The organism is Lachnoclostridium phytofermentans, assembly GCF_000733755.1.
In the GTDB taxonomy this organism is placed as follows: Bacteria; Bacillota; Clostridia; order Lachnospirales; family Lachnospiraceae; genus Lachnoclostridium; species Lachnoclostridium phytofermentans_A.
The window spans coordinates 230,686-288,356 of the sequence record NZ_JPOF01000008.1 but is presented as its reverse complement, the minus strand read 5'-3'; the positions used below and the strand labels follow the sequence as shown (position 1 = coordinate 288,356).

49 protein-coding genes, 2 tRNA genes, 1 riboswitch and 2 other annotated features (2 of these 54 only partly in view) are annotated in these 57,671 nt (G+C 35.4%); of the genes, 13 read left to right on the top strand and 38 right to left on the bottom strand.

The genetic code is table 11. The features are described from left to right. The 5 genes from CC92_RS0119955 to CC92_RS0119935 form a co-directional block, all read right to left on the bottom strand. Positions 1-1,216 carry the 5' portion of a methyl-accepting chemotaxis protein gene (locus CC92_RS0119955; protein WP_029501758.1) on the bottom strand. 854 nt of this gene lie to the left of the window's left edge, so the window shows 1,216 of its 2,070 coding nt (coding positions 1-1,216); it begins with the start codon at positions 1,214-1,216; its stop codon lies off the left edge, out of view. Between the two features lie 539 nt (positions 1,217-1,755). Then, a complete protein-coding gene (locus CC92_RS0119950; protein ID WP_029501759.1) occupies positions 1,756-2,715 on the bottom strand; it encodes an ABC transporter permease in 960 nt (319 codons plus the stop codon). Next, positions 2,715-3,806 (bottom strand): ABC transporter permease, encoded by a 1,092-nt coding sequence (locus tag CC92_RS0119945; protein ID WP_029501760.1) that lies wholly within the window; start codon positions 3,804-3,806, stop codon positions 2,715-2,717. The genes CC92_RS0119950 and CC92_RS0119945 overlap by 1 nt, the downstream gene beginning before the upstream one ends. 1 nt (position 3,807) lies before the next feature. Further along, positions 3,808-5,343 carry an ABC transporter ATP-binding protein gene (locus CC92_RS0119940; RefSeq protein WP_029501761.1) on the bottom strand — a complete coding sequence of 512 codons (1,536 nt, stop codon included), beginning with the start codon at positions 5,341-5,343 and terminating at the stop codon, positions 3,808-3,810. Between the two features lie 404 nt (positions 5,344-5,747). After that, positions 5,748-6,938 carry a BMP family ABC transporter substrate-binding protein gene (locus tag CC92_RS0119935; RefSeq protein WP_029501762.1) on the bottom strand — a complete coding sequence of 397 codons (1,191 nt, stop codon included), beginning with the start codon at positions 6,936-6,938 and terminating at the stop codon, positions 5,748-5,750. A 458-nt stretch (positions 6,939-7,396) separates the two neighbouring features. Between CC92_RS0119935 and CC92_RS0119930 the strand changes: the two genes are divergently transcribed. Next, on the top strand, positions 7,397-8,572 hold the full coding sequence (locus CC92_RS0119930) for an ISL3 family transposase (RefSeq protein WP_029501763.1): 1,176 nt from the start codon (positions 7,397-7,399) through the stop codon (positions 8,570-8,572). A 160-nt stretch (positions 8,573-8,732) separates the two neighbouring features. Here CC92_RS0119930 and CC92_RS0119925 read toward each other — a convergent pair. The 5 genes from CC92_RS0119925 to CC92_RS0119905 all read right to left on the bottom strand — a co-directional run bounded on the left by CC92_RS0119925 (position 8,733) and on the right by CC92_RS0119905 (position 13,005). Beyond that, positions 8,733-8,806, bottom strand: a tRNA-Met gene (locus CC92_RS0119925). A gap of 23 nt (positions 8,807-8,829) precedes the next feature. Next, a tRNA-Val gene (locus tag CC92_RS0119920) sits at positions 8,830-8,902 on the bottom strand. 111 nt (positions 8,903-9,013) lie between these two features. Continuing rightward, the gene (locus tag CC92_RS0119915; RefSeq protein WP_029501764.1) at positions 9,014-10,225 is read right to left on the bottom strand and encodes a hypothetical protein; all 1,212 of its coding nucleotides are present in this window, start codon (positions 10,223-10,225) and stop codon (positions 9,014-9,016) included. Positions 10,226-10,327: 102 nt separating this feature from the next. Continuing rightward, positions 10,328-11,536, bottom strand: coding sequence for a tyrosine--tRNA ligase (gene tyrS, locus CC92_RS0119910; RefSeq protein ID WP_029501765.1), 1,209 nt, complete (start codon positions 11,534-11,536; stop codon positions 10,328-10,330). Between the two features lie 183 nt (positions 11,537-11,719). Beyond that, positions 11,720-11,987: a binding site (T-box leader), on the bottom strand. A 154-nt stretch (positions 11,988-12,141) separates the two neighbouring features. Then, positions 12,142-13,005, bottom strand: coding sequence for a YitT family protein (locus CC92_RS0119905; protein WP_420323177.1), 864 nt, complete (start codon positions 13,003-13,005; stop codon positions 12,142-12,144). Between the two features lie 405 nt (positions 13,006-13,410). Here CC92_RS0119905 and CC92_RS0119900 point away from each other — a divergent pair, with 405 nt between their 5' ends. Continuing rightward, the gene (locus tag CC92_RS0119900) at positions 13,411-14,916 is read left to right on the top strand and encodes a carboxypeptidase M32 (protein ID WP_029501767.1); all 1,506 of its coding nucleotides are present in this window, start codon (positions 13,411-13,413) and stop codon (positions 14,914-14,916) included. 126 nt (positions 14,917-15,042) lie between these two features. On the opposite strand, the gene CC92_RS0119895 is transcribed toward CC92_RS0119900, so the two are convergent. The 16 genes from CC92_RS0119895 to CC92_RS0119810 form a co-directional block, all read right to left on the bottom strand. Beyond that, positions 15,043-15,870 carry an alpha/beta fold hydrolase gene (locus CC92_RS0119895; RefSeq protein WP_029501768.1) on the bottom strand — a complete coding sequence of 276 codons (828 nt, stop codon included), beginning with the start codon at positions 15,868-15,870 and terminating at the stop codon, positions 15,043-15,045. Positions 15,871-16,395: 525 nt separating this feature from the next. Further along, positions 16,396-17,349 carry an ABC transporter permease gene (locus tag CC92_RS0119890; RefSeq protein ID WP_029501769.1) on the bottom strand — a complete coding sequence of 318 codons (954 nt, stop codon included), beginning with the start codon at positions 17,347-17,349 and terminating at the stop codon, positions 16,396-16,398. After that, the gene (locus CC92_RS0119885) at positions 17,349-18,554 is read right to left on the bottom strand and encodes an ABC transporter permease (RefSeq protein WP_081841762.1); all 1,206 of its coding nucleotides are present in this window, start codon (positions 18,552-18,554) and stop codon (positions 17,349-17,351) included. The genes CC92_RS0119890 and CC92_RS0119885 overlap by 1 nt, the downstream gene beginning before the upstream one ends. 3 nt (positions 18,555-18,557) lie before the next feature. Next, positions 18,558-20,069 carry an ABC transporter ATP-binding protein gene (locus CC92_RS0119880; RefSeq protein WP_029501771.1) on the bottom strand — a complete coding sequence of 504 codons (1,512 nt, stop codon included), beginning with the start codon at positions 20,067-20,069 and terminating at the stop codon, positions 18,558-18,560. A 152-nt stretch (positions 20,070-20,221) separates the two neighbouring features. Beyond that, positions 20,222-21,400: a BMP family lipoprotein gene (locus CC92_RS0119875; protein ID WP_031420727.1), complete on the bottom strand. Its 1,179-nt coding sequence runs from the start codon at positions 21,398-21,400 to the stop codon at positions 20,222-20,224. A gap of 508 nt (positions 21,401-21,908) precedes the next feature. Continuing rightward, positions 21,909-22,433 (bottom strand): cytidine deaminase, encoded by a 525-nt coding sequence (locus CC92_RS0119865; protein ID WP_081841763.1) that lies wholly within the window; start codon positions 22,431-22,433, stop codon positions 21,909-21,911. Between the two features lie 45 nt (positions 22,434-22,478). After that, the gene (gene deoC, locus CC92_RS0119860; protein WP_029501774.1) at positions 22,479-23,144 is read right to left on the bottom strand and encodes a deoxyribose-phosphate aldolase; all 666 of its coding nucleotides are present in this window, start codon (positions 23,142-23,144) and stop codon (positions 22,479-22,481) included. Between the two features lie 68 nt (positions 23,145-23,212). Continuing rightward, positions 23,213-23,929 carry a purine-nucleoside phosphorylase gene (gene deoD, locus CC92_RS0119855; protein WP_029501775.1) on the bottom strand — a complete coding sequence of 239 codons (717 nt, stop codon included), beginning with the start codon at positions 23,927-23,929 and terminating at the stop codon, positions 23,213-23,215. 143 nt (positions 23,930-24,072) lie between these two features. After that, positions 24,073-25,497: a spore germination protein gene (locus CC92_RS0119850; RefSeq protein WP_029501776.1), complete on the bottom strand. Its 1,425-nt coding sequence runs from the start codon at positions 25,495-25,497 to the stop codon at positions 24,073-24,075. Positions 25,498-25,671: 174 nt separating this feature from the next. Beyond that, complete coding sequence (gene tig / locus CC92_RS0119845) at positions 25,672-26,727, bottom strand: trigger factor (protein ID WP_029501777.1); 1,056 nt, start codon at positions 26,725-26,727, stop codon at positions 25,672-25,674. A gap of 103 nt (positions 26,728-26,830) precedes the next feature. After that, positions 26,831-28,819 carry a methyl-accepting chemotaxis protein gene (locus tag CC92_RS0119840; protein ID WP_029501778.1) on the bottom strand — a complete coding sequence of 663 codons (1,989 nt, stop codon included), beginning with the start codon at positions 28,817-28,819 and terminating at the stop codon, positions 26,831-26,833. A 370-nt stretch (positions 28,820-29,189) separates the two neighbouring features. Further along, entirely contained in the window at positions 29,190-31,148 is a 1,959-nt protein-coding gene (gene thrS, locus CC92_RS0119835) for a threonine--tRNA ligase (protein ID WP_029501779.1), read from the bottom strand. Positions 31,149-31,363: 215 nt separating this feature from the next. Beyond that, positions 31,364-31,588 (bottom strand) — a binding site (T-box leader). Between the two features lie 129 nt (positions 31,589-31,717). Further along, entirely contained in the window at positions 31,718-32,701 is a 984-nt protein-coding gene (locus CC92_RS23430) for a C-GCAxxG-C-C family (seleno)protein (RefSeq protein WP_330372705.1), read from the bottom strand. A 35-nt stretch (positions 32,702-32,736) separates the two neighbouring features. After that, entirely contained in the window at positions 32,737-33,831 is a 1,095-nt protein-coding gene (locus CC92_RS0119820; RefSeq protein ID WP_051650599.1) for an HD-GYP domain-containing protein, read from the bottom strand. Between the two features lie 148 nt (positions 33,832-33,979). Continuing rightward, on the bottom strand, positions 33,980-34,930 hold the full coding sequence (locus CC92_RS0119815) for a S66 peptidase family protein (protein WP_051650600.1): 951 nt from the start codon (positions 34,928-34,930) through the stop codon (positions 33,980-33,982). A gap of 198 nt (positions 34,931-35,128) precedes the next feature. After that, the gene (locus CC92_RS0119810) at positions 35,129-37,054 is read right to left on the bottom strand and encodes an ATP-dependent nuclease (protein ID WP_029501782.1); all 1,926 of its coding nucleotides are present in this window, start codon (positions 37,052-37,054) and stop codon (positions 35,129-35,131) included. 512 nt (positions 37,055-37,566) lie between these two features. On the opposite strand from CC92_RS0119810, the gene CC92_RS0119805 reads away from it, so the two are divergent. Continuing rightward, a complete protein-coding gene (locus tag CC92_RS0119805) occupies positions 37,567-38,595 on the top strand; it encodes a sensor histidine kinase (RefSeq protein WP_029501783.1) in 1,029 nt (342 codons plus the stop codon). A gap of 83 nt (positions 38,596-38,678) precedes the next feature. Further along, complete coding sequence (locus CC92_RS0119800) at positions 38,679-39,419, top strand: response regulator (RefSeq protein ID WP_029501784.1); 741 nt, start codon at positions 38,679-38,681, stop codon at positions 39,417-39,419. 254 nt (positions 39,420-39,673) lie between these two features. Here CC92_RS0119800 and tnpA read toward each other — a convergent pair whose 3' ends face one another. From tnpA to pyk, 3 genes are all read right to left on the bottom strand, one after another. Continuing rightward, positions 39,674-40,144 carry an IS200/IS605 family transposase gene (gene tnpA / locus CC92_RS0119795; protein ID WP_029501569.1) on the bottom strand — a complete coding sequence of 157 codons (471 nt, stop codon included), beginning with the start codon at positions 40,142-40,144 and terminating at the stop codon, positions 39,674-39,676. A 187-nt stretch (positions 40,145-40,331) separates the two neighbouring features. Then, on the bottom strand, positions 40,332-40,910 hold the full coding sequence (locus CC92_RS0119790; protein WP_029501785.1) for a hypothetical protein: 579 nt from the start codon (positions 40,908-40,910) through the stop codon (positions 40,332-40,334). Positions 40,911-41,278: 368 nt separating this feature from the next. Next, positions 41,279-43,021 (bottom strand): pyruvate kinase, encoded by a 1,743-nt coding sequence (gene pyk / locus CC92_RS0119785; protein ID WP_029501786.1) that lies wholly within the window; start codon positions 43,019-43,021, stop codon positions 41,279-41,281. Positions 43,022-43,465: 444 nt separating this feature from the next. On the opposite strand from pyk, the gene CC92_RS0119780 reads away from it, so the two are divergent. Beyond that, the gene (locus CC92_RS0119780) at positions 43,466-44,140 is read left to right on the top strand and encodes a Crp/Fnr family transcriptional regulator (RefSeq protein WP_029501787.1); all 675 of its coding nucleotides are present in this window, start codon (positions 43,466-43,468) and stop codon (positions 44,138-44,140) included. 147 nt (positions 44,141-44,287) lie between these two features. On the opposite strand, the gene trxA is transcribed toward CC92_RS0119780, so the two are convergent. Beyond that, entirely contained in the window at positions 44,288-44,602 is a 315-nt protein-coding gene (gene trxA, locus CC92_RS0119775) for a thioredoxin (RefSeq protein WP_029501788.1), read from the bottom strand. Positions 44,603-44,921: 319 nt separating this feature from the next. On the opposite strand from trxA, the gene CC92_RS0119770 reads away from it, so the two are divergent. Then, a complete protein-coding gene (locus tag CC92_RS0119770; RefSeq protein ID WP_029501789.1) occupies positions 44,922-45,308 on the top strand; it encodes a MerR family transcriptional regulator in 387 nt (128 codons plus the stop codon). Positions 45,309-45,415: 107 nt separating this feature from the next. On the opposite strand, the gene CC92_RS0119765 is transcribed toward CC92_RS0119770, so the two are convergent. Further along, a complete protein-coding gene (locus CC92_RS0119765; protein WP_242841320.1) occupies positions 45,416-45,859 on the bottom strand; it encodes a rhodanese-like domain-containing protein in 444 nt (147 codons plus the stop codon). Positions 45,860-46,083: 224 nt separating this feature from the next. On the opposite strand from CC92_RS0119765, the gene CC92_RS0119760 reads away from it, so the two are divergent. The 3 genes from CC92_RS0119760 (at position 46,084) to CC92_RS0119750 (ending at position 48,417) form a co-directional block, all read left to right on the top strand. Then, a complete protein-coding gene (locus CC92_RS0119760) occupies positions 46,084-46,752 on the top strand; it encodes a cytochrome c biogenesis CcdA family protein (RefSeq protein WP_029501791.1) in 669 nt (222 codons plus the stop codon). A gap of 165 nt (positions 46,753-46,917) precedes the next feature. Beyond that, positions 46,918-47,556: a TlpA family protein disulfide reductase gene (locus CC92_RS0119755; RefSeq protein WP_029501792.1), complete on the top strand. Its 639-nt coding sequence runs from the start codon at positions 46,918-46,920 to the stop codon at positions 47,554-47,556. Between the two features lie 384 nt (positions 47,557-47,940). After that, positions 47,941-48,417, top strand: coding sequence for a GNAT family N-acetyltransferase (locus CC92_RS0119750; protein ID WP_029501793.1), 477 nt, complete (start codon positions 47,941-47,943; stop codon positions 48,415-48,417). A 263-nt stretch (positions 48,418-48,680) separates the two neighbouring features. Here CC92_RS0119750 and CC92_RS0119745 read toward each other — a convergent pair whose 3' ends face one another. The 4 genes from CC92_RS0119745 to CC92_RS0119730 form a co-directional block, all read right to left on the bottom strand. Then, positions 48,681-49,715 carry a siderophore ABC transporter substrate-binding protein gene (locus CC92_RS0119745; protein WP_051650601.1) on the bottom strand — a complete coding sequence of 345 codons (1,035 nt, stop codon included), beginning with the start codon at positions 49,713-49,715 and terminating at the stop codon, positions 48,681-48,683. Positions 49,716-50,014: 299 nt separating this feature from the next. After that, a complete protein-coding gene (locus CC92_RS0119740) occupies positions 50,015-50,773 on the bottom strand; it encodes an ABC transporter ATP-binding protein (RefSeq protein ID WP_029501795.1) in 759 nt (252 codons plus the stop codon). Beyond that, the gene (locus tag CC92_RS0119735) at positions 50,770-51,738 is read right to left on the bottom strand and encodes an iron chelate uptake ABC transporter family permease subunit (protein ID WP_029501796.1); all 969 of its coding nucleotides are present in this window, start codon (positions 51,736-51,738) and stop codon (positions 50,770-50,772) included. The genes CC92_RS0119740 and CC92_RS0119735 overlap by 4 nt, the downstream gene beginning before the upstream one ends. Then, positions 51,735-52,697 (bottom strand): ABC transporter permease, encoded by a 963-nt coding sequence (locus CC92_RS0119730; protein WP_029501797.1) that lies wholly within the window; start codon positions 52,695-52,697, stop codon positions 51,735-51,737. Before CC92_RS0119730 ends, CC92_RS0119735 begins: the two co-directional genes overlap by 4 nt. 186 nt (positions 52,698-52,883) lie before the next feature. On the opposite strand from CC92_RS0119730, the gene CC92_RS21960 reads away from it, so the two are divergent. After that, positions 52,884-53,690, top strand: a complete 807-nt coding sequence (locus CC92_RS21960) for a helix-turn-helix domain-containing protein (RefSeq protein WP_051650603.1) — start codon at positions 52,884-52,886, stop codon at positions 53,688-53,690. On the opposite strand, the gene CC92_RS21260 is transcribed toward CC92_RS21960, so the two are convergent. Beyond that, entirely contained in the window at positions 53,691-54,161 is a 471-nt protein-coding gene (locus CC92_RS21260) for a pyrimidine dimer DNA glycosylase/endonuclease V (protein WP_029501799.1), read from the bottom strand. A gap of 232 nt (positions 54,162-54,393) precedes the next feature. Next, positions 54,394-54,497: riboswitch (TPP riboswitch) on the top strand. Between the two features lie 42 nt (positions 54,498-54,539). Between CC92_RS21260 and CC92_RS0119710 the strand changes: the two genes are divergently transcribed. Beyond that, positions 54,540-55,205, top strand: coding sequence for an energy-coupled thiamine transporter ThiT (locus tag CC92_RS0119710; protein ID WP_029501800.1), 666 nt, complete (start codon positions 54,540-54,542; stop codon positions 55,203-55,205). 278 nt (positions 55,206-55,483) lie between these two features. After that, positions 55,484-55,882, top strand: a complete 399-nt coding sequence (locus CC92_RS0119705; protein WP_029501801.1) for a hypothetical protein — start codon at positions 55,484-55,486, stop codon at positions 55,880-55,882. A 41-nt stretch (positions 55,883-55,923) separates the two neighbouring features. Here CC92_RS0119705 and CC92_RS0119700 read toward each other — a convergent pair whose 3' ends face one another. Next, positions 55,924-56,547, bottom strand: a complete 624-nt coding sequence (locus CC92_RS0119700) for a YczE/YyaS/YitT family protein (protein ID WP_029501802.1) — start codon at positions 56,545-56,547, stop codon at positions 55,924-55,926. Between the two features lie 103 nt (positions 56,548-56,650). Then, the gene (locus tag CC92_RS0119695; protein ID WP_029501803.1) at positions 56,651-56,983 is read right to left on the bottom strand and encodes an arsenate reductase family protein; all 333 of its coding nucleotides are present in this window, start codon (positions 56,981-56,983) and stop codon (positions 56,651-56,653) included. A 192-nt stretch (positions 56,984-57,175) separates the two neighbouring features. Between CC92_RS0119695 and CC92_RS0119690 the strand changes: the two genes are divergently transcribed. Continuing rightward, positions 57,176-57,671: the 5' portion of a hypothetical protein gene (locus CC92_RS0119690; protein WP_029501804.1), read on the top strand. The gene runs 1,349 nt beyond the window's last position; only the first 496 of its 1,845 coding nucleotides appear in the window; its start codon is at positions 57,176-57,178; its stop codon lies beyond the right edge, outside the window.

Here is a 57,671-nt window from a genome sequence, read left to right as displayed (position 1 = left end):
TACTGGATGCTTCGGACACCTTACTCGCAACACTTGTCATTTCACTCGCAGTGTCCTTTATTTTAAGTATTAACTTATTCGTATGATTTATCATTTGCGTTAGCTTGTGACACAATATCCCTAACTCATCCTTCCGCTTTGATGGAAATGTTACCGTCATATCCCCATTGGTTGCTTTTTCTATTTGGATAAGTACCTGCTTAATCGTGCTTCCCATACGATTGGTAATCCATAATCCCGTAAATCCCGCAATTAAACTTGCAGCAATTACGATTACAACCGTAAGTAATTTAATATCATTTGCCTGTTTCATCACATTTTTCATAGGTACCATAGAGCATAATGAGGTATTGGTGGTTCCTATATCGTCATAGATAAACAGATAGGACTCTCCTTGATAGGAAACCTCTTTCACAGTGAAGCCTTCTGCTGTCATAGCTGCTTCCTCATAAAAGTTCTGGGATTGAAAAGAAAAACCAGTTTCTCCACCGGTAGTAACTTCAGAACCATCTTGTAATATCAGAGAAAGAATACTGTCCTCTCCCATATCAAGCTTATTCAAAATATTAAGAACTGCATCCTTTTTTAAATCAATCATAATATATGCTTTTGCTTCTGGAAACTTGCGCACCATTCGAACTGCATAATCCTTCTCATTCGTCCCTAATATCTCATCGAGCTTAGGACTCTGACCAAACCAAAAATACTTCGTAGGCGTTGCTTTGGCAAGCTGTCCTTGTTCTGTCTCACTAAATAACGTATAAAGATCTGTTTGCGTTGGTTTTGCTGTTGTTATACTATTCCCACGATCCGTTAGGATATGTATATTTCCTATAAAGGCAGCATGAAGTAAGGTCTTATTAAACTCCTCCCGGTTCTTAAAAATAATCGCTTGTTTTTGCACTTCTAAACTGTCATAAACCCCGTTCGCATAAGCTATCAGATTTGGCTCTGCTACCAAGGAATTGTAATCTCCCCTGGTACTATCAAAGATGAAGGATAAATAGTCACTTGTCATCGTAAGTGATTGTCCGACTGAGGTTTTATAGTTACTAATAAATCCTGACGCAGCTCTTCGATAAGAAATAAATCCTAAGATAACAATAAAACACACGGGAAGCAGTACGCATAAAATGAGTTTTGTGCGAATGCTTCGAAACCCCAATCCCTGACTTTTTTTCTTTCGTACATCATTACCACTTCTTTTCTTCCCCATATGACATACCTCCTATGTTTTTGTTCGAAATTATCGTTTTATAATTCGTAAATTTTCGAAAACATAGTTATATTTTAGCATATACTTATAAATATTTCCATGCATTTTTTACTATTTTATAATTTATGTCTAATAAACACTTATAAAAATCAAAACCTACATTATTTCAATAAATATATTTCGAAAACAAAACTATTTTAGTAAATGTACTAAATTCCGTTCTAATTATGATAGGTACCCTAAGCAAAGCTTTCATCCCGCTATTTCTTACTTTGCATTCACTAGTAGTAAGAGTCACTTTGTCAAGGCGTAGATACTATACCTTGCTAAATCCCCAGGGTGAGTGCACATTCCCTATAGTATTTTAGTCTTAAGGAATATGCTAAGTAATATACTATAAACAAGAAAAAGCACGCTTCGTATACTTTTCCTTGTCATGAATAAAAAAAGTGCTAGTAAAAAGGCCATCCTTCTCACTAACACTTTCAATCTTATCTAGATTTTCCTATTTATTGTTTTTGCAATTAATAAGTAAAATTCTAACGCTCCTCACGGAAGTAATTCACACCACAGGAAGCTGGTTGAGCATTCTTTTTCGAATTTCTAACTGACGCCATAATTAAAACTATGGTTGTAATAATGTATGGAAGCATATCGTAGATTGCCCCTGGAATTCCAATAGAACTAGGAACATAGTACTTTAACTGACGAAGAGCACCAAAGATAAAGGAACCAAAGATTGCTTTTTTCGGATTCCAAGAAGCAAATATAACAAGGGCTACCGATATCCAACCAAGACCATTGACACAGTCACTAATCCATACTCCTTTATTGATAATCATAATGGTGAAGGCACCACCAATACCACAAATTCCACCACCAAGACATACATTAATGTACTTCCACTTCGTTACCTTAATACCTGCGGCATCTGCAGCGGCAGGGTTCTCACCTATCGCTCTTACATTAAGCCCACGCTTGGTACGGTTAAAATAAAAAGCTAGAAGAATCGCAGTAATAATACCAAGGTAAACAAATGGATTATAAGAAAATAGCAAAGGTCCAATCACAGGAATATCACTAAGACCAGGTATATTAATTGCTCTCATCTGATCAGTTATTTTTTCTGGAAGTTTTAAGGATTCCACTTCTAAGGTTTTTCTAGCGAAATGACCACAAAAGTTTGCTAGGCCTACGCCAAAAATCGTTAAGGTCAAACCAGTAACATTCTGATTTGCCATAAAGGTAATCGTTAAGATACCATAGATAAGGGCAGCCAATGCTCCTGCAGCAAATGCCACAAGAATCGCAATCAAAAAGCTATCTGTCGTATACCCCGCCATAAAACCAGCAAAAGCTCCGATTGCCATCATACCTTCCACACCTAAATTTAAATGCCCAACCTTCTCTGTAACAATTTCACCCAAGGTACCAAAAAGGATTGGAGTACCAGAGGTTATGGAGGCTGCTATAAAAGCAATAATCATACCAAAATCCATTATGCCTTACCTCCTTTTTTTCTAACTGCAAATTTATAACGAATAAAGAACTCACAACCAATAACAAAGAAAAGAATAATTCCTTGAAGAACATCAGCACAAGCCTCTGAAACTCCAAACGTAGATTCTACAACGCTACTTCCCTTTTCCATGATACTAAATAGTGCGGCAATTACAAAAATAGACATAGGTTTTAAGTTAGCAAGCCAAGCTACAATAATCGCAGTAAAACCAACACCTCTTGTAATACCTTCTGTCATAGTACCAGCATTACCACTGACCTCAATCATACCGACCAAACCACAGATTGCACCACTTAAAAACATCGTACGTAAGATAATGCGTTTCACATTCATCCCCGCATAACTTGCAGTAGCTTTACTTTCACCCACTACATCAATCTCATAGCATTGCTTTGTAAACTTCGTATAAATGAATACAACGATCAGCACAATAATTGCGATAATCCAGCCTGCATGGATACCAAATACTTTATCTAACCTTGCCTCAGCTGGGAATAAAGCAAATTTTTTATAACCTGGAGAAGTAGGATCCGCCCATGGTCCTTCTCTTAGAAATACAACAAAGTTAAGAGCGATATAATTTAGCATTAAAGTAAACAAGGTCTCATTTGTATTATACTTAGCCTTAAAATATGCCGGTAATAATCCTGTCAAACCGCCACCAATCATACCAGCAATCATCATGACTGTAATTAACAACCAATGTGGCATATCTCCATGGAATATTGCAAAATATGATGCAAAAACTGCACCCATGATAATCTGACCTTCTGCACCAATATTCCAGAATTTCATACGAAACGCTAACGTAAGACCAAGAGAAGTAATAAGTAGAGGTATCATTAATTTTACTGTCCCTTGAAATGCTAACTTTGAACGAAATGCACCTTTCACCATGGTTGTATATACTGCAAATGGATTATTTCCTATACATAAGATAAAGATAGCACCTGCAATTAAGGCTAAAAGAAGAGCTGCAAGCCTTAACATAATAACTCGATTTTTAGGTAGCTCAGCTCGCTTTATTGTTCGGATTAACGGCTCATTTTTTCCTGTTTTTGTAGCAATATTACTCAACCTTCGTTACCCCCTTTGTACTACCGCCAGTCATCAAGATACCAAGTTCTTCTTTGGTTGCCTTCTTTGCGTTGACAATTCCTGTAATCTTACCGTGACAAAGAACCATAATATTATCACAAAGCTCTAATAAAACATCTAGGTCTTCACCAACATAAATGACTGCTACATTCTTTTTCTTCTGTTCATTCAGTAAATTATAAATCATATAGGAAGAGTTAATATCAAGTCCGCGGACTGGATATGCAGTGATTAATACATTCGGAGAAGATTCTATTTCACGCCCTAATAATACTTTCTGAACATTACCACCAGACATCAAACGCACAGGTGTTTCAATTCCTGGTGTCACAATCGATAACTTCTTTATTAACTCACTAGCTAACTTTTTCGCAGGTTTTCTTCTGATAAAAGGTCCCTTTCCCTTTTTATAGCTCTTAAGAAGCATGTTATCTGTCATACCCATAGATGCTACCAAGCCCATTCCAAGACGATCTTCTGGTACAAAACTCATACTAATACCAAGACTAATAATCTCAAGCGGAGTTTTACCCACGATGTTTTCTTTGTTATATAAAATTGCGCCTTGCTTTACCTTTAATAAACCAGCGATACCTTCGCAAAGCTCCTTCTGTCCGCTACCAGCAACACCAGCAATACCTAAAATTTCACCAGTACGAATTTCAAAGCTTACATCTTCAATACCTCTTGTCCCATCAGAGGAATCAATTGTTAAGTCCACACATTTTAATATTGCTTCCTTTTTCTCCACTTCTGGACGATCAATTTCAAGACTAACTGCTCTACCAACCATAAGCTCAGTGAGGGAATTCACATCACATTCTGCTGTTACCACTGTTTCTATACTTTGTCCTTTTCTTAAGATAGTAACACGATCACTAATCTCTAGAACTTCATTTAATTTATGTGTGATAATAATTACAGCATTTCCTTGCTCTTTCATCTTTCTAAGAATCGCAAAAAGTTTCTCTGTCTCTTGCGGTGTAAGTACTGCAGTTGGCTCGTCTAGGATCAGGATACGAGCACCTCTATATAAAACCTTTAAGATTTCTACGGTCTGCTTTTCGCTAACTGACATATCATAGACTTTCTTATCGGAATCAACTTCTAAGCCAAACTTATTACAGATTGCATCGATTTTCTCCTTCATTACTTTTGGAGACTCTAATTTTTCTTTTGTTCCTAACACAATGTTTTGGGCAGCAGTAAACACTTCTACTAACTTAAAATGTTGATGTATCATACCGATGCCAAAACTAGTAGCATCCGTTGGAGAATTAATCAACGCTTCTTCTCCTTTTACAAAGATAGAACCTTCATCTGGATGATATATACCAGAAAGCATATTCATTAATGTTGTTTTACCGGAACCATTCTCTCCTAAGAGTGCTAAGATTTCACCTTGTTTTACGTTTAAGTCGATGTGATCATTTGCCACAACACTTCCGAAGGTTTTGGTAATCCCTTTGCATTCAATTGCATAAACAGGTTCTTTCCCCTTCTCCATAAGATTTCCTCCAAATCCTTTTCTTCTACAATTTATTTGAAATTATGACACTCCCAATCATACTATTTATACCAGCTAAAGTCAATTTATCCTTTATCTAGAAAGTCAAAGCGGATAATTGCAATCCGCTTCGCTACTTTCTCCTAACCTCATCGCTATTATCAAGCTTGTCAGGTGGGGATTTTCCCTCACCTGACAAAGCAAGTCCACCAACCCCCTCTTAATGCTCCGCATTGGAAGAGGGGGATTTACTTGATTCGGTTAAATACCCAGTTTACTTTTCAAGGTATCACTATATAAATAAATCAACTTCCAAAACACAATATGGGTGTTGCAAACATTTTATTTTCAATTTGCAACACCCAAAAAAATATATTTCCCTCAATTTAAATCATTTTGAACATCTAGTCCTCTACTACATTCTTAAAGTACCAGTTAATACCACCAGTAATTGTAGCATCATCTAAAGATTTTCCTTCTTCACCGATAGTCTGACCATCGTTAGTTTCGATAACTCCAGTAAATACATCCCATTCACCAGACTTAAATTTAGCTTCTACTTCTGCAATTTTCTCTGTTGTTCCTGGTGCACAAAGATCAGATAATGGAGCGATATTAATTAAGCCTTCTGCCATACCACCAAAATAGTTGCTTCCATCCCAAGTTCCTTCGATAACAGACTTAACAGCGGATGTGTAATATGCTGACCAATCCCAAAGAGCGGAAGTAAGAACTGCCTTAGGGGCATCCTTAGACATATCGGAGTTGTAACCAACGCCAAATACACCTGCTGCTTCTGCCGCTGTCATAGGATTTGGAGTATCACAGTGCTGTCCAATTACATCACAGCCAAGAGCGATTAAAGCTTCTGCAGCTGCTGCCTCACCTTCAGGAGAGAACCAGCTGTTTGTTGTCTTTACATAAACTTTAGCTTCTGGATTGACAGAGTAAACACCCATAGCAAATGCATCAAGACCACCAGTAACCTCAGAGTTATCTTTACCCCAAGCTGCTACATAGCCAATCTTGTTTGAAGTTGTCTTTAAACCAGCTGCTATACCTGTTAAGTATCTTGCTTGATAAATTCTACCAAAATAGTTATTAAAGTTAGATCCATTTGATTTATATCCTGTACCATGAGAAAAGATTACATCCGGATGCTCAGCTGCCATAGCTTCAACAGTATCCATGTATCCCCAGCTAGTAGCAAAAATTAAATTAGCACCTTCTTCGATACACTCTTCAATTGCGTTACGAATGGCTACAGCATCCTGATCATTAACATTATTCTTTCTAATAATCTGATCATCATTTAAACCAATATTCTTCTGCATACCCTGAATACCAACATCATGAGTATATGTATAACCAGAACCCTCAGCTGGGTTAGTGATGTGGATTACACCAATCTTGATGTCTTCCTTTGCAATTGGAGCATATAGGCCCTTCTTTGCTTCATCCCCAGAATTCTCACCTGTTACTGGAGCTTTTGTTGGTTCTACTGCACCACTGTTTGCATCCTTTGTTCCGCAACCTGCAAATAAGGTTGCTGCTAGAGCTACTGTCATTAGTAAGCTGAGCGCTTTCTTTTTCATAATACGTTTCCTCCCGTTAGTTAGTAAGCTGGTTTTTACCAATCACTTACTCTGTAAAAACTTTGGATAATTACCATCCGTTTCTTATATTCCCTCCTTTAAAAACAGGAACCAGGAATAACAAAAAGCAGATATGCAATTGACATCTGCCTTTGACTTACTCGGATATTGTGAATTATAGTTGATTTTAGCGCCTTTTTCAATATTCCTAGTTATTATAATTAATAATGCTTTCTATGAATTCTACTTATAAGTAATATAAATCAACTCCATATCTGACTCTAAATTGCAATTACATCCTATTCTTCACAGCACTCAAAAAAGCTCAGAAGTAATACTGGTTCTATAATAAATGTTGGGGCATGTGAATTAAACTATTCACATCTCCAACATTTTTCTTTATAATAAAAAAACCTCCCAGTGCCAGTCGACAAACAAACCACTAGGAGGCTGCAATAATGCATAGTTATTGTATCAATAAATTATTAAATTTAAAAGAGGTAAAAGTAAAAAATATAGTACATGCTGATACTTTTGCGAAAATTTTCATACAAACACTCCCCAGAGAACAAAAATGTCCTTGCTGTGGCAATGCAACCAAACGAATCCACGATTACAGAACCCAAACAATTAAGGATTTACCTTTTCAAGAGAAGAACTGTTATCTGGTACTTAAAAAACGTCGCTACCGTTGTTCTTGTGGTAAACGTTTTTTTGAGAAATACGACTTTCTAGCTCGTTATCAGCAACGCTCCGTTAGGCTTACTCATTCTATAGCGGAACAACTTCGTGACTCTGTATCATTAAAGTATGTAGCCAAAAGAACGAATGTCTCTACAAATACCGTATCAAGAATACTGGATACTATCAATTACTCTTGTCCTTCTCTCAAAGATACAGTTGCTATTGATGAGTTTAAAGGGAATGCTGACACTGGTAAATATCAATGTATCCTGGTAAATCCCAAGCAACATACAGTTATGGATATACTACCAGATCGGACTCAATCTCATTTATCAGAATACTTCCGAGGGATTGATCGTAGTCAGCGTAATCGCGTAAAGTTTTTTATTTGCGATATGTGGCAGCCTTATGTAGACATAGCACATGCTTACTTTCCAAATGCTCAAGTTATTATTGATAAATACCACTTTATTCGACAAGTTACATGGGCAATCGAAAACGTTCGTAAAAGACTACAAAAGACTATGCCCGTTTCATTGCGAAAATACTATAAACGAAGTCATAAGCTTATATTAACACGCTATGATAAGTTGAAAGACAAGAATAAAGATGCATGTGATTTGATGCTACATTACAATGATGATCTTAGAAAAGCCCATATGCTTAAAGAATGGTTTTATCGTATTTGCCAAAATCCCAAGTATGCTATTCAAAGAACTGAATTTTATGAATGGATTAAAAATGCTGAATGTTGTGGTATGAAAGAGTTCGAGAAGTGTGCTACAACATACCGACACTGGTCAAAATACATACTAAATGCTTTTAAGTATGGACTAACAAACGGTATTACAGAGGGATTCAATAATAAAATTAAAGTAATAAAACGTATCTCTTACGGAATTCGAAACTTTAAACGTTTAAGAACACGCATTTTACACTCTTGTAACTAAATAAAATCAGACTGGCACGAAGGTTTATTTGTCATGCCCAAAAACAGCTATATTAGAAACCCAACATAAAAATAGCTCTATATCCAGCAATGGAGCATGATTCAAAGAATCATACCCCAACACTTGACATAGAGCCGTAATACTTCTGAGCTCTAATTAATAGCGAAAGAGGGATTTGAACCCACGACACTACGGGTATGAACCGTATGCTCTAGCCAACTGAGCTATTTCGCCTTATTTAATTTTTTCCGTAAAAATGGGACCTATAGGGCTCGAACCTATGACCCTCTGCTTGTAAGGCAGATGCTCTCCCAGCTGAGCTAAGATCCCATATCACTGTCTCGCTTCTTGCGAGCACATTTATTATTATATTTAGGAAGACGACTTTTGTCAAGCAGATTTTACAAACTTTTTTATTCCTTATTCTTCCTTCATCCTAACTTATTCTTTTAACATTTCTTTCGACATCAATATCACGAATATTCCTTGCTCAAAGACACCTTCCTCTTCTATAAGATACCGAACTCCTCCTAGATAAAGCTGATATTGAAACAGATAAGTACGTTCAAATTGACGACTGATATAACGATAATGCTCCTCGAAATCAAATCCTATCCTATTCGATAGTTCCTTTAACCTCATATTTTTACGAGGAAGAGACTTCTGATTTTCAAATAAGCAGGAAAAATTTTGGTTGGAGCGAACCTTTCCTGCTAACAAATCCACAACTAATTTTTCTTGACTCTTATCGTGAAGGGCTATTAATTCTTGATATAAAATCGAAGCAGCTTGCTTCTTTTTCTTTTTCTTCCACTGATGAACAACAAAACAAAAAATTATACAGATAAAAACAAGCCCCATTATAACAGAAGCAGTCCATAAAATTACACTTTCTCTTGCACCCTGATTTGGTTCTTGATATCTAACTTCTACTGTTGATATCTGTTCTTCTCTTAGGATATCCTCATAAAATGGAAGAAACTTATCCATAAATTTAGATAATGCTTCCTGTTTATTTGATATTAATATATACTCTTGTACAGGAAACTCTAGACTAGAAACTAGATACAATTCTTTCTCCTCTTGTAGATAGCTCTCATAGGTACTTTTTTTTATCAACATCCCTTCTATCTCGCCTTGTGATACCGCTTGAAATAAATCAGCTCCCGTATTAAAAAGTATGGTGTGTTCCTCTAGTATGGTATCTTTTATGTAACTACGATAGTACTCCTCAGTTCCCCAATAAGCATATGGTATTTCTTTTTCTGTCATACCTTTCTTTGTTGTGACTAAAACTAAGCTTTCTTCCCTGTTGACTAGCATCGCAGTTGCACGCTCGTATCCTAGTGGATACCCAAATACTATGGAAAGATTATCTTCCTTTAGTTCTGCGATAGCATTTACTGACTCTTCTTGTTCCACTTTTTGCAGAGGTAAGTTTATTTCATCGATAAGCAGGGATACCATCTTTTGATAGTACCCCTGTTTCTTATCTGCCATAATCTTTGTCTCATCTTCTCCAACAATAATATAACGTAACTGTTGCTTCGAATCTATTAGCTCCGATATAATATCTTGATTGTTTTGTATAAACTTATTAAGACATGAGCTTTCTTCAATTTTTTCTTCTTGACTTGGTTGGTCATACTTCATTGGCCAACTTCCTCCGTTTATATAAAAGTTTACTTTCTTTATGCTTTTTAAATAGCATCTCATGTCTATGATACTATACTAGACAAATATCGGCAACTATTCTTAAAATACTAATCGTACAAACTTCTTCTTACCAATCTTTAATACATTTTCTTGTTCTGTTAAGATACAGTCAATGTCCAATACCTTTTCCCTGTTTAACTGCACTCCGCCTTGTTTTATTAATCTACGGAATTCGCTTGCAGAAGAAACAAGCCCTTCGTTTACTAAGGCACTGGCAACCGAAATTAAGCTATCCTGTTCCTTACTAAGTTTAATTTCAGGCATATCCTCAGGGATCTCACCTTCTTTAAATACTTGATCAAAGTATTCCTCCCCAGCTTTTGCCCCTTCTTCTCCATGGTAGAGCTTTGTAATGATTCTAGCTAAGATTAGCTTAATATCTCTTGGGTTTCTACCCTGCTCCATCTCATTTCGTAGTTTTTCAATCTCATCTGGGTGTTCATCTGTCACAAGCTCAAAGTAACGGAAGATTAACTGATCTGGAACCTCCATTACTTTCTTAAACATAACCTGTGGAGATTCACTTACTCCAATATAGTTACCAAGACTCTTACTCATCTTTTCAACTCCATCAAGACCTTCAAGAATTGGCATAAACATAGCGATCTGCTGAGACATTCCAACTGATTTTTGTAAGGTTCTGCCCATTAGTATATTAAAGGTCTGATCCGTTCCACCTAATTCGATATCCGCTTTTATATGAACCGAATCGTAGCCTTGCATTAAAGGGTAGAAAAACTCATGAACGCCGATTGGTTCCTGATTTTTGTAGCGGTTCTGAAAATCATCACGCTCTAATAGTCTTGCTACTGTAGTTGTAGATGCTAAAGCAATTACTTGTTCAAAATTTAGTTTTGATAACCATTCACTGTTGAAACGTACCTCTGTTTTTTCTCTGTCTAATACCTTAAATATCTGCTCCATGTAAGTCGCAGCATTCTCTTTTACCTGCTCATCGGTAAGAGGTTTTCTTGTCTTCGATTTTCCTGTAGGATCACCGATACGTCCAGTAAAATCTCCGATAATAATAATCGCCTTATGTCCTAAGTCTTGCATCTGTTTAATTTTACGAAGAACTACCGTATGTCCTAGATGAATATCAGGTGCCGATGGGTCAAGTCCAAGCTTGATTGTGAGAGGTTTATTTTGTTCTACTGATAGCTTAAGTTTTTCTCTTAATTCCTCCTCACGCATCATATCCAATACGCCTTTTTTAATAATTTTCATCTGTTCATCCACACAAATCATGTCATATCTCTCCTTTTCTTCATTAATCCTATCAAGTTTTTATCGCTATGAAGATCAAAGATCGTGTATTCTTCACGTCATGAGCATTCTTAGGGAAGCGTTTTCTATGGTTAAGAAAGTCTATTTCTTCTCTTAACGAGATTGCATGCTAAGCACACAAAAAAACCGCCCTCTGAATGAAATTCAGAGGGCGGGATAATATCACGCGTTACCACCTCAATTTTATTAACTGTTCGCACAGCTAACCTCTTCGAGTACTCATCCTTACTGATGGTTATACTCTAGCACGATAACGGGTGCGGGAAACCGTCAACAGCCTACTTAAACTAATATCGTCGTTCGGTGTGAAGCTCAAAGATGTATTCAAAATCTGTTCTCTTGCGCCTCTCATCAGCCGGCAACTTTCTGTTAGATTACAATGATTTTTACTCTTTCTTATCATAGCCTATGATTTATTTACTTGATTTTTTGATTATAGCAAACGAAATCATACCTGTCAACCCCATAACAAGTAAATACTTCTTAACTACACTACAAGCTAATACTTCTTAACTTTTTCAGTACACAAATTATACCATACTTACTCTTACAGCTCGCCAACCTACTTACTCCGGTTTTTTCATTAAGTATTTCTTTCCTACACTAAATCCTCTGCCCCTAACTTCACTAACACGGCTAACCATAACAAAGGCATCTTCATCTATTTGATGAATTAATTTTTCCACCTTATAAAGTTCTCTGTTTGAGACTACACTAAGTAGGATGTCAGTCTCTTTTTCTAAGTACCCTGTTCTACCATGGAAAAGAGTTACCCCTCTGTCAATCTCCGATATAATTGCATCTTTTATAAGATCAACTTTACTACTTACTACCTTTAACTGCATTTTGTTTGTTCCAAACATCAGAAGCTTATCTAAAACGATAGAATAGATTAAAACTAAAACGATACCATAAAGAACTTTTTCTTTTTCACTGAAGATAGCTTGTAGCACAAGGATGACACAATCTGCAACATATAAGCTAATCGATACAGGTATATGCGCATACTTATTTAGAATCAGCGGTGGTATATCCATTCCTCCTGTACTTGCTCCCATTCTAATGACGATTGCAATTGCTGTTCCAATGCAAATTCCACCAAAAAGAGTGCATAATAAAATATCATCTGTCAGTATAAACCCACCAGCTACTTTTTGTAATAAACCGAGTGCAAATGGGAAACAAAAAGTACTAATTAATGTGGTCAAAGCAAAACTTTTTCCCAGGATAAATAATCCAAACAGGAACATGATAAGGTTGAAGCAAAATATAAAAGAGGATACTGGTAAATCAAAAAAGTAGTTCATACTAAGAGCAATCCCTGTTGTTCCTCCAGTAATTAATCCAGACGGTAGAATAAAAAACACCACCCCCGCCGCATAAAGAAAATTGCCACAAACAATAATTAGCAAATCACGTAAAAGTTTCATCGTTTTCATAACCTAAATTCCTCCAAAAAAACGTCTGTTAGATTTTCCCTAACAGACGTGGATCAAGGCAACTGCCTAATACATTTCACTCATTTCTATCAAATTTACTTAATTATTTATACCACAGCTTGACCAAAACATCAATACCATATCGCTACGATTTAAGAGGAATCTACAGCACCAGTACTGTTAGAACAACTTCCTCTCTTTAAAAATAATAGCTATTCTACAACTCCTATGATATAATTTTTTGGGATAATTTATACGCTAGTTCTAATTTTATTTAAACATCCCTTAGATTCTTTCACCAAGTTTACATAACATGCAAGGAATGAATTGTTACTGGTGAGCTGGTGAGGCATCTTAAAATTAGTATCCAATTAAATTGAGAAAGGAAGTATATAGATGAGTGAAAAATTCGAAAAATTAGTACCACACTTAGACAAAATGCTTGCATTTGAAACTGCATTAACCTTATTGCAATGGGATAATGAAACCCTTGCCCCAGTAGAAGCTTTGGATAATACCGCAAAAGTGTTTGGTTTGTTATCAAGTGAGTATTTTAATACCATGGTAAATGATGATGTTAAAAATCTGTTACAGGAACTTTCTTTGCCAGAGAATTTTGTTACTTTAGAAATGAAGGAACAAAAAATAGTAAAAAAAATGAGCAAAGATTTCAAAGCAATGGAATGTATCCCACCAGAAGAATACAAAGCGTTTAGCGAACTGATCGCAAAATCCAGTACTATTTGGGATAATGCAAAGGAAAAAAACTGCTTTGCCGATTTTGCTCCAACCTTAGAAGAAATTGTATCCTATCAAAAAAGATTTGCCAGCTATCGAAAGGAGGGGAACAAAGCCCTCTATGATATTATGCTAGATGACTTTGAAGAAGGTATCGATATGAAGCAATTGGATGACTTCTTCGTAAAACTGCGTACAGCAATCGTTCCTTTACTAAAGCAAGTAGTAGCGAAAAATGAATCGATAGACAAATCCTATAACTCTCTAACATATGATATTGAAAAACAAAAAGAATTCTGTAAATACATTGCAGAGTACATTGGATTTGATTTTAATCGTGGAGTAATTGCAGAAAGTGAACATCCATTTACGACCAATCTTCATAATAAAGACGTTCGTATTACAACACACTATTATGAAAACAATCTCGAAAGCTCTATCTTTTCTACCATCCATGAAGGCGGTCATGCTATCTATGAGATGAATATTGATGATTCCATCACTCAAACGCCTGTTGGCCACGGATCTTCCATGGGTGTACATGAATCTCAATCACGCTTTTTTGAGAATATCATTGGACGTAGTAAAGATTTCTGGGCTCCACTGTGGGACAGATTAACAAGTACCTTCCCTGAACAACTAAAAAATGTATCTCTCGATCAATTTATTCTCTCTATTAATAAAGCAGAGCCAGATTTCATTCGTACGGAAGCAGATGAGTTAACCTATTCTCTTCACATCATGATTCGCTATGAAATTGAGAAACTATTAATATCCGGACAAATTGAGGTATCTGACCTACCACGGATCTGGAATGAGAAGTATGAAGAATATTTAGGAATTGTTCCTCCAACTGATGCACTTGGTGTTTTACAGGATGTACATTGGTCAAACGGTACCTTTGGATACTTTCCATCCTATGCCCTTGGTAACGCAATCGCATCTCAAATTTATGCTTATCTCCAGACTAAAATTGACTTTTCAAAAGCTTTAAGCGAAGGGAACTTAAAACCTATTTTAGATTTATTAAAAGAACACATCCATCAATATGGTGCCACTAAGAATACCAACGAGTTATTATTAGCAATGACCGGTGAATCTTTTAATGCTGATTACTATATAAATTATCTGGTTGACAAGTACACGAAACTCTATCAACTATAAGGTATCCTGAATACAGTAGATTATTTAAGTGATCTATTGGTATTTCGTTTTGATATTATCCTACTAATAAGGGCTACGAAATATTCCAAGCATTCAAGCATTTGGATATTCCGTCAGCCCTAATTATTAATTCTTTTCGCTTTCTTTACTTGCAAATGCATCTTTAATCTCGTAGTCTAATATCATTTGAAAATTAGTTTTGGCTCCTATCTCTAGCCATGGAGTATGACCACAGTCGTCAAGCAGGGAATAAGTATGTGGAATTTTTCTTTTTAAAAATGGCTCTAAAACCCCTTCTAAGGGATGTGTATCGTATTGCCCATGAATTAACGCAATCCTTATATTTATCGTTTCAAAATAATCCAATAATACTTCCTTTTCTTGCATCTGCATAAGCTCCCGCATGATTTCAAAATACATTCTTCCATTAAATTTTACAGGCTCAGAGTATATGTTCTCATTCCCAATTGGCTGATATTCATCCGCTATATTACATAGTTGACCATAGCGCATTAAGATCCTATCCATTTCCTGTTTATTCACGTTGGAAGCTTCTCTTAGCATGCAATTTAATTGATCGAATTCTTTTATTTCTTCATCGTTGTAATGTAATTTTCTTTTTATATCCACGATATATTCATAGCTACTACAGAGTGGTGGTGTCCCTATTAGTATTAATTTTTGTATATTATGTGCTCTTTTTAATGCATATAATCCAACCAGCCACGTCCCATAGGAATGACCGATTAGTATTATAGGCTGCTCTTGATAACTACTTAGATCTTGTACCATCTCTATTAAAAGTTCTTCTAAACAATATCTGGTTTGAATCAATTCAATGACCCCATATCGGTCAGACAAGTTTCTAGCAACACCACTTAAAGCACCAATGATTCCTGGTGGGTGTACTAAAACTATCTGATATGGAGGCTTTCCATGTAAACGTACGCTCATAATTGTCTCCTTTAGTAAACATATCCTAAATACTTCTTAAAATTTTACTTGTTTTTTAATATAAATATGATGACGTGAAAGATTCTTTATTTCATTACATACTTTTTAGCAATCTCTATCAGTGTCTCTTAAATAAGAATACTACGAAGTAAAAAGAAAGTCTAGAAAAGTTACTTTTAAAGAATATGAAGTATCAGAATACAGAGCACTAACCTATTCGTTTGTAGTCATAAAAAAGATGAAACCCATGCGTGGAGTAATCTCACCAAACATCGTGATTTCATCTTTTTCTATTTAATCTCTTGATTATATATTTCTTTTCTAGATTAAAACTACCTGTTTCTTGATTTAAAATATCCTGTAACTTAGATTGTATTCGCCTATTTACTTAGATTGATTATGCCTATTACTTTGATTGATTTCGCTTATTTAGTAGATTGTATTCACATGTTTCCTAGCTTATTATTACTTTATTTTCTTATTCCGTTTGTTTACTGCTTTACTAGTTTATAGAAAGGTATCCGCCTAACGTTTTCCCTTATCATAAGGTACTCCTGCTGCTTTTGGTGCCTGTGATTTCTTTGAAGTAAAGGCAAGTACTATCAAAGTTGCGATATAAGGTATCATTTTATAAAGATAACTTGGTATTCCAAGACTTGTAAGAAATGGAATCCCGGAATAAGCGGATGCAATTGTCTTCATCAATCCAAAGAACAATGCAGCATAAAGAATACGGATTGGTTTCCATTGACCAAAAATCAAAACAGCTAATGCCAAGAAACCATATCCTGCAACGCTGGCATTAAAATTTGTTGACGTTGGAATAACAAATACCAAGCCACCAATTCCTCCAAGGATACCCGATAACGCTACGCCAGCGTATCTCATTTTGTATACATTTATTCCTACAGAATCTGCAGCTTGAGGATGCTCGCCACAAGCACGAAGACGTAAGCCAAACTTCGTCTTATTTAATACAATCGAAGCTATAATTAAGACTAAAATTCCAAGGTACGTTGTGATATAGGCATTCTGAAATAATACTTCACCAAGTATCGGGATATCACCGAGCACTGGAACTTTTTGAATACGAAACGTATTATTGAAGTTAATCTGTTGAACACCCTGAATCTGACGTGCCGTAAAGATTGCAAATGCAGGTGCAAACATGTTAAGCGCAGTACCAGATATCGTCTGATCTGCTTTCATATGAATCGATGCATATGCATGAAATAAGGAAAATATGATACCCGCCAGAGCAGCAACCAAAATTGCTAGAATTAATAGCGGCTGACCACTCATACGGTCTTGAAAAGTATTAATAAACAATATACTTGCAAATGCTCCTATCGTCATAATACCTTCTAAGGCAATATTTACAACTCCGCTTCGCTCTGAAAACATACCGCCAAGAGCTACAATTAGAAGAGGGATTGAAAATAACATCGTCTGCTGACACAAAAAATATACTGGATTCATTATTTGTCTCCTCCTTCCTCTTGCGTTGCTTCTCGAATTTCTTCTTCATTTTCACTACCATAATCAGATGGCTCATTGATGGGAGCTGGTATTTGAGCACTTCCTCCGATATGATCTACTTTTCTCTTGCGTTCTCGATTGGAAATAAAATTTCTAACAATCATCGAAAATGCACTAAAATATATAATTACTGCAATGATGATGTCAATTATTTCCCCAGAGTATTCAAAAAGCTGTAGATAAAACCCACCTTGCTTTATATAAGCAATAAAAATTGCTGATAATAAAATACCGATTGGATGAGATAATCCAAGTAACGCAACCGAGATTCCATCAAATCCAGCAGAAGCTAGTTCATCTACAACCTCAATGTATTTTCCGGAACCAGCAAGATAAAATAAACCACCTCCAAGGCCAGCTAATGCCCCTGAAATGACCATAGACCATACAATACTCTTCTTCTCGTTAATACCTGCGTATTTACTAGCATCTCGATTAAAACCAACCGCTTTTAACTCATAGCCAAAAGTTGTTTTATTTAAAATGATATAAATTATAATTGCTGCGATTACTGCAATTATGATACCGGCATTGACATAAGATCCTTTAAAAATTTGGTCAAGCAAAGCTTTTGGTATGTTGGCTGTTGGTGCCACCGGTTTCGAGCGATTCTCTAACATATTAAATAAAGCATTGGTATCCTTAACAATCCAGTTAACAAGATACATACCGATATAGTTCGTCATAATACCCGCAATCACTTCATTAATGTTGGCATAAGCCTTTAATAATCCAGGAATTAAAGCCCAAAGGGCACCTGCAATCACCGCCGCGAAAAGAGCTACTATCCAATGAATATTCCCGAGCTTAGTCGCTGTAATACCTACTACTACTGAAGCAAACGCACCTACTGTAAATTGCCCTGTAGCTCCAATGTTAAATAATCCTGTTTTAAAAGCAAATCCAACGGAAAGACCCGTGCAAATGATTGGTGTAGCATAGTATAATACCATACCAATTCCCTTGCTTCCATCCGTAAGCGCTCCAGTTAATATTGTTTTAAATCCTCCGATTGCTTGATTAGGATTAGAAAACAACAATATAAGAAAGCCTACCAGAAGGCCTATGATAATTGCAAAAATCGAGGAAATTAATCCAAGGTTTTTCCATCCGCTTTTCTTTGATGAATTACCAATTCCACTCATCTTCTAAGCCTTCCTCCTTTTTGATCCAGCCATATAAAGACCTAATTCTTGAACGGTAACTTCATCCGGTTTTAACGAAGCTACAATTTCTCCTTCATACATTACTAAAATACGATCACTTAAGTTCATTACTTCATCTAGTTCAAAGGATACCAGTAAAACCCCACTTCCCTTATCTCTTTCTGCTATCAGCTGTCTGTGAACAAACTCAATAGCACCAACATCTAAACCTCTAGTTGGCTGTACAGCAACCAAGAGCTCTGGCCTTCGTTGAATTTCTCTTGCAATAATAACCTTTTGCTGGTTACCTCCAGACATACTTCGGCATGTCGTGACTGCTCCCTGCCCACTTCTTATATCATATTGTTCAATGAGTTTTATTGCATTCTCATGGATTGCATCTCGTTTTAAAAAACCACCTTTTTGATATTTTTCTGTAAAATACTCTTGTAAGACAAGATTGTCCTGAACTGTATATTCAAGAACAAGGCCATGTTTATGACGGTCCTCCGGAATATGGGATAAGCCATGGATATTTCGATATCGTATTGTCTTTTTAGTGATGTCTTCCCCATGAAGTTTTATGGACCCACTATCGCATTTGATTAATCCGGTTATCGCTTGAACTAATTCTGATTGACCATTACCATCAATACCAGCGATGCTGACAATCTCTCCTTTTTTAACAACAAAGCTCACATCATGCACTAAAGCTTTTTTGTTTCCCTTCTGCTTGGAATGAACAGTTACTGTTTTAATATCCAAAACAACTTCTTTCGGTTTTGCTTCTTTTTTATCAACTTTAAAGTTTACCTTACGACCTACCATCATTTCAGACATCGTTTCTTTATCCGTGGATTTCACATCTACTGTACCAATATATCTACCACGCCGTAATACAGAGCATCGATCTGCAACTGCTTTAATCTCATTTAACTTATGAGTAATAAACAAAATCGATTTCCCTTCTTTTGCGAGGTCTCGCATAATGTTCATTAACTCATCAATTTCTTGTGGGGTAAGTACTGCAGTTGGCTCATCAAATATTAAGATCTCATTCTCACGATATAACATCTTTAAGATTTCAACTCTTTGTTGCATACCAACGGAAATGTCTGAAACATAAGCATCCGGATCTACTGCAAGTTGATAATGCTCACTTAATTCTAACACCTTTTTTCTGGCTTCCTCCATCTTAAGAAAACCACCGCTTACAGTTTCTACACCGAGGATGATATTTTGTAGAACTGTAAAATTATGAACTAACTTAAAATGCTGATGAACCATTCCAATTCCAAGTGCATTCGCATCCAAAGGGCCATTTATTTTTACTGTTTTTCCTTTTACTTTGATGGAACCCTTTTCTGGTTGATATAATCCAAACAAAACACTCATTAGGGTAGACTTTCCCGCACCATTTTCACCAAGCAGTGCATGAATTTCTCCCTTCTTTAGCTGAAGAGTTATATTATCATTCGCTATAATACCGGGAAATTCTTTTGTAATTCCTAGCATTTCAATAATGTAATCCAAAGGTATTACTCCCTCCTTGCCTTCTTTATTTCCTTAAAAAAGCTGTTACAAATGGTTTTAATTTCACCATATTGCAACAGCCCTCCTAATCCTTTTACAATCTGTGCGCCATAGCGCTTCAAATTAATTCTCTATTACTTAACTTCATCTATTTTGACTATAGTTACAGGTAATTTAGAGACATCCTCAATTCCTTCCACCTTTGGAGCATATTCTCCTGATACTAGTTTCGCATAAACGTCACCATAATCAGCTTCCGTAAATTTTACAAACTTTGATGTCTTTAATGGAAGTCCTACACCTTCTGTTGTGACATCCAGTGTTACAATTTTTCCGCCAGGGAATTTTCCCTCATAAAACATCGCAATACCATCGTATACTGATTTACTTAGTTCTTTCATAGCAGAAGTTATTACGGTACTAGATTCTGAACTTTGATCCACATCAACACCAATAACTTTTCCATTATTATCTTGTGCTGCCGCCATGACCGAGTTACCTACAGCGCCACCGCAACCAAAGATAACTTGTGTTCCACTCTGATACCAAGAAGCTGCTGTTGTCTGTGCTTCTGGAGTTGCAGAAAAACCACCTGTATAGTGATACTTCATATTAATCTTATCAATTCCCATTTCTTTTGCAGCTGTTTCTGCTCCAAGTACAAAACCATATCCATATCGTTTTACTGCTGGTACTGCCATACCTCCCATAAAACCGAGCTTCGTATAACCGTCTTTTACAGCTGCATAACCAGCTAAAAAACCAGCCTGATGCTCTGCATAATATACAGAATATACGTTTTCTTTAATTGTTTTGTCCTCTCCTTTTTCTGGCTGACTATCCAAGATGATAAATTTCACATCTGGATATGTAGTCTGCACTTCGTAAACTGCTTCCGAAAACTTATATCCAGGACAAACAACTAATTTTGCTCCACCTTTGATTGCAAGGCCAATGGTATCAATATATGCTGCCGTTGTAGCTTCTGCAGGCTGGTAATACTTGTGAGTCTTGTTATTTTCAGTCGCATACTTGTAAAGTCCTTCCCAGGATCCCTGATTAAAAGACTTGTCATCGATGGTACCTACGTCTGTTACAAGAGCTAACTCATATCCTTCGGTCTTGTTGTTATTATTGTTATTATTGCTGTTATTGTTATTATTGCTGTTATTGTTTTCATTAGTTGCACCATTGGTTACCCCAGGAGTTGTTCCTGCATTGCCATTTGGTGGTTCATTGACTTTCTTACCGCAACCAGCAAAAACTGTCATTGCCAAGGCAAGAATAAGCACATGTGAAATAATTTTCTTCATCACTGACTCCTCCAAAATCTAATCCCGTAAATTTTTATTAATAGAACTTCACCATTCTGTCGCAATTCTGCGAATTTGAGCAACAGCACAAATCCGAGTATAAAAAATCTCCTTTTTACACTATCCCTTGCTAAACTTGGTTTTTTCTATCTGCTAATTATAATTCGCTTTTTTTGTATTTCTTATACTGTCTTTTCTTAAGAATTACATTACTTATCCCCAAATTTTTAATACAAATCATAATCTATCCACAAAATTGGTCAAATAATCCATGAGTCTAGCCAGTGACAAAATTCTAAAATCTCAACAAGTAAAAATAAGCTTCGCTAGCTTTTCCTGGTCAAGAATAAAAAAAAGCTATTATAAATCAGCAATAATTCACTACATTAGTAGAAGAATGCTGATTTATAATAGCATGTTCAATTCCTATGGTAAAGGTATGAATATCTGGTAATTTTATTGGTAGTTTGCGGAAGCTTCCTAAATTGGAAATACCCCCCATATTCCATTAATCCTCCAAATTCTGTGCTGAAAATCCCAACGGAAGAAGATCCGCGAGTGTATATGCCCAATAATCCTCCTCAGATTTTGCTAGAATTACAATAAACTTTTTAGGATTACAAAATTCCATCATAACCTGTCTACACACTCCGCATGGAGGACAATAATCTACGATGTTACCTTTTTTCCCTCCAACAATAGCAATTGCAACAAAATCTTTTTCACCTTCACTGACAGCCTTAAAAAAAGCTGTTCTTTCTGCACAATTAGTCGGAGAATAAGTTGCATTTTCAATATTGCAACCGGTAAATATTTTATTATTTTTAGATAACAGTGCAGCTCCAACGTGGAAATTTGAATACGGTACATAAGAACGTTTCAACATACCGATTGCCTCTTTAATGAGATTTCTACAAGCAGAGTCATCAATTATCTCATCAGAAGGTAATTGGTTTGCCTTTTTGGGCACTAACTCTCCAGCTTGCCTACAGGCTGGAAATGTAAATTCCATCTTATCATCCTCGTCCTTCATGAAATGCACTCCCTTTCACACAAAATTTTCTTAAGATACTAGATCTTAATAACCACTACCAGACTCGTTTTTTGCTAATTTTACAATACGACTCGTACCAAGACGTGAAGCACCAAGTTCAAGAAAGCGTATCGCATCGTCAAAAGAGGCAATACCTCCTGCTGCCTTCATCTTAATATCTTTCCCAATATGTTTGGAGAAAAGCTCAATGTCTTCAAATGTTGCCCCAGCAGTGGAAAATCCAGTGGATGTTTTAATATAATCTGCTCCACTTTTCGTTACTACTTCACACATTGCAATTTTTTCTTCTTCCGTAAGAAGACAAGTTTCAATAATTACTTTTAGAATCTTATCCCCACACACCTTTTTAATTTGGCGTATCTCTTCCTCAACTACGTCAAACTTACCTTCTTTCACATCACCGAGATTAACTACCATATCAATCTCATCTGCACCGTTATCAAGGGCATCTTTCGTTTCCATAACTTTTACATTGGTTGTATTATAGCCATTTGGAAAACCAATCACTGTACATACTGGCATACGGGCACCTACATATTCCTTTGCACGTTTCACAAAAGAAGGTGGAATACAAACCGATGCAGTCTGATAGGTAATTGCATCATCGCAGATTTGTTTGATATCCTGCCATGTAGCAGTTTGCGTTAATAATGTATGATCTACCGTTTTAAAAATGTCTTTTCTATCCATTGTCGTCCTCATTTCTGTTTTTGAGCAACTCAAGTTTGTATGCGTAGTGCTACCACAAGCTTTAACTTTTAAGCAAGTTCCAGAGCTATCTCCATCATTTCTCTAAAACTTATCTGACGATCCTCTGCTGATAAACTTTCGCCAGTATAAAGGTGATCTGAAATAGTTAAGATACATAGAGCATTCTTTCCTGCTCTTGCGGCATTCATGTAAAGTGCAGCAGCTTCCATCTCAACACATAAAACGCCCATCTTCTTCCATTGATTCGAAGAATTTTTATTATCATCATAAAAGATGTCAGAAGATAAGATATTGCCTACAACAACCTTGGTATTCTGAGCTCTTGCTGCCCCAACTGCCTTTTCCAATAGCTCATAGCTAGCGATTGGTGCAAAGGTTCCTGGTAACTCATATTGAGAAGCAAAATTAGAATTCGTACTTGCACCCATACCTATTACAACGTCACGAACATGAATGTTGTCAGAAATTCCACCAGCAGAACCGATGCGAATAATATTATCCACATCATAAAAGTGATATAACTCGTAAGAATAGATACCGATGGATGGCATTCCCATACCTCCACCCATAACTGAAATTTCCTTCCCTTTATAGGTACCTGTATAACCAAACATATTTCTCACTGTATTAAAACATACCGGATTTTCTAAATAAGTTTCTGCAATAAATTTGGCACGTAAAGGATCTCCTGGCATTAATACCGTTTTAGCAATCTCTCCAGGCTTTGCTCCATTGTGCGGGGTTGGTGTTGGTGCATGACTCATAATAATTCCTCCATTCTATATTCTTGGATATGATTTCAATGCTTAATTTAAGTGAAAAAAAATTAGAAACTTTTCTCTTTTCTAGATTATCTTAACATATTACCTCTCCAAATGCAACTTCGTAGCCTATCATCAAAACTACCTTAAAGACGCTGATTCTTACTGTTTGGCAAGGTTACACGGAAGAACTTTCTCATTAGTTTTCTCCCATTAAACGGTATGAGCGGATAAAGATAGCTCTTACCAGATATTGTCTTGTTAAAGGCAACACTAACTAAGATCAGAATAATTCCTGCTCCATATCCCCATACTCCAAATATTGCTGTGAGTATTAACAAAATTAAACGTAAAAACTTAAGCGCATAGCCAAGTTCAAAGCTAACCTGGGTATAACTGGATAGGACAACAAATGCCATATAAAGCATGGCTTCTGCATTAAACCAACCTGAACTAACAGTAAAATCACCAATAATTATCGCCGCAACCACACTTAAAGGTGTACTCAGCATAGATGGTGTATTTACCGCGGCCAATCGTAGACCATCTATTGTAAGTTCCAATATCAAAAACTGCCATATGAGTGGAAGATTCATAGGGTCTTTCACAATAATAAACTCAAATCCTTCTGGAATCCATTGTTGATTTTCCATAAGCAAAAGAAAGGTTGGAGTTAATATCATCGCAATCAGGCTAATAATCAAACGAGTCAATCGTATATAAGTCCCTGTAATAGGTGGAAAATAATAATCATCTGTTCCATCTACAATATCGAATATCGAGGATGGAATTATCATTGCTGCTGGAGAATTATCGACTAAAATAGCGATACTCCCTTCTAAAATACAGGCAGCAGTGGTATCTGGTCGTTCGGAATATTTATATTTTGGAAAGGGATTAAACCAGCTACCACGGTATAATGATTCTGCTAAACTTTCCTGATTCATAGATAACGAGTCTATGTTAAGACCTTCTAGCTTGGTGATAATACGACTCAATAATCTTTCATCGATTCGACCATCCATATAAGTAACAACAACATCCGTTTTTGAACTCGCACCAACCTCCATCATTTTCATCACCAAATCAGTACTGCGTATTCGGCGGCGTATTAACGCTGTATTAAAGACAATTGTCTCTACAAAGCCGTCTCTGGACCCTCGCATCACTTTATCCTTTTCCGGCTCTTCTACTCCTCTGGCTGGATAGGTTCTGGCGTCAATCGCTATTACTTCATCAAACCCATCGATCAGCAGGATCGGAACACCAGAAAATAGATTTTTCACGATTGCTTTTTCTTCTTTTATTATCTCTACTTCAATATAACCAATATTGGCATCTGCATATTCCTTTGCACTCTTTGGAAAATTTTCTGCTTTTACAATGTCTAATTTCTGTAGCATCTTTTGTAAGGGTTCATCTTTGGCAAAACCATCAATAAAATATAAACAAGCCAATTTTCCTCCTGTCTGAAAGGTTCGGCAGAGGATATCAAAGCTTTTATCTACCTTAAATAATTGGTTGAAGTAATTCATATTCGCATGAATATCCTTACCTAGTTGATATGGCATTTTTCTTCACTCACTTTCGTAACTCATTTTCTACTATAGTTTGCCAATATCAACTAGAAATATGTAGCATAAAAAGAAAAAGCTTGAATTCCTACTAGGACCTTATCCTATAGAAACTCAAGCTTATATTTTTAACCGCTGAGATAACTTATTCTTCCACTTGTTATTCGTCTTTTATTCTACTATGGTCACTTGTTCCGCAATGAAATCTTGAACCTTGTCCCAGAGAAGGGCTTCCTTCACCGTTCCTTCTCCGATTGCCTTTACAAATTCATCGTTGGTGTTATAACCATAGTTTTTCGCATAAACTGTTAATCTTTCTTCATACTCTTTCTGAGATAATGTAATATTCTCAGTTCTACCAATCGCATCTAATAACAACTCCTGTTTTAATGCTAATTTAACATATTCCTCAAAAGTTACGCCAAAATAGGTCTTCACATATTCTTCAAGCTCCAACCCATTCACCATTGCCTGTATATTCAGCTTTTCTTCAAGCTCTTTGCTCTTTCTCTCAATTGACCCTTCGGGATAATCTAAAATCTCAGAGGAATCAGAAACAATCTTCCAAGCTCCTGACTTTTTATCAGTCTTAATATCTTCCAACATCTCTTGCTTAATAGTAGGAATTAAACTTTCTTTGTACTCCTCTACGGTAGTTGCATCAGAGATTTTTTGTACAAATTCATCCGTAATTTCAGGTACTAAGAATTGTTCTACTGCTTTTATTGTAACTTGAAAAGTAGCTTCTTTTCCAATAAAAGCCTTTTCTGTAAAAGTACTTGGAATTGTGATTGAAAACTTTGTAGTCTCACCGGCATACATCCCTGCTAAATTTGCAGTAAACCCATCCATGATATATTCACCATCGCCATAGACAAATTCAAAATTGTCACTGTTAAAGCCATCATTTGCTTTTCCATCAATCGTACCGGTCATCTGGATTGTAACTTTATCTCCATCCGAAATTGGACGGTCCTCATTTTTTACATAAGTACCATTTTGTGTTTGAATCTCTTGTATCTTTTTCTCTATATCGGAATCGGTAATATCAAATGTCTCTGCGGATACTTTGATATCCTTATAATTACCAGGAGTTACGTATTTTTTAGTATCTACATCCTTATATCTGCTGTAAGTTTCAAAATTAATCTCTTCGTTTTTTTTGCACCCGGAAAATACAAGGGCAACTCCTAGCACCGCAATCGCAAGTATTCCTCTCTTTTTCATATCCTCCATACCTTTCTTTTCATAGGTCTACGTTACTACTTTATCATATACGAAGGATTTTTACAATGTAAATACTTACATTTCACTAATTCTTCACAAATCATTACTTCACTTTAAAAAACTGCAAAACATCCTGTAATTTGAAGACCATTGCTGCTAAATCTTTGGCTTTCTCTTGACTTTGTGATGCATTCGATTTTACCCATGCTGTGTGCTCTAAAACTGAATCACTCATAGAAAACATCTGTTGGCTGGCAGCTGACTGTTCTTGTGTAATCGCTACCAAATTTTGACTCACACCCTCAACTTCACCGATACGAACCGTTACAGCGTCCACCTCTTCTTTCACATTTTGAACTTTCAACGTAATCCGCTGAAATGTTTCCACAGAGTTTGCCATCGTTTGTTTACTTTCCTGTATCGAGTGAACACAGCTTTCTGTTTTACCTTTCATTTCATTGACCAGCTCTACGATACCTTCAATTACCTGTTTCATACGGACCACACTATCCGCACTGTTTTTTGCTAATGCATTAACCTCCATTGCTACTACTTGAAAACCTTTCCCATCAGAACTTACCCTGACTGCTTCAATTGCAGCATTTAATGATAATAACTTCGACTGCTCAGCGATTTCCTCCATGGAATCTACCATACCACGAATGCGTTTCATATATTGATGTACTGATTCTACTGACTCTGATAGATTTTCCATATTTCCCTGGATATTTTTCATCGAACCATCCATTATTTCAATTTCCATCTGCCCAGAATCCGATAGCTTCACCATTTCTTTCAGTTTTTGATTCATTGCTTCCGATTTTTCTCGTACAGTTCCAATATCAGCAGCCAATATATTCGAATTTTCCACGATCTCCTCAACGCTTTTTCCAAGATCACCAAGAGATTCCTGCATCTGTCTCATCGAATCATATTGAGAAGTACTGGCATTCTTTAACTGTAAACTCATCTGACCACTATGATCGGATTGCTGCTGCAACTGTTCCACAATTCGATTTAATTCTAAAATCATTTGAGTCATCACACTACGAAAACTTTCTACTGAATCAATCATGGTTCCCATCTCATCATGACTATCAATTGTTATTCCCTTCGTAAAATTCCCATCCGTTATCGATTGCATATAAGCAGTAACCTTTTTTAACTGACTTGTTTTATGACTGATATATCTCACAATGGAAAATAAAGAAAGAATTACGATAATACCAACAATAATAATCACCTTCCAAATAACCTCCCGTACTTGAGAAAGTATCACTTCTTCTCTGGAAACATAGCTTACTAAGGACAAATTACAATAACTAAGTGGTGAGACAGTTACATAATAATGCTCATTTCCATCACTAATGAGGGTGGTATCATACTCCTTCTCCCTTACTTTATGTAATATATTTTGTAATAGCTCCCCCTCTGTACTAACGTCTTTGGAGATTACCTCACCGGTCATAGTATCCAGTAGTAATGTCTTGCCTTTTCCATTCAAGAAGGAGATTTCACTAACATAATCAATTAATATTTGTATCGGGATATCTGCTGCCATAACCTTTTTTACGGGTCCTGTAGATAAATCTATGGAAGCGGTAACCACGAATTCCCCATCTCTGTCTTTCCTATATGGTGTACCATAAGAAAACCCCTCGCTATGGCTTAACCCTTCTATAAACCATTGCATTTCTTCTATGTTTCCTACCTTGGCTCCACCTGTTCCGTCTGCATAAAATCCATCACTTGTCCCATAATAGAGTCCCTCTGGATAAAACTCATTACTTCCAAAGGTGTTTTGAAACAACCTCTTAAGCTGGGCTTCTGTCAAGTAACTATTCTTAATGCAAAGCTTCATAGCATCTAATTCTTTTAATGTTGCACCTAAAAAAGAATCCATCGATGCAGCATTTCCTTCTGTTGTATATTCAATAATCTCTTTTGTTCTCTCCTCCACAATTCCCTTCATACTGTTTAAAGAGACATAGAGCGTAATGCCAATTACTACTACAATAATAGGTAGTATTAAGCCTAAAAGTCTTCCTCTCATTCCAAGTCTTGATTTCACATGATTCCGATTTGCTTTCAAAAATCGAATACCTCCTCTTTCTCGTACCAATATAGAACAAAGCTATCTTACTTCAGTTATGAGAAGTCAAAATATTATTTATGTAAAATCTAGTAGTATCCTATAAATTTAACTCTTTTTCCCTTAAAAAAATAATGTAATGTTCTGGGATCGATAGTGAAATTATTACTTAAAATGCATAGAAGGCAGAGTCTTAGTCATCGATAACTTTACTTTATCCTGATGATTCCTATGTATTCTTAAATTGAGATTACTTGAAATTTTATTAGAACAAACAGAAAAAGAGAGCAATTAGAAAATTAACAACTTTCTGCCTGCTCTCTCTTTTATAAATAGATTTTTATTAGTCTTGTTTAATTTGTTTTATTATCTATTCTTCAGTCACTTCGATTTTACGAATTTCTTTCGTTCTGATTTCTTTGCAAATTGCATCAACGAAATCACTAACTTTCTTCTGACCTTCATCACCAAGGTAACGGCTTCTTACAGAAACTAAACCTTCTTCGGCTTCTTTTTGACCAACCACTAGCATATAAGGAACGCGATTCAATCTAGCTTCACGAATCTTATAACCAATCTTTTCAGCACGATTGTCTACAGTAACAAGTACTCCGTTATCCAGAAGCTCTTTTTCTACTGACTTAGCATAGTCATTGTACTTCTCAGAGATTGGTAAGATACGAACTTGTTCTGGACATAACCAAGTTGGGAATTTACCTGCGTATTTTTCAATCAACCAAGCAAGTGTTCTTTCGTAACATCCCATACTTGTTCTGTGAATAATATAAGGACGTTTCTTCTCACCATTTGCATCGATATAAGTCATATCAAAACGATCTGCAAGGAACATATCAAGCTGAATTGTAATCATAGTATCTTCTTTACCATACACATTCTTCGCCTGAATATCAAGCTTTGGACCGTAGAAGGCAGCTTCTCCTTCTTCTTCTGTAAAGTCGATTCCTATATGATTTAAAATTTCACGCATCATATCCTGAACCTTATTCCAAGTTTCTTCATTTCCAAGATACTTACTCTGGTTATTTGGATCCCATTTGGATAGACGATAAGTTACATCATCTGCTAATCCTAATGTAGTTAAGCAATATTTTGCTAAATCCACACAACCCTTAAACTCATCCTCTAACTGTTCTGGTGTTACGATAAGGTGACCTTCGGAAATAGTAAACTGACGCACTCTTGTAAGACCATGCATCTCACCAGAATCTTCGTTACGGAAAAGTGTGGAAGTCTCACCATAACGGCAAGGCAAGTCACGATAACTCTTTTGAGATTGCTTATACACATAATACTGGAATGGACAAGTCATAGGACGAAGAGCAAAGATTTCTGCATCTTCATCTTCCTCATCTCCAAGTACGAACATACCCTCCTTGTAGTGATTCCAGTGATCAGAAATCTCATACAAATCTTTCTTTGCAAGTAATGGAGTCTTTGTTCTCATATAGCCACGACGTTCTTCTTCATCTTCAATCCAGCGCTGAAGAGTCTGGATCATCTTTGCACCCTTTGGCATTAAGAGTGGTAAGCCCTGACCAATAACATCAACTGTTGCAAATAGTTCCATCTCACGGCCAAGCTTATTATGGTCTCTCTTCTTAATATCTTCTAAATGCTTCAAAAACTCATCAAGGTCTGCATTTTTTGTAAAAGCAGTACCATAAACACGAGTAAGCATCTTGTTTTTCTCGCTACCTCTCCAGTAAGCACCGGAAGAATTAATTAGCTTGATTGCTTTAATGTTTTTAGTACTCATGAGATGTGGTCCAGCACAAAGGTCTACAAAATCACCTTGAGTGTAGAAGGAAATTACGGAATCCTCAGGTAAATCACGAATTAATTCTACCTTATATGGTTCTCCCTTTTCCTCCATAAACTTAATTGCTTCTTCACGAGGAAGTGTGAATCTTGTGATTTCAGCGCCTTCTTTCACAATTTTTTTCATCTCTTGCTCTAATGCGTCAAGTGCTGCACGATCAAAAGGAGCAACATCGAAATCATAATAAAATCCGGTGTCAATGGATGGCCCAATTGCAAGCTTTGCATCTGGATACAATCTCTTCACTGCCTGTGCAAGTACATGGGATGTTGTGTGACGATAAGCAGCTTTACCAGCTTCATCGTTAAATGTTAAAATGCTTAATTCAGCATCCTTGGAAACTTCGGTACGAAGGTCAACTACCTTCCCATCTAGTTCTGCTGCGCAAGCCATTCTTGCTAATCCTTCGCTAATATCTTTTGCAATATCAATAATTGCCATTGGCTGTGAATATTCTTTCACAGAGCCATCTTTTAATGTAATCTTCATAATACCCTCCATTCTAGCGTTCTCACGCATTTTCATAGCAATAGCATATTAGTATGCTAGTATAATTTCCAGTAAATATACTTCCATCCTAGCGTGCACATTTCGTCTGTTTTTGATAACAAGTAAACAAACCTGTTTTTCATCAATCATAGAAGTTTAAAATCTCTAATTCTATGCAATAAAAAACTCGTCTCCTTCGATTACTTAACGTATTCGAAAGGGACGAGTATCACTCGCGGTTCCACCCTTATTGGATAAAAATATAATACTATATTACAGTATGATTCATATCCCGGCTTCATTCGATGGTAACGGAATCACCGGGCCGGATTAGGGCCACTCCGAGGTAGTCTTCAATTGCTTCTGCATTAGAATACTTTCAGCTTCTGTATTCCTCTCTGAAATACTCCACAATTTACTCTTCTCATCAACGTATTATCTCAATTAGATTGTTAAAAATCGAAAAAGATTTCTTTTTGTTATTATAACATTTCCTTCTATGTTGTCAAGACACTCCGTCATGGAAATTTTTAAATACAAAAAAATTACATTCTAGTCCTTGTTATTAATTAAAACTTAAGTTCCATCACATAATCATCCATCACAAACCCATTACCGATATCGGATATCTGTGTTCGTATCGTTTCAAATCCCTTTTTCTCGTAAATACGAATCGTATCATAGTTATAGCGATTCACGGTCAGCCAGATAGCATGTAATCCTCTTTCTTTACAGTATTCTTTTAAAAATTCAAACGCATAGGAAGCATACTGATTTCCTCGATATTTTTCAAGAATATAAAGTTTACTTAAAAATAATTTTCCTTCTTCTGGACGAATTCCGGTATAACCTACTGTAATTCCATCAACAACAATAAAATAATATTCATAACCAGAGGACTTCATCTGTTCTGTCATCGCTTTTACCGATTGAAACTTATCCACCATATAGTCAATCTGTTCTAAGGATAATATGGTAGCAAAATGCTGATGCCATACTTCATCAGCAATCTCTGCTAATTTATTTATAGACTCGTCATCTTCTACACGAATCATCTCTATCTTTGCTTGAATCTTCTTTGACTCTTTTGTGCTTTGTAATAGTTCTTCTTCTAAAATATCCACTGCATCACCTACCAAGCTGGCACATGGCCGTTTTTTATAATATTGCTCCGTTCTAGCCTCTGGATTGGTGTCGGTAAATGCTTTTTGTGTATTATCCTGACCTAATCCAAGCAATTCTCTGCAGATGATAGAACCATTCTTCTCACGATATTTAGCAGCTAATTTCTGTACCATATCATAGTTACTTTTCTTACCATCGGCATCTCTTCCATCTGTAGCACCAGTTTCTAGACCCGCTACCAAAAACATGCCAGATACTGCGCCGCACACTTCTCTCATTCTTCCCATACCCCCTCCAAATGAAGAGGATAGTTTTAATGCCATTTCTTTTGATATATCATAGTCATCGCAGAAGGCTGCAAAAACTGCCTGTGAACAGTTATATCCTTCCTGAAACAATTGAATTGCCTTTTCTCTTCTGCTTTCCATAATGTTCTCCTTACCTAGTACTAATACCTTTCTATCTAAATTACTGCTTCAATCCGTAAGTCGTTATGCTTAGATAAGTCAATAAATTCATTACCGACCTTTATTACAGGTCTTGATAAGCAGTTTTTATTCAGAAGAATGATTTCACCCTTCTGATTATTATTTAATTTTACAGTATGATTAATATAAATTTCAGCGATTTTTTGAATGAGTGGAATCAGGTATTTCACATCGTACTGTTGCTTTCCTTCCTCTTCAAATAACTTTAGAACATCAAACGGACAGATTGCTCCACGATAAACTCGCTTACTCGTCATTGCATCATATACATCTGCAATTGCAACAATCATAGAAAATGGGTTAATCTCATTCCCATATTTACATAATGGATATCCTTTGCCATCATAGCGCTCATGATGTTGTAATGCAGCCAGTCGTATGCGCTCATCCATCTTATGATTTAGTAATAAAAGATAACCTTGCTCAGGATGATCTTTCACAATCTCGTATTCTTCTTTGGACAACGGACCTGGCTTATTTAAGATTTCTTTCGGTATCACTAATTTTCCAATGTCATGCAACAAACCACATATGGTTAGAATTTTAACCTCTTGTGGAGGCATCTGCAACCATTCACCAAATACATGACAGATTAGTGCAACATTAATAGAATGTATAAACGTCAAATCATCAAATTCATGAATGCAGTATATCATTTCAAATAGATGAAATCGATTCTTACTAGTTTTTATAATTTTCTCAACTTTATGTAACAACTGTTGTTCAGGTACTTGATTGCTATAGCGTAATAACTGATTTACAGAATCCTTGATTTCAACTATAACATCATCATAGGTCTTTTTGAAGTTTTTAAAGTCTTCACTCCGTTTGACTCGATCATAATAACTTGATTCGGAATTTACATCTTCTTCTGCCTTGTAGACATAGATACTATCAATGGCATAGAACATAATTTTAGCAATCATATTCGGTAGTAACTTAGTACCTTTTACTAAAATTAATTGGTCATTGCGTGAATAGATATCACGTGCAGTTATCATCCCAGGCAATACTTGCGTAATAGGTATGTGTAATATCATTTTCTCAGATTGCGATGCATTGATGCTCAAGACAGATGCCTCCTTCTTCATTGCAAAGTAATTTGGAACCTTTTGGTATTTTAAATATAGCATACTATAATCTTGATTGCAATTAGCTCATACTTATTACGTTAATTTTTCTGATATAAACACTAATTCCATAACTTTTTGTCAAGTTTTAACGATAAAAACAGATTTTTTTAATATCAGCATCCATTGTACAAAAAGTACCTATTGGCAATGTAGCAGTCGGAAAGCTATGCCCACATGCTATATTGGATATTACAGGTTTTTTAAACGGACAAAAGAAGTCATTAAATAACTCGTTTACACCATATTCGCTATCATAAGGATTGGTACAATCTGTAAAATCCCCCAACAAAACTCCTCGAATCTGTCCTATAATACCAGTCAGCCTAAGCTGATCAAGCATACGATGAATTTTAGGGACTGTCTCACCAATCTCTTCAAGAAATAAAATCTTACCTCGAAAATCAGGCGAATAAAAAGTTCCAATCATACTGGTAACTAGAGATAAGTTTCCACCAACTAAAAGCCCTTCTGCGCAGCCTTCTTTCACTGAGGTAAGTTCCCTTCCTGGAGGATTATAAAAGGTGAGGGACTCTCCCATATTTAGCGTTCTCCATAGGGATTCTTCCGTATAAGAATCAAAATGTTCTAAAAAATTAGACGCTACCATAGGCCCATGAAAGGTTACTAATCCACAAAGTTGAAAAAATGCTAATAGTAAGTTTGTAACATCACTATATCCAACAAATATCTTTGGATGTCTCCTTATCATCTCATAGTCTAACAGAGTCATAAGTTGACTGCTCCCATAACCGCCTCGTACACAAAAGATACCTTTTACGGTATCATCTGCAAACATATGATTGATATCATCTGCTCGTATACAAGCATCGCCTGAAAGGTAACCATGTAACTCACATAAACAGCTCTTACCTAGCTTAACATTAAATCCTAGACTTCTCATGAATTCAACACTTTTCGCTACTTTTTCCTTCGTAGTTGGAGAAGATGGACACACAAGACCAATGGTATCTCCTTTTTTTAGTGGATTTGGGAAAATTAAATGCTCTCTTCTTGTGTAATCGCAATTCTTTTCCATGACTCTACCCCTATTCTTCTACACTATATAATAGATAATATGCGAACTTACTATGCTTTCTCCAACGTCTTTTTATCGATTACATTCTCATTCTTTTATTTCCTTATTCTTTTATTATTTCCTTATTCTTTTATTACTACCTTATTCTTTTATTACTACCTTATTCTTTTATCACTGCCTCATCTGCCTCATCTTTTATTACTCTTTTGCTATTTCTAAAGCTTCTACTTCTTCCTCCGAAATTTCCGCCCTAGTTACCTTACTTTCAAAAAACAAAAACTGATCGATTGCATCTAAAATATCAGCAAATGTTTCTCTAGGAGCTAACTCAATATAGCGCCGTAGTATCTCAGTAAGGGCATCTCCTTTATAACGACCATAAAAGATATCAAACAGATTATGACCACGTACATAAATTTTTATGGATTCGAAATTTAATTTTAAATCCTCTTCTGTTTTGATTTCACATCCTGTTTTTTCTATCATATGCTTTACACTGGATAGTCGGTACAAATATTCCTGATACTTCTCAAAAAGTATCTGAAAAAATGCGCCTTCACTTTCTACAACACCAATCGCAGACATAATAGTAGGCTCTAAGAAATAATTTTCAAAGGAATAATACTTTAATATTAGAACATTTCGTTCTCTCACACGGGGTAGATTATCAATATCCTCCCTTTCTCTGCTGCGATAATAATTACATAACTGATCTTTTAAGTCCTTCGGATTAAGTCCATCACCATCTCGTATCATCATAAACTGATCCTTTAGGTATAGTTTATTAATGTATTTTAAATTGGCATAGGTCTTTATGTTAGTACAACTATTTGTTGCAATAATGGCTATCCGCTTCGGTAAACCATTCTCATCAAAGATCTCAGAATAGTATTTTTTTAGTAACAATGGTAATCTACTACTATCTTGCTTTCCTTCTACTATGAAAACAAAGCTTACGTTCATTAGATCATTTGCTGAATATCCTAAGTCATTTAAGATTTCATCGATGTCTGTATTCTCATTTACGGTTGTATCATAGTTTTCATCCAGTATAACCTGTTTAATCTGTCTTTGATTAAACGTAAACAACAAATTAGGAGAATGTGTTGAAAATATCACTTGATTTTTTTTCGAAAGCCGATAAAGAATTTCACTGGCACTTTTTTGTAGCTGTGGATGCAAATAAGCCTCGGGATCTTCCATCATTATGATACTTGGTATACTATTTTGCTCTGCAATATAAGCCTCCAGTAGCGACAAGATGTAAATACTTTTCGTACCCTCACTCATGGTAGACAATGGCCCAACCGTATTACGCTCATGGTTTAACACTACCGTATCCATCTGAAAGATTTCATCAATATTAAAACTCATATCATAACGTATTGATTGAGCTCGCTCGCTATTTCTACGAAAACAGTCATTGAGTTTTTCTACAAATGAGTCAAGATTCCTATGATAAAGCTTATATTCCAATAATTTAGCAGCTTCCATTATACTAAGTTCTTCTGGCTTCTTTTTTTCAATGATTCCCATACATTGAAAACAATTAACACAACGCTTTGCGCTATCAAACATACATACATTCTCTCTAAGACTAACGATAGCATCCTTACCTTGAGCAAGAAGGATATCTCTTTGAATCCCTTCAATGTTTCTAGCGTGATCGATATAATGTATCTTAGGCAAAAGCTTAATTAGATGAGGGTTGTGTTTTGATATTCCGTCTCCATATCGAACAATTCCTCCCTTATTTGCAGTGAAACTAATATATAGGCGAAAACTATCCCCTCCTTCCACTGCTGTAAAGCTTGGAACCTTTTTTCGAAAATCACCATACCAAGCGTCATACCTTTTATATTTGCTTATTAACCCACGGTCATGAAAGGATTTTAAATCTTCTTTCGTCACCTCGTATGTAATATCAATTCTGATATTTCCATCTGGTACATAATAATCAGAAGGCTTTATCTGGTATATTCCAGCAACCGCCAAGATAGCATCCAAGATAACCGTTTTCCCAGTACTGTTTTTTCCCACAACAATAAAAGCCTTTTCAATATTTGTCATTCTTAGTTTTCGTATTGATTTAAAATTCTTAATAGAAATCTCTTTGATTTGCATAAATAGCCTCCTTGCTGCGACTGTTTTGGGGAGCAGCTAAAGGCTCAAGTTTGTCGCAGCACAAACTTGGCGAGTGAAAGGTTACAAATCTTTCACTCTTAACTCCTATTCTTACTTTTTGTTATCAGTTAAGAAACTTTACGAACTTTACACAGATAATATGGCACCAAAGTGCAACACTAGCTAAAACGATTTATTATCCTACTTCTATCATAATATTTCAAGATACAAAACTATAAATTAATTTTTATGTCACTTCCCCTAGCGTTTCTGTGTTTTTTCTATTATACTTCTTTTATAAATATTCTGCACGTTAGGAATATTAATTTGATAAAAGTCTTAAAACAGGTCATTTGGACAAAACACTTAGTAAAATAATTTAAAGTTACACTTGATTGTTTCCATATTATGTTATACCCTTACTCTAGAAATGTGTGTCTGTTTAGGTGCGTTCCCAAGAAGGGCTTCACTGGAAACTCAGTGCTTTAAACTACATCTTACAGGAGGATAAAATGAAGCATTTACCAGATTGGCTAAAAACAATTGTCTTACTAACTATCGCTACACTTTGCTCATTTTTATTTCATTTAATCACAAATAATACAGCAAATATAGCAATTGTTTACATGCTATCTATCGTTTTAATCACCAAATATACCGAAGGATACCGTTATGGTGTTATTGGTTCTGTGGTAGGTGTTATTGGAGTTAACTATTTCTTTACTTATCCTTACCTAGAATTAGATTTCACTAGGACAGGCTATCCAATCACGTTCCTTGGTATGCTTGCTATATCATTAATCACAAGCACTACTGTTGTGAACTTACAAGCGCATCAGCGATTAAATGCAGATGCAGAAAAAGAAAAAATGCGTGCAAATCTTCTAAGAGCAATCTCTCATGACCTTAGAACACCTCTGACAGGTATGATTGGTGCCAGTGCTACTTACATTGAAATGAAAGACAATCTAACTGAAGAAGAGAAAGATGAGCTTATTCTCCATATACATGAAGATTCCAATTGGCTACTTCATATGGTAGAAAACCTTTTATCTGTAACTCGTATTCATAATAACAATACTACGGTAACAAAAGTAAGCGAACCTGTGGAAGAAGTTGTCTCTGAAGCAGTAATGCGGCTTAAAAAGCGCTATCCTGATGCAAGAATCCAAGTAAAAACGCCAGATGAGTTTCTTATGGTACCAATGGATGCAACACTCATTGAACAGGTTATGATTAATCTGCTTGAAAATGCTTATAAATACTCAAAGAGTAAAAAACCGATTGAATTAACTGTTACTTCAGAAACGAACTTTGTGCGCTTTTCCATTACGGATTATGGAGTTGGTATCAATAAAGATATGATCTATAGTTTATTTGATGGCTACACTGTAACAGAAAACTCAAGCAGTGATTCCACAAAAGGAATGGGCATTGGATTATCCATATGTAAAACCATAATCATTGCTCACGGAGGAGTAATCGAGGCAAGTAATCACTTAAACGGTGCTTGTTTTACGTTTACACTGCCACTTGTTTAATTCGTGGTTTACAAAGGAAAAAAGATTCTATTATTATTTTTAATCTCACAAAGGATCGAAACAAGTAAGGAGGTATAACTTATATGAAGAATATTACCATCTTGATTATTGAAGATGAACAAAATATTTGCAACTTTATCGCAACTAATTTAAATGCTTATGACTATAAAGTATTAAAAAGCTTTACTGGCGCAGAGGGATTGTCCATTATCACATCTCACTGTCCTGATTTAATCTTACTGGATTTAGGGTTACCAGACATTGATGGAATGGAGATAATCTCAAAGATTCGTTCCTGGACTAGTACCCCAATTATTGTTATTTCAGCAAGAACTCAAGAGAAGGAAAAAGTACAAGCACTTGATTTAGGAGCTGATGATTACATCACAAAACCTTTTGGTACCTCAGAATTATTAGCACGTATCCGTACCGCTCTGCGTCACAATGCAAGCCTTGAATCTGGTAAGAATTTTCCACCTTCTATCTTTCGTGCCAAAGATTTTGTAATTGATTTTAACAAACATATCGTAATGGTTGGTGGAAAAGATGTACACTTGACACAGATTGAATTTAAGCTCGTATCCTTACTTGCTAACAATTCTGGAAGAGTTATGACTTATGATTCCATCATAACAAAAATATGGGGGCCATACGCAGATCGAAATAATCAGATTCTTAGAGTAAATATGGCGAACATCCGTAGAAAAATCGAAGCAAATCCTGCTGATCCACAATACATCTTTACTGAAGTAGGAATCGGTTATCGAATGATTGATGAGGATACTACTCAGGCTTCTGAAGAGGAAAAAGACGAAAAGCAATAAAATTGAATTATCATTGCAAAATAACTTAACTTAGGGAATATTTCATAACTAATGAAATAGGAATTTACTAGAAAAAAGTTAAAACCACCAGCTTCGAAATGAACCCCGTTTGTTATACAATCAGCACCACCAGTGTGAACTGGTGGTTTGCTCTGCCCCTGTAAGGGGCTATTGCCGGCATGGACCTCAAAGGTCCTTCGAAAGTAAAGGCCCCAACCGCACCACTTTCTCTGGCTAACCCTTACAAGGGTTTATTATTTGCCTTTTATTACTGGCTCACCCGTGAACGGGTCAATAAATTCTTTCAAACTTAGTTGATCTTCTGCTTGGTCATCCATCAACTGGCTTCTGATGTATTCTTCTATTTTCTTTGCATTTTTTCCAACTGTATCTACAAAGTATCCTCTACACCAGAATTTTCTATTTCCATATTTGTATTTTAAATTTGAATGTCTATCAAATATCATCAATGAACTTTTTCCCTTCAAATACCCCATGAATTCCGAAACGCTTATATTCGGTGGTATTCTAACTAGCATATGCACGTGATCTTTGCAGCATTCAGCCTCTATAATTTCTACACCTTTCCTTTTACACAATGTACTTAGTATATTTGCAACATCTGCCTTTATACTTCCATAAATTATCTGCCTTCTAAATTTCGGTGCAAAAACAATATGATATTTACATTCCCATGTTGTATGTGATAATGTATTCTTATCCAATTGGATACCTCCTTTGTTATATTTAGTGCGGTTTGAGACCCACACTTATTATAACAAAGGAGTTTTATTATGAAAATGCTAGAAGCCATTGTGATCCACCGGCCTAGCCGGTGGTTTATTAAAGATAGCCCTACAAACAGAATGCTGCAAAACCAATCAAAAATTAGTTTTGCAGCATCACCTTTTATCATTTTTCAAACTCTATTGGTATCACTTTATGCCACACATAATCATAACCAAATATCTCTTCATAATATAAACAAATTAAAACCGGATCAATAAGTTCTGTACTATTATTTTTCTTATTCATATAAGCTCTTAATTGAAGCTCTCCTTTATCTTCCGAGATTGGAATGGCATTTAATGAAAGGTCAATGTCTTTTGATTCTATATATTCCTCCCTTAATATGTCTTCCACATAAGCATTAAGAAAACCACTACCTCCTATACTGCTAGGTTGATAAAAATCATTTTCTTCGCTAGAATGAAACGATAAGCGATAAGTGTTGTTAATAATTAGATATAGAGTCAAGCTACCTTTTGCATTCTTAGTATTGTTAACAGTTACATTCAATTCTAAATCCTTCTTTATTGTTTGCTTACCACTATGTATAACAAATTCATCTTCTTTTAACTTTGCAGTAACTTGTAACTCATTACTATGTAATGTTGAATTATTTATCAAACATCCAATGATTAATATAGTGAAAAATATTATCACTATAAATACAAGAAAAATTATTATATATATTTTCTTTTTTTTCATTCTATTACCTTCTACCTTTTATTAAATGGCAAAATATTTTTTACAATATTTATTCTTCTTGAGCTACAGCTTGAAAACCATATTCTTTTTAATCCAATATTAGAGGTATCCGCACCAAATCCTTGAGTTAATCCTAGCTTTATCATAGGTATGATGATAAGAGGTTAATGCATATCCATGAAAATATATTTATATTATATTTTACAATATTTGTTTCTTAAGTCAATATATTCTAAATCAAAAAAAATATCTTATAAAATCATCCAAGATAGTAACCTGAGTGACAACTATTCCATTTAGTAGACTTTGAAGTATCAAAAAGGATGCTGCAAAACTAAGTTTTACAGCATCCTTTTTGTTAGTTACCTCTATCTATTACAAAATACAATTCCTTTTTTACCATCTAATGTTACAATGGAACCAGTTCGCAATATTTGTGTTGCATTCTCAGCTCCAAGGATTACAGGGATATCTAAGCTAAGCCCAACAATGGATGCATGTGAATTAATGCCTTCTTGTTCAACGATGATGCCTGCTGCCTGCTTTAATTGTTCCATCATCTCGTTATTTGTCTCTGGTATTACAATAATATCTCCTGTATTAAATGTTTCTCTTAACTCCTTCACATCCTTACATACACAAAGACTTGAGCATACTTCACGGTCTATCAATCCTCTTCCTTTGACTAAGATATGCCCCACTACTTGAACCTTGATAAGATTGGTGGTACCGGAAATTCCAAGTGGAACTCCAGCAGTAATGACAGCTAATTCGCCTGATTTAACGTAACCTGCATTTTCTGCTGCTTCTACTGCGTGTTCAAATAATGTATTCGCATCTATTTCTTCTTCGATCAAAAGAGGTATCACACCCCAGGAAAGATTCATCTGACGGCAAACATGTTCGTAAGTAGTACATGCTATGATGGAGCATGGCGGACGAAACTTTGAGATCATTCTTGCTGTCTTACCAGATTTTGTTACGGTTATAATCGCTGCTGCATTTAGGTCTATCGCAGTTGTACAAGTCGCATGGGAGATTGCATTGGTGACATCTGGATTGGTTAGACTATCTCTCTTTTTAAATCTTGATGCATAATCAATATCTGCTTCGGTACGTTTTGCAATCTTAACCATTGTCTTTAGGGCTTCTACTGGATATAATCCCGCAGCTGTTTCACCAGATAACATAATTGCACTGGTTCCATCGTATATCGCATTCGCAACATCGGTAGTCTCAGCTCTGGTTGGTCTTGGATTTTTCATCATAGAATCAAGCATCTGTGTTGCTGTGATTACTTGCTTCTCAGCATTGTAAACTTTTTTAATGATCATTTTTTGAATCACAGGAACTTCCTCTAAAGGAATTTCAACACCCATATCGCCTCGTGCAACCATAATACCATCGGATACACGGATAATCTCATCGATATTATTGACCCCTTGGAGATTCTCAATTTTTGCGATAATATTGACCGTATTACAGTTATACTCATTCAATATTTTACGAATTTGGATAATATCATCTGCACATCTTGTAAAAGAAGCTGCAATAAAGTCAAATCCCTGACCGATACCAAATACAATATCCTCATAATCCCGTTTGCTAATAAATGGCATGGATAATTCTACCCCAGGTACATTGACTCCCTTATGATTAGAAATCGTCCCTCCATTTAGAACTTCACAAATAATATCGGTATCTGTGATATTAAATACTTTAAGCTCTATAAGACCGTCATCGATCAGTATTTTAACTCCATTTTTTATGTCACGTATTAAGTTTTTATATGTAATGGAAACCTGTGTTTCATCGCCGACAATATCATTTGTCGTTAGGGTAAATATCTGACCCTTTTTCAATTCAATTTTACCACTTTCAAAGTTACCAATTCGAATTTCTGGTCCTTTTGTGTCAAGTAATGTAGCAATTGGTAATTTTAGTTCCGTACGAAGTCTATGAATACGTTCATAGTTTCTTTTATGCTGTGCATGATCTCCATGCGAAAAATTAAATCTGGCAACATCCATTCCCTCAATCATTAACTGACGCAATATTTCGTCGTCATCGGTTGCTGGGCCTAAGGTACAAACAATTTTTGTTTTCCTCATCATAATCCTCCATCTCTTCTGTCAAGCGTACCACGCAATTTAATAAAATATTTTATATTATATAAACTTATCAGAAGATGCGAAGCAGATTCTGATAAAAGGTGCGTATGTTGCGTCGTAAATCGATTATAGAAATACGCATTCTGTTTCTATAATATAATACTAACTATCATTATGTAAATCAAAACTCGCAATGTTCGGAAATTTTTCACAACTTCCCCCATCTTAACAATCCATGCATTTTATATCACAGTTTTGCATATACAACAAGTTAAGAGTATGATTCTTAACAAAATCTTATCATTGCAGATTCTGTTTCAAGGAGCGTTAACATAAAATTCACAGAAAATTACTATTTTATATCTCTAATTTATGTTATAATGCAAATATTCCTAACAAGTTTTTTATATATGATAAATTTGTTAGACAAAATTGGGAGGGCTTATGATAACACAAGAAGACTTAGAATATTTAGGTTCCAAGCTATCATTCATACCTAAATTGACCAAGGAAGAGATGGACATCTTTTTGAATCAAACTTCCCCGGTAACATTTCAAAAGGATACCATTATCTATAATAATAGTGCAGAATGCCTTGGTGTTTTAATTGTAAAAAAAGGAACCTTGCGAGCACATATGCTTTCTGAGCAAGGTAAGGATATCACCTTATATCGCCTATCCGACGGAGATGTTTGTGTACTCTCTGCTTCCTGTGTACTTAAAAATATTACATTTGATGTTAACATACAAGCGGAATCCGATACGGATGCTTACTTGATTAAGTCGTGTGCATTTCAAAAACTAATGAACCAAAACATCTATGTTGAGAATTTTTCTTATCGAACCACGATTGATCGATTTTCCGATGTTATGTGGACGATGGAACAGATTTTATTTATGAGCTTTGACAAACGTTTGGCTGTATTTTTATTAGATGAATCTTTAAAGCAAAAAAAGGATATGATTCCATTAACCCATGCACAGATAGCAAAATACATTGGAAGTGCCAGAGAAGTTGTTTCTCGTATGTTAAAACATTTTGAGGAAGATGGTATTGTATCTCTCACAAGAGGCGGTATTGAAATTCTTGATAAAAAGAAGTTAAAATGTATTCTTTAATTACCATTATTCCTTTGATGAAAGAGCGAGGAGAAATCGTTCGTACCTTATGAAAGCTGAAATGCTTTCCATGAGGTAAATAGATTCTCCTCGCTTTCTAATTTATGAAGTTTGATTATCAACATATTCTTTCAGGGTTTAAATCTCTTATTGTGCTGGAAGCATCTTTAAGATATCCTTCTTCGATTTAAATCCTACACTACTAGCAACCAAATTACCTTTTTGCATTACTGCTAATGTTGGAATGCTCATTACACGATATGCACTTGCTAGTTCTGACTGTTCATCTACATTGATTTTGCAGACTTTAATATTTTCTTCTTCCTTTGCGATTTCATCAATCACTGGTGATAACATCTTACATGGTCCACACCAAGGTGCCCAAAAATCAAGTAATACAACCTTATCTTCCTCTAATACTTCTTCTTTATAATTTTCCTTTGTTACATGTAATACGTCCATAGTTAGACCTCCCTTTTATTTCTTATTTAAATTGTTATAGGAATCTGTTAAGCAATTGCCTTTCACAAGAATCATTTTGTTGTTTCTGATTACATTATAGATCAGTTCAAATAATTTATCTGTGATTAAGTCACCGTCACTTTACCTCTTTTTTATACATTTCTTTCTCTCTTTTTCCTCGAATGTGATATAATGATTAAGAAGCCATTTCAACAGGCATATAGATTAAAAATACATGGGCATTATTACAGAATGTAAAATATAAGTGACGATTTCACTGTCTCACTTCCTATGTAAATAAAAAAGAAAGGGATATCAAATGAGCTATAGTATCAAGCAAGTCTCCGAACAAACCGGTCTATCTGAGCATACCATACGCTATTATGACCGAGAAGGTCTACTACCACTGCTAAAAAGAGAAGAAAACGGAAAACGTTCTTTTTCCGAAAATGATATTCAATGGCTTGGTCTCATCTGCTGTTTAAAAAACTCCGGAATGTCCATAGAAAAAATCAAAGAATTTATGTTCTTATGTTTAAATGGAGAAGAAACCTGTGAGCAAAGGAAAGAGATGCTTCAATTACATAAAGTCTATATCCTAGAGCAAATTAACTTATTAAATCGAAGCCTTTCTACCATTGAATATAAAATCGACCACTATAAAGAGATCGGTGTCTTTCATCTCGATGCTATGCCTTTGAACTAAATCGTTCCCTATTACTAAAACAAGAAAAACACTCTTTACGAACTTTTTATCATGAAGTAAGGTTGCTGCAATCTCTTTATGCAACAACCTTATGATAGAAAATTATCTTAATTTACAATCTCATATTTCCAGTCAATAATTCCACCAAACTCATAAACATTCGTATACCCTAGCTTAACTAGCTCTTCACTTGCTAGCTTACTTCTTCGCCCACTGCGACAGTAAACTAATATCTTTTTATCCTTATCCGGTAGTATTTCCCCTGCACGGTTTGAGATTTCATCCACTGGCAAAAGAATTGCATTCTCGATATGACCTTCCAAATATTCCTCTTCCGTACGAACATCTAAGATGACTAGCTCCTCCTTAGAATCCATCATTTCTTTTGCTTCCTTCTGTGTAATCTCTGTATAGGTCTGTTGCTCCACGTCTGTCTCCTCCTTTGATGCTCCTTGGGTTATCGAACAACCCGTTAGTATCATTGCTCCTGTCACCATAAGCAACGTATAGATAATTCCTTTTCGCAAAGGGGAACTTATTTTCATATTCATAAAATCACTCCTTATTTATTATAACTCTGTGATTTATTTTATCAAAGCACTATAGATTCGTATGTGACTTAATCACAGTAAATTAATAGGAATTCTGGTAGAATGATTTACACTAGGTAAACAATCGTGTAAAATAAAGAAACTGCACCTAGCAAACAAGAAAAAGTATGCTTCACAAATATTATCTTGTTATGAAAATGAAATCAAAAGATGAAAGGAGAATTATGCAGTATATTATATCCTTTTTAGAAGGTATTATCACTTTTATTTCCCCATGTTTACTACCTATGTTGCCGCTTTATCTTACTTATATCGCAGGGCAACCTGATACTCGGACCAAATACGGTACCCTAAAAAACGCCCTTTTGTTTATCTCCGGTTTTTCCACAACATTTGTCCTTATGGGAGCATTTGCTGGAACACTCGGTAGGTTTCTTATCCGATACCAAGGAGCAATTAATATTATATCGGGAGTGTTTTTGATTTTACTTGGACTTAGCTTTTTAGGAATTGTAAAAATTCCGTTCTTTCGTGGAATGAGTAATCATAAGCTATCTAGAACTAAGAATCAATCCGTTGCTGCCTTCCTCTTTGGCATTATCTTTTCTATTGGTTGGACTCCTTGTGTAGGTGCCTTCCTTGGTTCTGCCCTTGTTATGGCTGCACAAACTGGAAGTACAGTGAAAGGCATTATAATGTTGCTTATGTATGCACTTGGTCTTGGATTACCATTTTTATTAAGTGCATTATTAATTGATCAATTAAAGTCTACCTTTGATTTCTTAAAGAGAAATTCAAGAAAAATATCCTATATCTCAGCAGGGCTATTAATACTAATGGGTATTCTGTTCTTAACTGGTGCTTATAGTGCTTTCTTTTCTTTTTTACAATAGTTTTTTAAATCTAGTATAGTAAATACCTAGATTCCTGACCATTTACATGGCAAACTTTATCGAAATTGATTCATAACTTTAAGTCTATAACTCATCAGATTATAAATATGAATTATAACAAGTTACCGCATAATTATATAAAAATAACTAAATCAAGGAGGATTTATGAAAAATAAAAAAGTACTATGGATTCTGGCTGTATTTGTTCTTCTCATTGTTGGAGCATCCGTTCTTTATCAGAATCTCTCAAAATATTATGAAGATCAGGAAGAGAAAAAAGTTGCAAGTCAACAAGATAATAATACACCGACCAAAGATCCTGAAAATAATACCGATAATTCTTTAGAACCAACTATTACAGCTATTCCAGAACCAACATTGCAACCTGCTATTGATTTTTCTATGCAGGATATCGAAGGAAATTCCGTTTCACTTAGCGACTATTATGGGAAACCAATCGTTCTAAATTTCTGGGCTAGTTGGTGTGGTCCATGTAAGAGCGAGATGCCAGAGTTTAATAAAGTTTATCTAGATTTAAAAGACGATGTGAATTTCCTCATGGTTGACATGGTAGATGGATTCCAAGAAACAATAAAGAAAGGCAGTAAATTTATAGAAGATAACGGATATGAATTTCCTGTATTTTTTGATGTAGATCAAGAAGGTGCTTATTACTATAGTGTCATTGCTATTCCTTCCACAGTTTTTATCGATAAAGATGGAAATGTAGCAAACTATTATCAGGGTGCTATCTCAGAATCCGTTCTTCGAAAGGAATTAGAAGCATTAATGGGTGAGGAATAGTTTCCAACCCTCTATAAAATTTTTATATCTCCAACCATACTATTTCTGTGGTTGGAGATTTTTTATGCCGCTTTCGTTTTTTTAGAATCTCCTAGCTTTAATGGTGACTAGCACTTTCGTTAGTTTAGATAACATCCTTTTTAAATATTTGTTCAGCACATTGATAAAGTTTAAATAATAATAGTATTCTGCTTAAGATTCTGTATAATTATGGTAGGCACTTTGTCCTTTTATTAATTCAATTACAAAGTTGTTTTCTATTATTGTGTAGTAAAAATCTCTTATAGAAAGGGTGATGTTTTATGAAGAATTTAAGTTTGTATTTAGGCGTATATGGAGGGTTTGCACATTAGAAATCCTCTAAATAATTTTTGGAGGTATGTTATGATAATAGAAAGTGTTGATATTCGTCCGTTTTGCAATAGTGATATGTGTGATTTTAAAGAAATGTTCTGCACTTACTTTAGAAATGATTTTAATATTGAAATTACAGATAGTAAGGCGGAAGCGTTATGTAGTAAAATAGCAGAGAGTTCATTATCCGAGATAGTCCCATTAGATTTGATTTTGGTTTGCGGAAAGCCTGTTGGTTTTATCAGCTATCAAATCGATCATCCTGATAGTGATTGGTGTGAACGAGAAGGATGGGGATTTCTACGAGAAATTTACATTAATCGTAGTATGAGGGGAAAAGGCCTCGGGGCAAAATTAGTTACTTATGCCGAAAAGGTACTATATAACAAAGGGGCAGAACATATTTATCTTACTTCAGATGAAGCAGGTGAATTTTGGAGTTTCTGTGGTTATAAAAAAACTGGTAAGGTCAGCACCATAAATCATGACCCCATCTATGAAAAATAGAATTAATTATTACCTTCTATAAAATCTACCTTATCAAATCATAGCTACAACTATGAAGTGAATACTTTCGTTAGTTTTTGTCTAACAAAAAGGGTCAATTCATTAGATGGTTGTTATATGATACCTAGATTCACCAAAACACTATGGGAATTTATCATCCCATAGTGTTTTGGTTGAAAATTTTAATTTATGAAAATAAATAAAAATTACTTAGCTTTTAATTTCCCTATCTCATAATTTCTTATCTATAATTTCATTCTCTATTATTTATTAATCGCCGCTTCTACTTCCGACACCATAACCTGCATGGAGTTAATACCACCACTCGATAAGTACCAGCATTCGGCATCAAGAGTAATGATAGCATTATTTTTCGCAGCTTTTGTTCCTAATACTAACTCATTATCAAGAGTCTTATCAGCCGTTGTTGAGCCACCTGCAATCACAGTACGGTCTAATACAAATAGGATATCAGGATCTACTTTAGCAAGATACTCATAACTAGCTTCCATACCATGCTTGGAAACTTCAATTGTTTCATCTGCTGGCTTAACTTCAAGGACATCATGGATAATCCCAAAGCGAGAGCCAAGACCGTATGCGCTTAAGGAACCATCGTTCGTCATAATAATCAAGCCTTTTTTATCACTACTGTTTGTAATCTTCTTCACTTCTTCGACCTTATTCATAATCCCGTCAATTGCAGTCTTAGCTTCCTCTTCTTTTCCAATCGCCTTTGCAATATTTTCGGTGTTACGTTTAAAATCCTCCATGTAAGAATCTGCATTAAGCTCAACATAAATAGTTGGAGCAATCTCATTCAATTCTTCATAATAATCAACCTGTCTACCACCAATAATTATGACATCCGGTTCAAAAGTGAAAATAGCTTCCATATCTGGCTCGAATAGACCTCCAGCATTTACGGTATTCTCATCATATTTACTTAGATAAGTTGGTATATTTCCGTGTGGTACTGCAAGTGCACCATCAAAAGAAAGAGAATCAAGTGTATCTAATGCACCCATATCAAATACTACTACTTTCTCTGCCACTCCTTCTAAAGTTACCGTTCCGAGTGGATGAGTTAAGGAAACGCTTGTTTCTTCTACTTCAGGTGATGGTGTCACAGAAGCTGTGCTCTCCTCACCCTTATTTGAATTATCTTCCGGTGTATCTCCCTGTTTTTTAGCGCAACCAGCTAAAACACTTGTTGCCATCACTCCTAATAAAATACCTGCAAAAACCTTCTTTTTAGCGCCAGATAAGACACTCTTATGAAAATTAAATTTTCTCATTTTGCTTTATAATGTTTCTCTATAATGATAGCCCTCTTTTATTTAGACATGTCTCAGATTTAGAAATGTAGCATCCTCAATTTACTACTAAGACCATGTTCAAGTAGGAAACATTATATCCTCCTTTTCTTTCTTTATAATCAATGGGATGATAACCCATTTATTATCCATGCTTCAGTCGCACTAGCCATAGTGCTGTTGGTTTGCTTTACCTCGATGTTACTACGTAGCATTTTAAACAGGCAATTCCTCCCCCCCTGCTTACAGAAGCGGGAGACTTTCCTGATGAGGTTAAATTTTTAGGTGTAATAAAGGCAGATATTGTTTCCACCGAATTGCTCAACCTTTATTTCCATACCAAATACTTTTTCTAGCATCTGTGGTTTCATCACCTCATCACTAGGTCCATTCGCGACAATTTCTCCATCCTTCATCGCAATAATGTAGTCTGCATAACAAGATACAAAGTTTATATCATGAATTACTACCATAACTGTTTTCCCAAGTTCTTTTACCATCTTGGTTAGGATTTTCATAATTTGTACGGAATGTTTCATATCAAGATTATTGAGTGGCTCATCTAAAAACACATACTCCGTATCTTGTGCTAATAACATTGCGATATACGCCATCTGGCGCTGTCCGCCACTTAATTCATCCAAGTAGCGATCCTTTAAGGCATCCATCCCCATGTAAGATATCGCCTCCGAAACTTTCTTCTCATCCTCTTTGGTTAAACGCCCTTGGCTATAAGGAAAACGTCCAAACTGTACTAGCTCATGTACCGTTAGTCGAATATTTAAGTGATTCGTTTGGCTTAAGATAGAAAGTCGTTTGGCAAGCTCTCTACTGTTCCAATCTTTTACCTCTTTCTCATCAATGTAACAATCTCCACTGCTTCGATCTAAGGTTCGCCCAATTAAGGATAAAAGTGTACTCTTTCCTGCTCCATTACTGCCTACAAAAGCAATCAGCTTATTTTTAGGTAATGTAATGGAAATGTCATCTACCACTTTTTTATTTCCATAAACTTTTGATAATCCTCTTGTCTTTATCATGATTTTCCCTCCTTTAGCACGAGATAAATAAAGTAGCATCCACCAATAAAATTAATAACAACACTAATCTGAGTCGAGTGATGCAAAATACGTTCTACAAATAGTAATCCTCCAAGTAGGGCAAGTGCTCCTAATAATACCGCAATCGGAACTCTGATTTCATGGCGATACGTAGAAACTAAATTCCTAGCTATACTAACAACTAAGATACCAAGAAAGGTTATTGGCCCGACGAGTGCTGTAGAAACTGCTGTTAAAATTGCAATATACATTAATGTTCTAAATACTGTTCTTCGGTAGGGAACACCCAAACTGATTGCTTGTGCTTGACCAAGTCCTAGCGCATTCAGTTTTGAGAAATCTCTTCTTGCCAAGAAAGCAATTACAGCCACAATCACAATACTGATTGACAATAAATCCGTATTCATCTGATTAAAGCTAGCAAACATCTTCCCTTGAACAAGCGAAAATTCATTTGGATCCATTAATACCTGCATAAAAGAAGCCAGCCCGGAAAATAAACCTCCGAAAATAGTCCCAGCTAGTACCATAAAATAAAGATTTTTGCTGTTTCCTTTAAACATACCAAAAAAAAGAAAGAAGGAGCAAAGTACCATTAATCCAATCGATAATAAGTAATTAGGAAGACCTGTTAATTTACTGACACCCGCATTACCAAAGAAAAATACAATGATTGTTTGTAAGAATAAGTACAAGGAATCCAGACCAATGATACTTGGAGTTAAAATCTTGTTGTTCGTAATCGTCTGAAAGGATACCGAAGAGTATCCAACACAATAACTTGCTAAAAATACTGCTAATACTTTACGTAATCTTCTCGGGAAAAAATAATTGATATTCTTCCCTGTTAAACCTAAGAAAAGAAAAAGGGAAGTAAGTATTGCAACAATTAAGATTAAAATCAAGATACTCCTTTTCTCTTTAGATAATGACTTAACTCTCATACGGTACCTCCCTCCTTATTCTTTTGAAATAACAGGAATAAAAAGATTGCTCCACCTAAGACGCTAACAATTACACTTACAGAAACCTCATAAGGGTAAACGATAATTCTGCTTAAAATATCACAGAATAATAAGAAGATTCCACCAAGCAAGGCAGTATCGAATAAGGTATGCTTTAAGTCATCACCAAAATAAATTGAGATAATGTTTGGAATAATTAGACCTAAGAAGGCGATACTCCCCACGGATACCGTAATAATAGAAGCAAGGAATGCTACTATTACAAACCCAACAATTGTGATAAACTTATAATTTAGCCCTAGGTTCTTTGCAAAACTCTCACCCATCCCAGCAATCGTAAACTTTTTCGCATAGAGATAAGCTAAAATAACGAATGGAATTCCTAAATAAAGCAATTCATATCTTCCTTTTACCACCAAAGAGAAGTTTCCTTGTAACCAGGATGATATGTTTTGTACCAAATCATATTGAAACGCTACATAGGCAGTGAGTGAACTGACCACATTACCTAGCATCAATCCAATCAAGGGTACCATCACGGGACTTTTCAATGGAATTCTTTGAAGAAGCTGTACAAATAAAAGGCTTCCGAGTAATGCGATAATAAATGCAAACATCATTTTCATCATCATTGACTGTCCACCAAAAAATAAGATGGATAATAAGATACCAAACTTACACCATTCCATCGTTCCTGCCGTCGTTGGTGAAACAAATCGATTCCCCGTCATCGTCTGCATGATTTTACCGGAGATACTAAGACCGGCTCCTGTTACCAAGACTGCTAAAAGTCTGGGTATTCGACTATAGATTAACAATTGATTATCCGCAGATCCTATTACCAACGCTTTTTTAAGGGAAAAATCTTGTGCTCCAAGCATGACAGAAATAATGGATGCAATTATTAATATAATGATAAAAACATTTCTTTTCTTCACTGCTTTTCTCCTGACGTTCTTGTTCTTCATTGATTGTTGGAAGTATAGCAAGGAAATTATTCTGGTTGAATGGACAATTTTTAATCTATGGACAAATCTTAAAAATTATGATAAACTAAAATCACTCAAATGATAATGACTTTCATTATTAGAAGCACTTAGAACTTTTTTAGAAAGGATTTTACTATGATAGAGAAAATGCGTGGCATTTCATCACTATTTCAAAACCAGGCATTAAAAAATATTAACTTGATTCAGGTTACAGTAACTAGTACAGAAGCACTTCATTGCAAATTTTCACAGGGTGGATTTTTGTTTCCGATAAAAGGTCGCGCACAATTAACCATCGATGAACAATCCACAACTTATCTTACCTCGAGTTATGTGCAACATATAGAAAGCGGAAGCTCTCTCCACCTTTTTTCATTGGATCAGGTGGATTTTGAATTTTTATTACTCTCCTATACGATTGGTAACTCTACCATGTCTTCCAAAGAGTGTATTCCTAATTCGTTTCACATTAAGTTATTGGAAGCGAAAAAAACTCATACTATGTTAAAAAAAATGATGGAACGGATCACATCAAACCATCATTACCATACCTTGACCTTAGAATTAGAGATGCGTAAACTTTTGAATACTGTCTTTCATCAACCAGATACATCAGAGCAGCAATTTATCGAAAGCTTATGTAATTATATGAAAGAAAAACTCCCTACTACAATCACCTTGAAAGAGTTAGCGACTTACTTTGGGAAGGCTCCTGCACAGTTATCTCATCTGTTTTATAAACACCTAGGAATTCGACCGATTGAATACCTTATCCAACTAAGACTAGAAAAAGCCACCGAGCTTTTAAAGCAAGGTGACTCTGTTCAACTAGCTGCCGCAAAGGTTGGATATGACGATGCCTTATACTTTAGTCGATTATATAAAAAATATTATCATATTCGTCCAAGTGAGGTGAGAGCTTATCATAAAGAAGTTTGCTGATTATCTCCACCAGTCAGGAACCTCTCTTTTGGTATATTGTTTTAAATGCCCTTTGTATTGAATGAAAAATTGACGATATGCTTCAATTAAATTAAGATTTTTTAATTCCTCTGGAACGCACTTAACAAAAGGTAGTAAACCTTTCGAATTATCTACGGGAACTGGTAGATTCCTAATAAGCTCTACTGATTTATGTTGTTTTCCTGCATAACGATAACTATATTCCTCCCCTAGTTTAATTGTATATTCCTGAAGCCATAACCAGTTTTCCTTAGAGCTATAAGCCCATATTGTACAAGGATGCATAAGATGAGTTGCTTTATATAACTTTAAACCATCCATTGGAAACTCCAGTGCATAAAATGCAGCACACAACATCTGCGCAGATTCTACCGGCATTTTAACAATATGCTTATCAGGGAGATACTGTATACTTTTATTAAGATCCTCATCTAGAATAAATAAGTTCATGGAAACCTCGATCTATTGTGCCATTGTAAAAAAAGTCTCCTACAAAAGCACATTTAAGAAATTATAAATAGAAGTTTGATAAACCAACTTCTATTAAGTTATACTTGACATTAACGAAATATCTTGCTATAGTAACGATGGAATCAAAAGGAAATGCGTTTAGGGTGTATACTTAAAATCGATTTTCTCTACTGTGCACTCCATTGATTACATAGAAAATAACAACCGTATATTGTATTGCTAGGGGAGCCTCATTGGCTGAGAAGTAGACTTATCTACTGACCCTTATTACTTGATCCAGTTAGTACTGGCGTAAGGAAGCACCAAACGTCCTCCGAAGCAATCACAATTTACCGTGAAACTTAAGGAGGTTTTTTTATGCGCGATTTATTCATTACATCCGTCGATGGTGAATACGGTTTAACAACTCTTAGTTATGTGTTACTCATTGTATTACTTTTCACCTTGGTAATCGTCGCTGCTTTATTCGCTAAAAATAAAAATACAAAGAAAATACCAACAAAGCAATTAGTTTTTTGTGCTATAGCAATGGCATTAGCACTTGTGACTTCTTACCTTGAAGTATATTCTTTTCCATTTGGTGGCTCTGTTACCTTATTTAGTATGCTATTTATATGTTTAATTGGTTATCTTTATGGTGCAAAGACAAGTATTATTGTAGCAGTTGCTTACGGTATCCTACAGTTTATAATAAAACCATATATTTATCACCCTGCTCAGGTTCTTGTAGACTATCCTCTTGCCTTTGGTGCCCTTGGATTATCTGGTCTCTTCTGCAAAAGCAAGAACGGATTGTTAAAAGGTTATCTTGTTGGTATTACAGGAAGGTGGATATTTGCAACGTTATCCGGATACATTTTCTTTGGTGCATACGCTTGGGAGGGTTGGAATCCACTCCTATACTCTATTGTTTATAATGGAGCTTATATCTATGCTGAGGGTATTGCGACTATGGCAATCCTATCTCTTCCTATGGTGAAGAATGCATTTGAGCAAGTAAAAAAGATGTCACTTCAAGATTAGCTCTTTTCTACATTTAAATCTTTTTATAGTTAGCTGTCCTAATAAGATTTTAGGACAGCTTTTTTATATTAAGTGTTTAACTCTCACCATTTTTCTCAATGATAAACTATAAAATTTCGATACCATCTTGTACAATTCCCTTACACAATTTCGTTTTTGATTGAAACTTTTTTCCAGGTATTCTCGTCTAATCTCTATAGGTAGAGGTCGGACTATCCCCATACATAATATTCGACTATCTTGAACTCGAATGAAAGAAAGGAAAGGTTGTTAATGACATGAAGCAAAAGACTCTATTATTACTCTCCCTCTTGTTTACTACTTTATTAGCTTCCTGTTCTCGTACAAAGGATATTAGTTTGACGGCAATTCAGGTAGCAGATATAAAGTCCATCACCTTATTGTCCCTACTGCCTGGTGATATTATACGGATTGATGATACGAAGGACTTAAATCAACTCATAACAACACTACAGAGTCTTCCTCTTCATCAAAAAATTTTAAATCCTATGAATTTTGATGAGAGTTTAGTCCAGTATACTTTACAAAGCAATGACGACATAGAAATTACCATTTCCATTCAATCACCATATGTTTGCATTAATGATATCTGGTACTTAAGTGACTTTACTTTATGCGAACAGTTAAAAGAGAAGGCTAATGAGTTATTCCATTAGTCTTCTCTTTCTTATTGGTTTCGGTATTTTTAGTTGCAATTTTATAAATTCATTTTATGTGATAATCTTTTCAATAACTTAGTAAAATACTGAATACTAGGCCCCGCTGTTAAAGCGGTAATTAGGGTAATCATACCTAGTTTACCTCCAAGTAAGAAGCCTAGTATAATCAGAATGAAATCAAAGCATATTTTAGTTTTTCCAAATCCCCATGGAAGATGGTCATTGATTGTCATTACCAGACCAGTAAAGGGATCCAAACCGATGTCTACCGTAATATAGATGGATACGCCCACGTAGATTAATAAGCATCCAATAAAAGCTCCGATTCCTCGGTTAAGTACTGTATCGGTAACAAATATCTTAGGAAATAAAAAGGTACCAAGATTAACAAAAGTACCAAACGGCAGAATATACACTGCTGTACCAATATTCACATAATGTCTTCCGATAAAAAATAGTAAAATAATGATGGCATAATTTACAACATTCGATATCAACCCAAGTCGTGTAACTGGTAGGGAAAGAGCATTTCTAACACCATCATAAAGTAAGGCAATAGGATCATTTCCGAACAAAGACGAAGCATTAAACCCGACCCCAACTCCAATAAATAAAATTCCTATCAAAGCGAGCACTAATTTAATCAAGAAATTTTTTTTCATGTGTCATCCTTTCTAGCCTAGGTAATCATCATATTTCATGAATTTTACACTACGTTAGCATTCCATTCATTTTTCGTTTCGTGCAAGTTCTTCTCACATTACTCTAATCCCATGTTTTCCAGATTTCCGGGCAAAAGCCTACGGTTGCCTTAGAACCATTACGTACTATCGGGGTTTTGTAAATTTTTGGCATCTCCATAAGTTTTTCCACTTGATCTTCAGAGGATAGATACTGAATCATGTAATAATCTTTTGCAGACTTATCAATGATAGCTTCAAATCCACCAAGAGCATTACATACACTATGAAACTCGCCCTTACTTAATCCTTTGCTTAAGATATCAACCGATTGGTACTTTACTCCTCTTTCTTTAAAATATCTTTCGGCCTTTTTCGTATCAAAACATTTTGACTTGCCAAATATCTGTATATTCATATAAAAGCTTTTCCTTTCTACAATGATAATTATAATAACTATGATAACGAGAATTCTTTTACTTTCTCCTTATAAAATTAGTAATATTTTACATGACATAGCTTTTTTCCTATTGTATAATAGATTTAGTATAACTAACTATACAGAATCTAACCTTGTTTGTCTATGTTGTTTTTCGGGGAGGGGGTTAATATGACGGATACTATTTGCAATAAATGCCATAAAAACCATATCGTACAATCACAGGGATTGTGTTTTTCCTGTTATCATTCGAAAGAGAAAACTACTTATGAGACAATGGTACAAAACTCAAGAAAAATATTATATTATACTATTTCCACAATAATTATTTATCTTCTCAGTGTCGTCCCAACTATTTTACTCTATACACTGATAACCAATCGTTACCATTTAAATACCAGCATAACTTTAACTTATGGTATCACCTTATCTTATTTACTGCCGTATTCACTTATCAAATGTAATCTAGTCTATAAACTATGGCATCTACGGTTTCAACAGATTATTAAGGGAATACACTTAATTCCAGAGGCTATCTCTCTTATTGTTAAAACTATTCTCTACCTTAGTTTTTTCAATAATCCAAGTATGTTTGAAGATAGACTATTCGGTGTTACAAACCTATTAAATAAAATCACCACGGGAAGAGTCCCTATTCTCTTCCTGA

Coding starts and splice junctions, on each gene's coding strand:
- CC92_RS0119700 (WP_029501802.1), bottom strand. CDS start 56,547: ATGAAAAAAAATTTCTTGATTAAATTAGTGCTCGCTTTGATAGGAATT.
- CC92_RS0119810 (WP_029501782.1), bottom strand. CDS start 37,054: ATGCAAATCAAAGAGATTTCTATTAAGAATTTTAAATCAATACGAAAA.
- thrS (WP_029501779.1), bottom strand. CDS start 31,148: ATGAAGATTACATTAAAAGATGGCTCTGTGAAAGAATATTCACAGCCA.
- CC92_RS0119745 (WP_051650601.1), bottom strand. CDS start 49,715: ATGAGAAAATTTAATTTTCATAAGAGTGTCTTATCTGGCGCTAAAAAG.
- CC92_RS0119885 (WP_081841762.1), bottom strand. CDS start 18,554: ATGAGTGGAATTGGTAATTCATCAAAGAAAAGCGGATGGAAAAACCTT.
- CC92_RS0119755 (WP_029501792.1), top strand. CDS start 46,918: ATGAAAAATAAAAAAGTACTATGGATTCTGGCTGTATTTGTTCTTCTC.
- CC92_RS0119750 (WP_029501793.1), top strand. CDS start 47,941: ATGATAATAGAAAGTGTTGATATTCGTCCGTTTTGCAATAGTGATATG.
- CC92_RS0119815 (WP_051650600.1), bottom strand. CDS start 34,930: ATGGAAAAGAATTGCGATTACACAAGAAGAGAGCATTTAATTTTCCCA.
- CC92_RS0119780 (WP_029501787.1), top strand. CDS start 43,466: ATGATAACACAAGAAGACTTAGAATATTTAGGTTCCAAGCTATCATTC.
- trxA (WP_029501788.1), bottom strand. CDS start 44,602: ATGGACGTATTACATGTAACAAAGGAAAATTATAAAGAAGAAGTATTA.
- CC92_RS23430 (WP_330372705.1), bottom strand. CDS start 32,701: ATGGAAAGCAGAAGAGAAAAGGCAATTCAATTGTTTCAGGAAGGATAT.
- CC92_RS0119895 (WP_029501768.1), bottom strand. CDS start 15,870: ATGAGCGTACGTTTACATGGAAAGCCTCCATATCAGATAGTTTTAGTA.
- CC92_RS0119760 (WP_029501791.1), top strand. CDS start 46,084: ATGCAGTATATTATATCCTTTTTAGAAGGTATTATCACTTTTATTTCC.
- CC92_RS0119735 (WP_029501796.1), bottom strand. CDS start 51,738: ATGAGAGTTAAGTCATTATCTAAAGAGAAAAGGAGTATCTTGATTTTA.
- pyk (WP_029501786.1), bottom strand. CDS start 43,021: ATGAGGAAAACAAAAATTGTTTGTACCTTAGGCCCAGCAACCGATGAC.
- CC92_RS0119880 (WP_029501771.1), bottom strand. CDS start 20,069: ATGCTAGGAATTACAAAAGAATTTCCCGGTATTATAGCGAATGATAAT.
- CC92_RS0119790 (WP_029501785.1), bottom strand. CDS start 40,910: ATGAAAAAAAAGAAAATATATATAATAATTTTTCTTGTATTTATAGTG.
- CC92_RS0119800 (WP_029501784.1), top strand. CDS start 38,679: ATGAAGAATATTACCATCTTGATTATTGAAGATGAACAAAATATTTGC.
- CC92_RS0119900 (WP_029501767.1), top strand. CDS start 13,411: ATGAGTGAAAAATTCGAAAAATTAGTACCACACTTAGACAAAATGCTT.
- CC92_RS0119950 (WP_029501759.1), bottom strand. CDS start 2,715: ATGGATTTTGGTATGATTATTGCTTTTATAGCAGCCTCCATAACCTCT.
- CC92_RS0119915 (WP_029501764.1), bottom strand. CDS start 10,225: ATGAAGTATGACCAACCAAGTCAAGAAGAAAAAATTGAAGAAAGCTCA.
- CC92_RS0119740 (WP_029501795.1), bottom strand. CDS start 50,773: ATGATAAAGACAAGAGGATTATCAAAAGTTTATGGAAATAAAAAAGTG.
- CC92_RS0119765 (WP_242841320.1), bottom strand. CDS start 45,859: ATGAATATGAAAATAAGTTCCCCTTTGCGAAAAGGAATTATCTATACG.
- CC92_RS0119930 (WP_029501763.1), top strand. CDS start 7,397: ATGCATAGTTATTGTATCAATAAATTATTAAATTTAAAAGAGGTAAAA.
- CC92_RS0119705 (WP_029501801.1), top strand. CDS start 55,484: ATGAAGCAAAAGACTCTATTATTACTCTCCCTCTTGTTTACTACTTTA.
- CC92_RS0119905 (WP_420323177.1), bottom strand. CDS start 13,005: ATGAAACTTTTACGTGATTTGCTAATTATTGTTTGTGGCAATTTTCTT.
- CC92_RS0119890 (WP_029501769.1), bottom strand. CDS start 17,349: ATGAATCCAGTATATTTTTTGTGTCAGCAGACGATGTTATTTTCAATC.
- CC92_RS21260 (WP_029501799.1), bottom strand. CDS start 54,161: ATGAACTTATTTATTCTAGATGAGGATCTTAATAAAAGTATACAGTAT.
- tig (WP_029501777.1), bottom strand. CDS start 26,727: ATGAAAAAGAGAGGAATACTTGCGATTGCGGTGCTAGGAGTTGCCCTT.
- CC92_RS0119850 (WP_029501776.1), bottom strand. CDS start 25,497: ATGCCATATCAACTAGGTAAGGATATTCATGCGAATATGAATTACTTC.
- tyrS (WP_029501765.1), bottom strand. CDS start 11,536: ATGATTTGTGTGGATGAACAGATGAAAATTATTAAAAAAGGCGTATTG.
- CC92_RS0119770 (WP_029501789.1), top strand. CDS start 44,922: ATGAGCTATAGTATCAAGCAAGTCTCCGAACAAACCGGTCTATCTGAG.
- CC92_RS0119935 (WP_029501762.1), bottom strand. CDS start 6,938: ATGAAAAAGAAAGCGCTCAGCTTACTAATGACAGTAGCTCTAGCAGCA.
- CC92_RS0119875 (WP_031420727.1), bottom strand. CDS start 21,400: ATGAAGAAAATTATTTCACATGTGCTTATTCTTGCCTTGGCAATGACA.
- CC92_RS0119940 (WP_029501761.1), bottom strand. CDS start 5,343: ATGGAGAAGGGGAAAGAACCTGTTTATGCAATTGAATGCAAAGGGATT.
- CC92_RS0119865 (WP_081841763.1), bottom strand. CDS start 22,433: ATGAAGGACGAGGATGATAAGATGGAATTTACATTTCCAGCCTGTAGG.
- deoC (WP_029501774.1), bottom strand. CDS start 23,144: ATGGATAGAAAAGACATTTTTAAAACGGTAGATCATACATTATTAACG.
- CC92_RS0119695 (WP_029501803.1), bottom strand. CDS start 56,983: ATGAATATACAGATATTTGGCAAGTCAAAATGTTTTGATACGAAAAAG.
- CC92_RS0119710 (WP_029501800.1), top strand. CDS start 54,540: ATGCGCGATTTATTCATTACATCCGTCGATGGTGAATACGGTTTAACA.
- CC92_RS21960 (WP_051650603.1), top strand. CDS start 52,884: ATGATAGAGAAAATGCGTGGCATTTCATCACTATTTCAAAACCAGGCA.
- deoD (WP_029501775.1), bottom strand. CDS start 23,929: ATGAGTCATGCACCAACACCAACCCCGCACAATGGAGCAAAGCCTGGA.
- CC92_RS0119805 (WP_029501783.1), top strand. CDS start 37,567: ATGAAGCATTTACCAGATTGGCTAAAAACAATTGTCTTACTAACTATC.